Raw genomic sequence first — 42,344 nt, forward strand, 5'->3', positions numbered from 1 at the left:
CCTTCCGCGTCCCCCGAAGTGCGGGCGGTCTCGGGGCGACATGCCCCGCGGCCTGCGGAGTTAGCGAGCGTACACTTGCCGCGTGACCGAACTGCGCCTGCGACCCGCCCGCACCTCCGACGTCCCCGCGATCAAGGAGCTGGTGGCCCCGCTGGCCCGGGCCGGGGTGCTGATCAACAAGGACACGGTCGCCTACTACGAGGGCATCCAGGAGTTCCTCGTCGCCGAGGACGCCGGGACCCCGGGGCGTCTCGTCGGCTGCGGGGCCCTGCACGTGATGTGGGAGGACCTCGGCGAGGTCCGGACCCTGGCCACCTCCGACGCCTGGCGCGGGCGCGGAGTGGGGCGCGCCCTGCTGGCGGGTCTCATCGAGCGGGCCCGGGCCGTGGGGGTCTCCCGGGTGTTCTGCCTGACCTTCGAGGTGGACTTCTTCCGCCGGTACGGCTTCGAGGTGATGCCCAACCAGCAGCAGCTGGACCCGGACGTCTTCGCCGAGCTGATGCGCTCCCACGACGAGGGCGTGGCCGAGTACCTCGACCTGGCGCGGGTGAAGCCGAACACGCTCGGCAACACCCGGATGATCCTCGAGCTCAGCCCGGAAGGCTGATCCCCGCGGGGCCGCGCGCCGCCAGGCCGTCCTGGACCAGCCCGTCCAGGGCACGGCGGCGCTGCTCCTCCGGGGCGCCCAGACCGTGCAGGGCGTCCAGGGCGCGCAGCACCTCGGGCGCCGGCACGGTGCCCGAGGCGACGTCCACCGGTCCGGTCAGGTGCGGTTCCGGCACGGGGTCGCGCCCGGCCCGCAGCACGGCGAGCACGGCGCCGCGGACCTGGCGGTCCGTGCCGTGCCAGCTCTGCCCGCGGGGGGCCTCCGCCGGCTCGGGACGGCCCGCGGCGACCCACGCGCACGCGTGCCGGACGGGGCACTGCTCGCAGCGCGGTGAGCGGGCGGTGCAGATCACCGCGCCGAGCTCCATCACCGCCTGGTTCCAGCGCACGGCGAGGGCGTCCTCCTCCGGCATCAGCTGCTCGGCGAGCCGGGTCTCCGCGGCCGTCAGGGAGCGGGACGGCAGGCCCCGTCCCGAGACCACGCGGGCCTGCACGCGGCGGATGTTGGTGTCCACGACCACCTGCCGGTCCCCGAAGGCGAACACCGCGATCGCGGCGGCGGTGTAGGCGCCCACGCCGGGCAGGTCCAGCAGCTCGTCGTGCCCCGCCGGGACGCGCCCGCCGTGGCGCTCGGTGATCTCGACCGCGGCCGCGTGCAGGCGCAGGGCCCGCCGCGGATAGCCCAGCCGGCCCCAGGCCCGCACCGCCTCGCCGGTGCTCGCGGCCGCGAGGTCGGCCGGGTGCGGCCAGCGCTGCAGCCAGGCCCGCCACACGGGCAGCACGCGTGCCACGGGGGTCTGCTGGAGCATGAACTCGCTGACCATGACGCCCCACGGGGAGCAGTCCGGGTCCCGCCACGGGAGGTCCCGGGCGGCGACGTCGAACCAGCCGGTCACGGCGCGGTGCAGGTCCGGCAGGCCGGGGTGCACGGCGGGGGCGGGGGCGGGACGGGAGCTCATCGCACCCACTGTAGCCTTGGTGGCATGGCGCAGAAGGGTTCCGGGAGCACCCCCCACGGACGGTCGGGAAACGGTCACGACGACGACGGACGGGCTCCTCGCACCTCCGACCCGCGGCGGGTGAGCCCCGAGGTCTACCGGCGCCGGCGGATCGTCGCCGCGGTCGCGGCGGGCGTGCTGCTGCTGCTCGTGGCCGTGGGGATCGGTGCGGCGGTCGTGGCCATGCTCGGCTCCGACGAGCCGGAGGCCGCCCCCGCCCCGGCGGCGGCCAGCGCCGCTCCCACGGTCTCCCAGGAGCCCTTCGCCGACTTCACGCCGCGGCCCGACGAGAGCCCCTCCGCCTCCGCGTCGGCGGCCGCCACGGAGGCACCGGCCGAGGAGTGCGGGGCCGACCTGGCCGTGCGGGCGTCCACGGACCGGGAGAGCTACCGCGAGGGCGAGGAGCCCGTGCTGGTGCTCACCCTGGAGAACACGGGGGACGATCCCTGCACGGTCAACGCCGGGACCTCGCAGATGGTCTACGAGGTGAGCTCGGGCGCCGACACCGTCTTCGACAGCCGGCACTGCCAGGCCGGCTCGGAGGACGCCGAGCGCACCCTCGAACCGGGGCAGGAGGAGAGCGCCCGGCTGACGTGGAACCGCCAGCGCACCGCCGAGGGCTGCGCGGAGGCGGGCGGCGAGGCCCAGCCCGGGTACTACCGCCTGCTGGTCTCCCTCGGGGAGCGCACGAGCGAGCCGGCGGCGTTCGTCCTGGAGTGAGCGGGACGCGCCCGGCTCACATGAAGCGTTCGAGCAGGCTGGTCTCGGCCATCCTCGAGAGCGACTCGCGGACCGTGCGGGCCCGCTGCTCGCCGATGCCCTCCACCGCCTTGAGGTCCTCGAGGTTGGCGGCCATGAGGGACTGCAGCCCGTCGAACTGGCGCACCAGGCGGTTGGCCACCGCCCGCGGCATCGACTTGATGCCCTCCAGCAGCCGGTAGCCGTGCGGGTGCAGGTCCGTCTCCAGGCTGCCCTGCGGCTCGATCAGCCCCACCGACACCGCGATCCGCTGGAGGTCGATGAGCTCCGCCGGGGTGAGCTCCGCGAGGCTCTCCAGTCCCTGGTCGATGCCCTCCGCCGGAGTGTCGTCGGGCAGGTAGTCCCGCAGCACGACGTCGGGCCCCGGGCCCGTGCCCGCGGTCAGCTCCTCGAGCTGCAGGGCGATGAGCCGGCCGTCCACGCCCAGCTCGAGGACGTACCAGCCGATCTCGGAGGAGATCCGCCGCACCATCTCCATGCGCTGCAGGGTCAGCGCCACGTCCCGCACGGTCACGGACGCCTCGATCTCCAGCGAGGAGAGGTTGCCGAGGACCTGCTCCATGCGGTTGCTGTAGTGCTCCAGCGTCTGCAGCGCCTGGTTGGCGCGGGCCATGATCGACTGGGAGCCCTCGATCGCGTAGCGGGTCTCGCCCACGTAGATGGTGATGACGCTCATCGACTGGCTCACCGAGATCACCGGGACCCCGGTCTCCTTGGCGGTGCGCTCCGCCGAGCGGTGCCGGGTGCCGGACTCGCTGGTGTCGATCGAGGCGTCCGGCACGAGCTGCACCCCGGCCTTGAGGATGCGGGTGGCGTCCCGGTCGCAGATGATGGCGCCGTCCATCTTGGCCAGTTCCCGCAGCTTGGGCGCGGAGAAGTCGGTGTTGATGTCGAAGCCCCCGGAGCAGATCGCCTCCACGGACCGGTCGAAGCCCAGCACCAGCAGGCCACCGGTGCGGCCGCGCAGGATCCGTTCGAGACCGGTGCGCAGCTCGGTGCCCGGTGCGATGCGGGCCAGCGTCTTGCGCAGTGCGTTCTCAGGGGTCTTCGCCACGGTCACATCATACGGCCGCGGCGGTCTGCCGCTTCTGCCCGGAACCGGCGCCCGACCGGGGGAAGAGCAGCTCCATGGCCTCGGTGATCGTGGTCACCTCCCGCACGGTGAAGCCGGCCGGGACCGCACCCGGTCCGGTCGAGCTGGCCGGCACCACCGCGTGGGTGAAGCCGAGCCGGGCGACCTCCTGGATGCGGCGGCCGATGCCCGGGACGGGCCGCACCTCGCCGGCCAGGCCGACCTCCCCGAAGCACACGAGCCGCTGGGGGAGGGGCCGGTCCTGCGCGGCGGAGGCCAGGGCCATGGCCACGGCGAGATCGGTGGAGGGCTCCGTGAGCTTGACCCCGCCGACCGTGGAGACGTAGCAGTCCAGCCCGGCCAGGTTCACCCCGGCCCGGCGCTGCAGGACGGCGAGCAGCATCGCCACGCGCGAGGAGTCCAGTCCGGCCGTGGCACGCCGGGGCTGCGCGGTGGCGGAGCGGTCCAGCAGCGCCTGCACCTCGGCGAGGAGGGGGCGGCGGCCCTCGAGCGTGACGGTCAGGCACGTCCCGGAGACCGGCATGGCCGTGCGGGAGACGAACAGGCCAGAGGGGTCCTCGACGCTCGTGATGCCGGTCTCGGTGAGGTCGAAGCAGCCGACCTCGTCGGTGGGCCCGTAGCGGTTCTTCACCGCCCGCAGGAGCCGGATCCGGGAGTGCTTCTCGCCCTCGAACTGGCACACCACGTCCACGAGGTGCTCCAGCAGCCGGGGGCCGGCGATGGAGCCGTCCTTGGTCACGTGGCCGACGAGCAGGGTGGTCATGTTCCGCTTCTTGGCCGCGGCGATGAGGGAGGCCGCGACCTCGCGCACCTGCGTGACCCCGCCGGCGGAGCCCTCGACCTCGGCGCTGGCCAGTGTCTGCACGGAGTCGACCACGAGCAGGCGGGGCGAGATCGTCTCGATGTGGCCCAGGGCGGTGGCGAGATCCGTCTCCGCGGTCAGGAAGAGGGTGGGGGCGACGGCGCCGATCCGGTCCGCGCGCAGCTTCACCTGCGCGGCGGACTCCTCGCCGGTGACGTAGAGGACGTCGCGGGTCCCCGTGCCGGCGCCCTCGGCGAAGCGGGCGGCGACGTCGAGCAGCAGTGTCGACTTCCCGACCCCCGGCTCCCCGGCCATCAGGACGACCGCCCCGGGCACGAGGCCGCCGCCGAGGACCCGGTCCAGCTCCGGCACGCCGGTGGGCGCCGACGTCGCGACGGTGGCGTCGACCTGGGCGATGGGCCGGGCGGGCTCGGCGATGGAGCGTGCCGCAGTGGTGCGGGCCTTGTGCTCGCCGATCTCCTCGACCGTGCCCCACGCCTGGCACTCCCCGCACCGGCCCACCCACTTGGCCGTGCTCCAGCCGCACTCGGTGCAGCGGTAGGCGGGGGAGTTGCGGCGGGTGCGGGTGCTCATGGCGACCAGGCTATCGGCCGCGGCGGACGGCCTAAGCGGACGGCCTCAGCGGACGGCGCAGCGCCGGCCTCGGCGCCGGCTCAGCCCAGGTCGAGGAAGGAGCGGAGCTCGGCGAAGGCCTCGGGGACCACGGAGTAGTGGGCCCACTTGCCGCGCTGCTCGCGGGTGACCAGCCCGGCGTCGACGAGCCTCTTCATGTGGTGGCTCACCGTGGGCTGGCTGATGTCCACCACCGCGGTCAGGTCGCACACGCAGACCGCGCTGCAGCCCTGCGCCGCCACGTGCGAGAGCAGCCGCAGGCGGGTGGGGTCGGACAGGGCCTTGAGCCGGCCGGCGATCCGCTGGGCGTCGTCGGGGGTCATGGGCCCGCCCGAGAGCGAGCAGCACTCCGTGCCCGTCGTGCTGGGGACGCACTGATCGGCAGCGGCGGCCTGAAGATCCGGTGCGGCAGTCATCCCCCCACTCTACATTGACGTGTGTCAATATGTTCCTTAGGGTGACCGATAGATAGTTGTCGATATGAAGGACCGGACCCGCCCATGAGCAACACCGCCACCGTCCCCGCCGCCTCCCAGGGGGTGATGAAGGACCTGTCCTTCCTCGACCGCTGGTTGCCCGCCTGGATCATCGCCGCGATGCTCGCCGGCCTCCTGCTCGGCCGGTTCCTGCCGGGGCTGGACACCGCCCTGGAGGCGGTGAGGGTGGGCGAGGTGTCCGTGCCCATCGCGATCGGGCTGCTGGTGATGATGTACCCGGTGCTCGCCAAGGTCCGCTACGACGAGACCCACCGCGTGGCCGGCGACCGGCGGCTGATGGGCGCCTCCTTGGCGCTGAACTGGATCGTCGGGCCCGCGCTGATGTTCGCCCTGGCCTGGATCTTCCTGCCCGACCTGCCGGAGTACCGCACCGGGCTGATCATCGTGGGCCTGGCCCGGTGCATCGCCATGGTGCTGATCTGGAACGACCTGGCCTGCGGGGACCGGGAGGCGGCGGCCGTGCTGGTGGCGGTCAACTCCGTCTTCCAGATCATCGCCTTCGGCGCCCTGGGCTGGTTCTACCTCCAGGTCCTGCCGTCCTGGCTGGGCCTGCCAACGACGTCGGCGGAGTTCTCGGTCTGGTCCATCGTCGTCTCCGTGCTGGTCTTCCTGGGCATCCCGCTGGTGGCCGGGTTCCTCACCCGCACCCTCGGCGAGAAGGCCAAGGGCCGCGACTGGTACGAGGGCACGTTCCTGCCGAAGCTCGGTCCCTGGGCCCTGTACGGGCTGCTGTTCACCATCGTGCTGCTCTTCGCCCTGCAGGGCGACGCGATCACCTCGAACCCCTGGGACGTGGTGCGCATCGCGTGGCCGCTGCTGGTCTACTTCTTCCTCATGTTCGGCATCGGGCTGCTCGTCTCCCGCGCCTGGGCCTGAACTACGCGAAGTCCACCACCGTGGCCTTCACCGCCGCCGGCAACAACTTCGAGCTGGCCATCGCCGTGGCCATCGGCACCTTCGGGGTGACCTCCGGACAGGCCCTCGCCGGAGTGGTCGGCCCGCTGATCGAGGTGCCCGTGCTCGTGGCGCTGGTCTACGTGTCCCTGTGGGCCGGGCGGAAGCTCTTCCCCGGTGACCGTACCGTCCCCACCCGCTGACCCCGCGACCTTCCAGGAGCACCAGTTGAGCACCGAGACCACCAAGCCCTCCGTCCTGTTCGTCTGCGCCAAGAACGGCGGCAAGTCCCAGATGGCCGCCGCCCTCATGGACCACCACGCCGCGGGTGCTGTGGAGGTCCACTCCGCCGGCACCACGCCGGGCAGCACGATCAACGCACTGTCCGCCGAGGTCGTCGCCGAGATCGGGGCCGACATGTCCTCCGGCACCCCGAAGCCCATCGACCCCGAGCTGCTGCGCTCCGTGGACCGGGTCGTGGTCCTGGGCGACGAGGCGACGGTCGAGCCCGTCGCGGGCATGGCCGGCACCATCGAGACCTGGCACACCGACGAGCCCTCCACCCGAGGGATCGAGGGTGCCGAGCGGATGCGCCTGGTCCGCGACGACATCGACACCCGCGTGCAGCGGCTGCTCACCGAGCTCACCGAGCTCACCGACGGCACGCACGCCTGAACCGTCCCCCTCACCTCTTTCCCCGTCCGACAGAACGGATCACCCCATGAGCACCGACCCCACGTCCGCGGCCGAGACCACGGACAAGCCCTCCGTCCTGTTCGTGTGCGTGCACAACGCCGGGCGGTCCCAGATGGCCGCCGCCTACCTGACCCACCTCTCCGGAGGCCGCATCGAGGTCCGCTCGGCCGGCTCCGCCCCGGCCGACGCGGTGAACCCGGCCGCCGTGGAGGCCATGGCCGAGGAGGGCATCGACCTGAGCGCCCAGACCCCGAAGATCCTCACCGACCAGGCGGTGCAGGGCTCCGACGTGGTGATCACCATGGGCTGCGGGGACGCCTGCCCGTTCCATCCGGGCAAGCGGTACGAGGACTGGGCCCTGGAGGACCCGGCCGGCAAGGGTGTGGAGGCCGTGCGGCCCATCCGCGACGAGATCAGGACCCGCGTCCAGACCCTGGTCTCCGAGCTGCTGCCGGCCGGCACCGCCGAATGAGAGGTCCGCAGAACATGACCGGGAGCATCGATCTGCCCGTCGTCGTGATCGGCGCCGGGCCCGTCGGGCTGGCCGCCGCCGCGCACCTGCTCGAGCGCGGCCTGACCCCGCTGGTCCTCGAGGCCGGCCCCCGGGCGGGGGCGGCGATCCGCGACTGGGGCCACACCCGCCTGTTCTCCCCGTGGCGCTACGACGTCGACGCGGCCGCCGCCCGTCTGCTGGCCGGCACCGGCTGGACCGCCCCGGACCCCGAGGCGCTGCCGACCGGCGCCGAGCTGGTGGAGCAGTACCTGGAGCCCCTCGCGGACGTCCTGGCGGAACGGATCCGCACCGGCGCCCGGGCGGTGGCCGTGTCCCGGGCGGGGATGGACAAGACCCGCACCGCCAACCGGGAGTCCACCCCGTTCCTGGTGCGCCTCCAGCGCACCGATGGTGCGGTGGAGGACGTCGAGGCGTCGACGGTGATCGACGCCTCCGGCACCTGGGCGACGCCCAACCCGCTGGGCCAAGCCGGGCTACCCGCCCCCGGCGAGGCCGAGGCCGTGACCGCCGGGCGGATCACCGCCCCGCTGCCCGACGTCACCGGCCGGGACCGGCACCGTTTCTCCGGCCGCCACGTGCTCGTCGTGGGGGCCGGGCACTCCGCGGCCAACACCCTGCTCGAGCTCGGCGCCCTGGCCGAGACCGAGCCAGGCACCCGGATCTCCTGGGCCGTGCGCTCCGCCGACGTCACTCGGGTCTACGGCGGGGAGGACCGCGACGAACTGGCCGCCCGGGGCGCGCTGGGCACCCGGCTGCGCCACCTCGTGGAATCCGGGGTGATCGAAGTGCACACCTCCTTCACCATCACCCGCTTCACCTCGACCGCTGGCAGGTTGAGCGTCCGGGCCACCACCCCCACCGGGGACGCAGAACTCAGCGTGGATCTGCTGGTGCCGGCCACCGGCTTCCGCCCCGACCTCGCGATGCTCTCGGAGCTGCGCCTGGAGCTGGACCCGGCCGTCGACGCCCCGAAGCAGCTGGGACCGCTGATCGACCCGGAGTTCCACTCCTGCGGATCCGTGGCCCCGCACGGGGAGAAGCTGCTGGCCCACCCCGAGGCCGGCTTCTACATCGTGGGCATGAAGTCCTACGGACGTGCCCCCACCTTCCTCCTGGCCACCGGCTACGAGCAGGTCCGCTCCATCGCCGCCGCCCTGGCCGGGGACCGGGAAGCCGCCGACGACGTGCAACTGCTCCTGCCCGAGACCGGGGTGTGCTCCACCGATCTGGGTGGTTCCTGCGACCTGCCGGCCCTCGGGCCCGCGGGCGACAGCGGCGAGGAGCAGGGCTGCTGCGCCCCGCAGGCCGCCGAGGAGCCGGCCGAGGCCTGCGGCTCGGGCCCGCAGCCGGTGGCTCTCGAGCGTGCCCCGCTGCCGCTGCTGTCCTCGTCCTGCTGCTGAGCCGGCCCGCCTGCCACCGGCGCCGCCCGCGGCCGTCGCTCGCGGCCGTCGAGGTCCGGGTGCGTGCCCTCCGGGCCCGGGCCCGGCCGTGACGGGGCGGCCCGCGCCGGCCGGAGTGCTGCTCAGGCGCGGTCCCAGCCCTCCAGCCGGGGGAGCTGGTCGCGAGCCTCCTCGTGGGTCATGCCGGCCGCCTCGAGCAGGTCCACGACCATCGGCCGCATGTCCAGCACCAGGGTCTCGCCCTCCATCGTCCGCACCCCCATCTCGCGCGGGTGCAGCCGCCCGGCCACGTTCGCCAGCTCGTTGCGGGCCTGGCGCAGGTAGCTCTCCCGGGACCCGGGGGCGGCCACCGCCAGCGCGTTGCCCAGGGTGCTGACCGCGTCCGCGAGGTCGTCGAGGGCGTCGGTCAGGGCGGCCACGGCCTCGTCCGAGAGGGTCACGTGGTTGAGCACCGAGGCGAGCCGGCGGGTGAGCACCCGGGCGTTGCGCACGGCGAGGTCGAGATAGCGGATGGAGCGCCCGATGGTCTCGATCTCCGCGCGGCGGCCGCGGTACAGCGGGGAGGCCGTCGCGATCTCCACGGCGGACTTCAGCCCGGAGGTCACCGAGTCCACGAGCGGCTGGGTCTGGCGGGAGCGCACGAGGGCGTGCCAGGCGGCGGTGGCGTCGTAGTCCTCGACGGCGCGGCCGGCCTCCCGCAGCACCCCGGAGAACTCGTCGACCAGGGCCCGCAGGTCCTGGCGCGGCTGCCGCCGCGGGTCCGTGGGCACGAAGTAGGCCATGGCCAGGGCGCAGGCCCCGCCCACGACGGCGTCGGTGGAACGGGCGAACACGCCGTCCTGGGAGGGCGGGAGCAGGACCACGAGCACGGCCTGCAGGCCCATCTGCGTGGTGAACAGCGTGCCGTTGTCCAGGAAGCGGGCGAGCAGGATCGAGGTCATGAGCACCACCGCGGCCTGCCACACCCCGGTGCCCAGGACGTGGATCAGCGTGTCCCCCACGGCGATGCCGAGGGTGCAGCCGATCGAGACCTCGAGCACACGACGGTAGCGCAGTCCGTCCTTGGCGAAGCCCAGGGCCACCAGGGCCGCGGTGGCGGCGAAGATCGGTCCGGAGTGGCCCAGGAGCCGCTCGGCGATCACGTAGGCCCCGACGCTCGCGACCGTGATCTGGAAGCTCTGCAGCAGACCCGTGCGGACCCGCGTCAGGCCGACCCTGGTGCGGCTGCGCACCGCACGGGCCGCGGCTCGCGCACGGTCGCCTGGCTGCATGGGCCCATCCTAGGGGAGCGGCCGGGGACCTCCGGCGGGCCGGCTCCGCTCCCGCGCCCCTTCACGGCACCGGGCAGGTCCCCGGTGTGAGTTGCGCGACCCTGCCCTGCCCTCGGGGCCTGTGTTCACCCTCCGTTCACCTTCGCGGGCCAATCTGGCTACCTGCGCTCCCTAAGGTCTCCCGGTGAGAGGTCCGCGGGACGACCGCAGATCCGCCTCTCGCACCGGCTCCGACGACATCCGGAGCCACGCTGGACGACGGCCCCTCGACGGGGCGCAACTGTGATCTGAAGGGGCTATCAAGTGAAGGTTTCCCACCTCGGCCGTTCCGCGGCCGTCCTGGCCATCGGCTCGCTCGCACTCACCGCGTGCGGTTCCGACAACGCGACGGGCGAAGCGACCGGCTCGGGCGAGTCCTCGGCCGCGGGCGCCGGAGTGTCGGGCACGCTCACCGGCATCGGCGCGTCCTCCCAGCAGGCCGCGATGACCGCCTGGCAGAACGGCTTCCAGAGCGCCAACCCCGAGGCCCAGGTGCAGTACTCCCCGGACGGCTCCGGCGCCGGCCGGGAGGCCTTCGTCGCCGGCGGTGCCGACTTCGCCGGCACCGACGCCTACCTCGACGAGGAGGAGTACGAGGCGTCCAAGGAGGTCTGCGGGCCCGACGGCGGCTTCCACATCCCGGCCTACATCTCCCCGATCGCGGTGGCCTTCAACCTGCCCGGCGTGGAGACCGTGAACATGGACGGGCCCACCATCGCGCAGGTCTTCACCGGGGAGATCGACACCTGGAACGACCCGGCGATCGCCGAGCTCAACCCGGACGCCGACCTGCCGGACACCCCGATCACCGTGGTGCACCGCAACGACGAGTCCGGCACCACGGAGAACTTCCAGGAGTACCTGGCCGCGGCCGCCCCCGACGTGTGGACCGAGGAGGTCTCGGGCAACTGGCCCTCGCAGTGGGCCGCCGAGAACAACAAGGGCACCGCCGGGGTGGTGCAGTCCACCAGCTCCACCGAGGGCGCGATCACCTACGCCGACGCCTCTGCCGTGGGTGACCTCGGCACCGTGGCAGTGGGCGTGGGCGAGGAGTACGTCCCGTACTCCGCCGAGGCCGCCGCCACCGCGGTGGAGAACTCCACCCCCGTCGAGGGGCGCGCCGAGTACGACATGGCGATGGACCTCGAGCGCGACACCACCGAGTCCGGGGCCTACCCGATCGTGCTCGTGTCCTACCACCTGTACTGCTCGCAGTACGATTCTCAGGAGACCGCTGACCTCGCCAAGGCGTTCGGCTCGTACGTCATCAGCGAGGAGGGGCAGCAGGCCGCGGCCGACGCCGCCGGCTCGGCCCCGATGTCCGAGAACCTGCGCAGCTCCGCGCAGGAGGCGATCGACCAGATCACGGTCGCCGGCTGATCCAGTTCTGCTGGTCCCGTTCGGTGCGGGCCCGGGCCCGTGGCCCGTGCTCGCGCCGAACGGGACATTTGTGTGTGAGGCGCCTCCGCCGTGAGGAGCGTCACCGGACCCAGGCGCCGGGGCACAACCCCGTCCCGGTGCGACCCGTGTCAGGCAATCGAAGGGGCACCCGACATGTCCACCACCGTCACCGCCAGGAAGACCGCCTCCGGCGGCAGGGCCGGCGACTCGATCTTCTCCGGGCTCAGCCTCGGGGCCGGCGTGCTGATCCTCGCGGTCCTCGCCGCCGTGGCCCTGTTCCTGTTCCTGCAGGCGCTGCCCACCTTCCAGGCGCCCGCGGAGGACGTCTCCGGCGGCGCCGGCTTCTGGTCCTACATCTGGCCCATGGTCATCGGCACCGTGGTGGCCGCCGTCATCGCCCTGGTGATCGCGACCCCGATCGGGGTGCTTGTGGCGCTGTACATCTCCCACTACGCGCCGGCGCGGATCGCCAAGCCCGTGGGCTACGTCATCGACCTGCTGGCGGCGATCCCCTCGGTGATCTACGGGGCCTGGGGCACCACGGTGCTCGCCTCGTCGATGGTGCCCTTCTACGCCTGGCTCTCCGGCAACCTGGGGTTCATCCCCTTCTTCGCCGGCCCGCCTCCCAGACCGGCAAGACGATGCTCACGGCCGGTGTGGTGCTGGCGATCATGATCCTGCCGATCATCACGGCGATGTCGCGCGAGCTGTTCGTCCAGACGCCCAAGCTGCACGAGGAGGCCGCACTGGCCCTCGGCGCCACCCGCTGGGAGATGATCCGGATGACGGTGCTCCCGTTCGCCGTCCGGGCATCGTCTCGGCCGTGATGCTCGCGCTGGGCCGGGCCCTCGGGGAGACCATGGCGGTGGCCTGGTGCTCTCCAGCGGCCCGCTCACCACGTCCCTGGTCCAGTCCGGCAACCAGACCATTGCTGCGGAGATCGCCCTGAACTTCCCGGAGGCCTACGGCCTCCGCCTGTCCGAGCTCATCGCGGCCGGCCTGATCCTGTTCGTGATCACCCTGGTCGTGAACATGATCGCCCGCGCCATCGTCGCCCGCTACAAGGAATTCTCGGGAGCCAACTGATGTTCAACACCGCCCTCCGCAACCCCGCTCCCGTGCGTCCGTCCTCGCCGCGCCGGTCGACGCTCACCCGCAACCAGAAGCCCGGATGGCTGGTGCCCGCGATCGGTGCGGCCGCCGTGGTGGTGGGCGCGGCCCTCGCGGCGCTGTTCGGCTTCTCCGTGGCCCTGTGGGCTGTCCTGGCCGCCGTGGTGTTCCTGATCGCCGCACCGGTCGCCGTGACGGCGGTCGAGGGCCCGCGCAACGGCGCGGACTCCCTGATGACCTACCTGGTCTACACGGCGTTCGTGCTGGCCGTGATCCCGCTGATCTCCGTGGTCTGGACGGTGCTGGCCAACGGGCTGCCCGGTCTGACCTCGAACCTGCTGCTGACGTCCATGAACGGTGTCACCGGCGCCACGGACAACGCCGCCGCCGCGGGGGAGAGCCCGGTGCTGGGCGGGGCGTACCACGCCATCGTCGGGACGGTCTCGATCACGTTCTGGGCCACCCTCCTGTCGGTGCCGATCGGGCTCCTGACCGCCATCTACCTCGTCGAGTACTCGAAGGGCGGCTGGCTCGGCAAGAGCATCACGTTCTTCGTCGACGTCATGACCGGCATTCCCTCGATCGTGGCCGGCCTGTTCGCCGCGGCCCTGTTCGGCCTGCTGCTCGGCCCGTCCACCCGCTTCGGCTTCGTGGCGGCGGTGGCCCTGACCGTGCTCATGATCCCCACGGTGGTGAAGAACACCGAGGAGATGCTGAAGATCGTCCCCAACGAGCTGCGCGAGGCCGCCTACGCCCTGGGCGTGCGCAAGTGGCGGACCATTCTCAAGGTCGTCATCCCCACCGCGATCTCCGGGATCGCGTCCGGGGTGACGCTGGCGATCGCCCGCGTGATCGGCGAGACCGCCCCGCTGCTGGTCACCGCCGGATTCGCCACGGCCATCAACTGGAACTCCTTCTCGGGATGGATGACCACCCTGCCGACGTTCATCTACTACCAGATCATGACCCCCACGTCCCCCACGAGCCCCGACCCCTCACAGCAGCGGGCGTGGGCGGCGGCGCTGATCCTGATCCTGATCGTGATGCTGCTCAACCTCGTGGCCCGTCTCGTGGCCCGGGCGTTCGCCCCCAAGACCGCCGGCCGCTGAGCTCCGCACACACCTCTGCACACACCTCTGCGAAGAAAAGAGCAAGGAACACACCATGTCCAAGCGAATCGACGTCGACCACCTGAACGTCTACTACGGCGATTTCCTGGCCGTGGAGGACGTGAGCATGGGGATCGACGCCCGGTCGGTGACCGCCTTCATCGGTCCGTCCGGCTGCGGCAAGTCGACCTTCCTGCGTACCCTCAACCGCATGCACGAGGTGATCCCCGGTGCCCGCGCGGAGGGCCAGGTGCTCCTCGACGGCGACGACCTCTACGGCCAGGGCGTGGACCCGGTCGTGGTGCGCTCCATGATCGGCATGGTCTTCCAGCGCCCGAACCCCTTCCCCACCATGTCCATCCGGGACAACGTGCTCGCGGGCGTGAAGCTGAACAGCAAGCGGATCTCCCGGGGGGACGCCGACGCGCTGGTGGAGAGCTCCCTGCAGGGCGCCAACCTGTGGAACGAGGTCAAGGACCGCCTCGACAAGCCGGGTTCCAGCCTCTCCGGCGGCCAGCAGCAGCGCCTGTGCATCGCCCGGGCGATCGCGGTGAAGCCGGACGTGATCCTCATGGACGAGCCGGCATCCGCCCTGGACCCGATCTCCACCCTGGCGATCGAGGACCTGATCAACGAGCTCAAGCAGGACTACACCGTGGTGATCGTGACCCACAACATGCAGCAGGCCTCCCGCATCTCGGACCGGACGGCGTTCTTCAACATCCAGGGCACCGGCAAGCCCGGCAAGCTCATCGAGTACGGCCCCACCTCGGAGATCTTCTCCAACCCGAAGCAGCAGCAGACCGAGGACTACGTCTCCGGCCGCTTCGGCTGAGCCGACGCGCCGACGACGACGGGCGCCGCCCCCACCGGGGGAGGCGCCCGTCGTCGTCGGCGGAGGGTGTGGGGACGGCCCGGCCGCGGGCGCGCTACAGCAGGGGCGAGAGCGCCAGCAGCAGCGTGGCCGAGACGACCCCGCAGACCGGGACCGTCACGACCCACACGAGGACCACCCGCCGCACCACGCGGACGTTGACCGTGTGGAAGCGCTGCTGCCGCCCGGCCCCGAGGATCGCCGCGGCGGCCGTCTGGGAGGTCGACATCGCCACCGGGATGAGCGTCCCGCCGAGGAACAGCAGGGAGCCCGCCACGCCCTGGGCCACAGCCCCGCGGAACGGGTCGATGGTGACCATCCGGGAGGACAGCGTGTAGGCGATCCGCCAGGCCCCGAACAGGGTCCCCACGGCCAGCCCCACCGCGACGAGGACCAGGATCCACGGTTCGCGGCCCTGCGCCGAGACGGGCAGGCCGGCGCAGAGCAGCAGCGTGGTGAACACCCAGACGGCCCGCCGCCCGTGGGTGAGCCCGTGGCCGAAGGCGATGGCCGCGGCGCCGGTGGCCTGGGCCACCTGGGAGCGGAAGGTGGTGGTCGAGGGCTCGGAGTGGCGCAGCAGGTGCAGCAGCGGGACCACCAGCGCCCAGGCCAGCCCGTAGGCCAGCAGGGGGGCCACCAGGAGCGGGACGGCGAGCTGGGACAGCACCTCCCCGGTCAGGGGGTCCTGCTCGGTCAGGTCCACGGCCCGGGCCCCCAGCAGCGCCCCGAGCAGCCCGCCCAGCAGCGCGGTGGTCGAGGAGGACGGCATGCCCAGCCACCAGGTGAAGACGTTCCAGGCGATCGTGCTCGCCAGGGCGCACACCAGCGCCGCCGAGCCCACCGTGTTCAGCGGCACGGGGGTGGCCGGGATGATCCAGTCGGTCAGGAGCCAGCCGGCCGTGAAGACCCCGGCCGCGTTCACCAGGGCGCTCAGCACCAGCCCGATCTTGGGGGTCAGCGCCCGGGAGCGGACCGGCAGCGCGAGGGCGTTGGGGGCGTCGTGAAAACCGTTGACCACCACGTGGACGGCGGCGAGGACCAGGCCCAGGACCGTGAGCAGCACCAGCACCGCGGCTCAGGACTCCGCCACGACGATGCGGCCCACCTCGGTGGACACGCGCACCAGCGCCCGGGCCGCCTCCACGAAGCGCTGGACGGACTGCTGCCGGCGCAGGGCCGGGATCGCCTTGTGGTGCTCCAGCAGATGGGCCATGTGCAGCTGGTGGATCCGCTCCGCCTGCTTGCCCAGGCGCAGCATCTCGTACCAGTAGTCGTCGAGGCCCTGCAGGCCGGCGAGGTCGCGCATGGCACGGGTGGTCAGCTCGGACATGCGCACGATCACCCCGAGCTGGTCGGTGGCGTACGAGGGCGGCCGGGTGAGTCCGTGGGCGACGTGCGCCTCGGCCACGGCCAGGAGCTCCTCGGCGGCCTTGTTGAGCCAGTGCCCCAGCACGTAGACGTCCTGCCGGGGGACGGGGATCACGAACGTGGAGCGCACCGTGGTCATCACGGAGAAGTAGAGGTCGGTGGAGCGGGCCTCGCACTCCCGGATCGCGTCGAGGGTCGCGACGTCCACCTCGGGGGACCCGATCAGCTCCGACAGGAGGCGGACGGACTCCGTCACCTGTCCCGACATGTCGGCCAGCAGGTCCAGGACCAGTTCGTCCTCCGGGAAGATGCGAAGCGCCATCTGGTGACCATCCTGGGCGTCGGGGCCGGCGCCGCGGAGCACGGCGGGCTTCACTGTACACGGCACAGTCGAACGCCCCGCGGCCCGCGGGCGGCGGGGGAGGAGGGAAGGGGGCGGTGCCGGACCGGGAGCGCCTCTCGGCGGAAGGCCGCTCGTGGCGGCTATGAGATGGAGCCCGGGGCTGCCGCGGCCCGGCACCTGCAGTCCATGGTAGTCCACGTGCCCCGCAGGCCAAGCCCGGCGGCTGTGGCCTCCCGCACGGCCGGGGGTGGCCGGGATCTCAGTCCAGGTGCCCGCGGCGCCAGGCGTTGGCCGAGGCCTCCAGCTCCTCCGCGGTGCGCTCGAGGCGCTGGGTCAGGGCCACGGTGCTCGGTCCCCGGGGCGCGTGCTCGTGCAGGACCGGCAGCTGCCCCGTGTCGGCCAGCCGGATCCGGCCCAGGGCGATCACGCGGCAGAAGGCCGCGAACCGGTCCAGGGCGACGTCGAACTCGCCGTTGAACGCCCCGGAGAGGATGGCGTCCGCCATCGTGGTGATCTCCTCGGCCCCGGGAGGCTCCGCCACGCCGGCGACCACGTGGGAGACCTGGGCGGTGCCCCGCCCCGCGGCGAAGTACCGGCCCATCCGCACGGGGTCCTTCCGCACCCCGGCGCGCAGGGCGTAGAGCCGCCACAGCGCCCCGGGGAGCGAGACCGCCGGGGCCTCCGCCCACATCTCGGCGATGCCCTCCAGGCCCTGCTCGTCGGTCAGCTCGATGAGCCGGCGGCTGATCTCCGGGTCGTCGCTGGCCCGCCCCCGGGAGACCAGGGCGTGGGCGGCGAGGTGCGCCGCCTCCGAGACCCGGGCCGGGTCCGGGCCGCCCTCGTGGGCGTCGAACTGCTCGGGGGAGAACTTCACCGGCTTGTGGTGGCGGGGGACGTCGCTCATGCGTCCAGGGTACGGCCGCGGTTCCCGCCGGGCCACGGAGCGCTCACCAGTCGCTGGCCGAGGCGTGCACCGCCGCGTCCCGCCACTGCTGGTCCGCCCGCTCGAAGCCGTCCCGGGCCAGCGCCTTCCACAGCCGCAGCCCCAGCGCCGGGTCCTCCTGCTCGAGCTCCGCGAGCGTCTGCGGGGACAGGACCCGGGCGGTGACGTCGGTGACCGCGCTGAGGGTCGCGTGCTGCTTGTCGCCGGTGCCCAGGGCGAGCTCGCCGAAGCTCATGCCGGGGCCCAGCACCTGCAGCTCCACGCGCTCCCCGGACGGCGTGCGCAGGGACATCGACACGTCCCCGCTCACGATGAGGTGGATGCCGGCGAAGTTCTGGCCGGTGCGCAGGATGTTCTCCCCGGCCGCCCACGTGCGCTCCACGGTGCGGACGCGCAGCGCGCGGGCGTCCGCGGGCTCCAGCCGGGAGAACAGCTCCGACTCGACGGGCTTGACCCGGGACGGGGTGCACTCCGGCCCGCCGTGCTCCTCGAGCAGCGCGTCCTCGACCCACTTGATGGCCGCAGCACGGCTCGGGAAGACCTCCAGCGGCGGATCGCCCCGGAAGGAGCGGCCGAAGTCGGGATTTCCGGCGACCACCACCACGGTGCGCCCGGCCGCGTGCAGCTCCTGCCGGGTCCGGGCCAGCATCGGCATCGCGTAGTCGGCGATGACGTCCACCCGGCGCAGGTCCACCACCACGTAGGAGGCGTCGTAGGCGACGTCGCGGACGGTGCGGATCGCCGTCTCCGTGCCCGTGAACAGCAGGTCGCCCTGCAGCTCGACGACGACGGCGTCCGTCCCGTGCTCGGCCAGCACGGCCTCGGCGTCGGCGTTGCGCCGCACCAGGGACGGGGACTGGTCGATCGGGTAGCTGGCCCGCACCGTGGACCGGGCCACCCGGGCGGTGTGCGTGAAGTGCAGGTCGAGGTCCTGGGAGAGCCGCTCGCACGCGAGCACCCCGCGCACGCTGTTGCCGTGCCGGTCCAGGGCGGGGGAGAAGGTCGCCACCGCCAGCTCGCCCGGCAGGACGGCGATGATGCCCCCGCCCACCCCGGACTTGGCGGGCAGTCCCACCCGCACCATCCACTCGCCGGCGTCGTCGTACATCCCGCAGGAGCTCATGACGGACAGGACCCGGGACACGGTCTCGGCGTCGAAGACCTCCTCACCGGTGAGCGGGTTGGTGCCCGCGTTGGCGAGGGTGGCGCCCATCAGGGCGAGGTCGCGGCAGGTGACCAGCACGGAGCACTGGGCGAAGTAGTCCTCGAGCGCCTGCGCGGGGTCGCCCTCGATGATCCCGGCGGAGGCCAGCAGGTAGCCCAGGGCCCGGTTGCGGTCCCCGGCGTCGTGCTCCTGGGCGAGCACCTCGGGGCTGATGGCCAGGTCCCGGCCCGCGCAGCGGGAGTAGGCCTCGCGGATCCGGTCCCGGCGCAGGTCGCGGTCGCTGTCCGGGACCAGCCACGTCGAGGCGATCGCCCCGGCGTTGATCATGGGGTTGGCCGGGCGCCCGGTGCCGGGCTGGAGCGAGATCTCGTTGTAGGCGTCCCCGCTGGGCTCCACGTCCATCTTCGCGTGCACGGCCTCCGCCCCCAGATCGTGCAGGGCCAGGGCGTAGGTGAAGGCCTTGGAGATCGACTGGAGGCTGAACTCGTCCTGCGTGCTGCCGGCCTCGTACACGTGGCCGTCCGCGGTGGCGATGACGATGCCGAAGCGCTCCGGGTCCGCCTCCGCGAGGGCCGGGATGGAGGAGCTGGGGGCGCCGCCGCGCTCGTCGCGCAGCTGCTCCACCACCTGCTCGAGGTACGCGGTGACGGCCGAGGGGCCGAACAGTCCCGTCTCGGCGCGCTCTTCTTCCTCGGTGCTCGGCTGCGGCACGGGCGGTCTCCTCCGGTCGGGTCGGTGTGCACGGTGCTCACGACCACTCTAGGCGGGCGCGCCGGGGCGCCCGCCGGCACTTCCCGGGCGGGGTGGGGTTCCGGGCGCACGGGGACCTTGCGGTAGAGTGGTGCCCGCTCCGGACCGGCCGCACCCCGTGCCCGCCGACCGGGCGCGGGCCTCTAGCTCAGTTGGTAGAGCAGTGGACTTTTAATCCATGGGTCGTGGGTTCGAGCCCCACGGGGCCCACCTGAGGGGAACCCCCTGGATCGTTGATATACCGGCGATTCGGGGGGTTATCTCATGCCTTGGGGTCGTTGCCTGACCACATTTTGCCCACACCCGCCCGAGAAGCAGCGTGATCTAGGGCGGTCGCCACGGCGTCCAGGTCGTCTTCGAAGAGGTCCGCGTACACGTCCAGCGTCATCGCGGCCGAGGCGTGCCCGAGCATCCGCTGCACTGCCTTGACGTTCGCGCCGGCGGACACTGCCAGCGATGCTGCCGTGTGCCGGAGATCGTGCAGGGTCATGTGCCCGAGTTCCGCATCCCTGAGCGCAGCGGAGAACCAGCTGTGCCCGTCGCCGGAGCGCTTGCGCCCGTCCTCGCCGTCCTGCACTGCCTCGGAGAGCTTTGGGCGCCGCAGGAATCCGCCTGACGGACCAGGGAACACTAGGTCTTCCGGACCCTTACCCTCGACCTGTTCGGCAAGCAGGGATGCCAGGAAGTCCGGGAACGGCACCGTCCGCCGCTTGTGGGACTTCGGTGTGCCGACCTCGATTCGAGAACCGACCTCGACGGCGTTCCGCTCGATGTTCAACCGCCTCCGGGGCAGGTCCACGTCCCGAACTCGCAACCCGACTGCCTCACCCCACCGCAGGCCGGTGTACCCGAGGACGAGCAGCAGCGTCCGGTGCTTCGATGCGCCGGCCAAGGCGTGCAGCTGTTCGTGGGACAGGTAGAGGTGCGCCTTGCGTTGCTTCCGGGGGAGCGCCACCCCAGCCGCGGGATTCGACAGGACACGCCGGTCACGGACAGCGCCCTCGAGGATGGAGAGCAGTACCCCGTGGGCGCGCAGGACGGTGCTGGGGGACCTCTCCCGGGCCAGCCCTCCCACCCATGCCTCGACGTCCGAGAACCGCACTTCGGAGACGACGGAGTGGCCCCACCTTGGCTCTACATGGATCCGCCAGGCTGACTCTACGGACCGGAACGTGGACGGCTTCAGGTTGGTCCTGTTCTCGATCCATGCGGCGCCGAGCTCCCCGATCGTGGCCCGTGCGTCCGCAGGGTCGATCCACTCTCCGCGGTCCTTGGACACCTCGACCGATCGGGCGAACCGTTCCGCGTCTCGCTTGGTTTTGAAGCCGCGTTTGTCGGTCTGCCGGCGGTCCGGCGTCCGGTACCTGACCCGGTATCGCTTGCCAGCCTTGGTGTCGTAGCCCTCAATCGTCGCCACGGTTCACGGCCTGCCGTAGTTCGTCCAGCAGTACCCGGGTGATCCGCCCCTTTTTCTGTGGGGACGCACCCGGTTCGGCGCGCTTCTCGACTTCGGCCGACATGGTGTGTCCCCACAGGCGGACCGACCACGCCAAGAATTCCGCATTGGCCACTCCCAACTTTCGGGCAGCTCGCTCGTCCGCCAGGGACCATGCAGCCTGTGCTTCATTGACCCGTTCCGTATCGAATCCAGGGCCCATGACGTTCCGGTATGCGCCCATCCGGTCTTGAAGGCGTCCAACTGCTTCCTGGATGAGCTTTTCCCCGTCGACTAGATCACCGACGAACAACCCGGCGTTCCGCCCCTCTAGCACTTCGCGGACGACGCCTGGCCGCAGGGTCGCCTGGGGTGCGATCTCGATAGGTTCAGATGCGTCGAGCAAAACGGCCGGAGTGACAGATTCACCAGTGAGTTCCGACAGCACCAACGCCAGGACCAGCAGCGTCTCCATCGTTACAGCACCATCGCCGCGCTCAATGCGGGACACCCTGCCAGTGTTCCACCGGAGCCCATACTCCCGCGACTCTCGTGCTATGTCGTCCAGCGTCAACCCACGGCGCTCACGAATCTGTCGAACGTTCTGCCCTATCACGTCAGGCACAGTGCGTGTCATAGAGGTCAGCATAGACAAGTCCTCATATCCTCGCTTCTGAGGACTTGACACCCTTCGCCATCATCTCTACTGTAGTTCACAGGTCATCACATTTGATGATCAGAAGGGAGGAGATTGAAGTGGGAGAACAGCTCGCGAAGCCCGAAGACGTCGCCGAGTACCTAGGCATCACGGTCGGATCGCTCGCCCAGCATCGCTACCGCGGCACAGGGCCGGCGTTCATCAAGGCAGGGCGCAGGGTCCTCTACCGGTGGAGCAGCGTGGAGGAATGGCTCACCGCCAACACACGCACCATCACCGGCGCCGCCTAAGCACCCCCAGCACCACCCCTACGGCCTGGTTAGACGAGACGGGCCGAGCTCCCCGAAAGGGAAAACAGATGCTCACAGTCCCAACTGGAACACGCCCAAAAACGGACCTGGTGAAGGACCTTCTCACGGCAGCACAGGTCAAGGGGCAGCACCTCTCAGTGTCCCAAGCTCGACGGCTCGCCCACCGCGTCCGCCGAGGGGACTGCAGTGAAAACCCAGACCTCGCCCGGGTGATCAGCTACTCAGATCCAACGGGCGAACGAGCTGTAGGAAACGTCCTGCGGCAGCAAAAGGAAAACGGCCCCGGTGCTTCATCCGCCAAGACGCGCACCGGGACCGCCAGGACCATCCGCTAGATCAACGGAAGGACACCCCCGTGTCTATCAACGATTCTACCGCCAGCACCACCGCCCCCGCAGGCTTCACCCCGGCTACAGGCTTCTCTGACGACGAAGGCCCCGTGACCCTCTGGCAGCACCACGGCATCGACGTCGAGGCCACACTCTCGATCGGCGCCTATTGGGAGCCGGGCAAGGGTCACACCTACACCCTGGACGTCACTGACAGAAACCGCGAGTACACGCTCGAGGATCTGAAGACCGCCTACTCCGAGTTCGGTCAGTTCATCCGCCGCGCCGAGCAGCTCGAGGGCGGTGCCCTGTGAGAGTGATCGTCCAGCGCACCGCAGTCGCCGTCATCCTCACCACCGCGCACCTCGTCGCCATCGCGGCGGCCGGCCTCAGTGGACCCGCCCCGGAAGTACTCACTATGGCAGGACCGGGCATCTCCCTCTGAGCGCGCCCGCGCCTGAACCCCCACGCATCGCCTGTGGACGTTCAGAAGGAGAAGACCCCTTGAGTACCCAACCCAACTCCCGCCCGGCGGCGGACACACCCGCCGCCGGGCTCACCACCAGCCCACCACGGCTCATGTCCCCGGAAACCGCGCAGCAGACCGCCATCGACGCCCTGCTACGCGCTGACCCGGTGGCCGTCCATCTCTACCGGTGGGGGCACCGGGTCGGCCGGCAGGACGCCGTCGACCAGCTGCACGCCCGCTCCGAGCACGTCGCCGCTGACTTCCTGAGCTACCTCGCCGAAGACGAGAAAGCCACCCCGCGGCCCATCCCGCCGCTTGAGAATCGAAAGGAGGACGCATGAGTGACTTCATGGAGACCGCTACGGCACCGGATCCCCTTGACGGGGCATTCACCGGCTCGTGGTTGATGGCCCAGAATTTCCCCCCGACTCGCTATGTCGTGGACGGGCTTATTCCGGAAGGTTTCTCACTTCTGGTAGCAGCCCCGAAGATCGGGAAGAGCTGGATGGTCCTAGGCCTCGCCGTGGCCACCGCGACAGGCGGGGACGCGTTCGGAACCATCCCAGTGCGACAGGCCCCGGTGCTGTACCTGGCACTGGAGGACGGACCGAAGCGACTGCAGCGCCGCCTGCGCAACATGGGAGTCGCTGACCTTCCCGGGAACATCACGTTCCTCACCACGCTCGACGGGCCGGTGCTGAGCACCATCGGTTCCTTCCTGGACCGGCACGCCGAGGACGGGCCGCTGGTCATCCTCGACACGCTCGGCAAGGTGATGCCCCCAGCGCGGATGGGCCAGTCTGCCTACCACGCCGACTACTCCGTCAGCGGCGGCCTGCGGGACCTCGTGGGCGCCTATCCCGGAGCCGCGCTCATGGCCGTGCACCACACGCGAAAACAGGGTGCGGAGGACTTCACACAGGCCACCAGCGGCACGCAGGGCCTCACCGGCGGGGCGGACACAATCCTCGTCCTGACCCGCAACAGGCACGACGCCGGCGGGACGCTGCAAGTCACCTCCCGTGACGCGGCCGAGGGCGAGTACGCGGTGACGTTCCACTCGGATACCGGCACATGGTCCCTCGATGGGACGTCGCTGATGGAAGCCGCCGAGGAGGCCCGGCAGCGGGAAGCCACGAAGAACGTGGGAGATCCGATGGCTGAGCTCGTCGCCAAGGTGAGTCAGTACCCGGAGGGCACGAAGGCCGGGGACCTCGCCGTGATGCTCGGATGGGACGCCGACAAGTGCGGCCGCTACCTCCGCCGAGCAGCCGATGCCGGGCGCATCGCCAAGATCGGACGCGGCCTGTACACCCCTGTCCGAAGTGTCCGAAGTGTCCGAAGTGAAGAAGCGGACACCCTCGACGGGTCCGATTTCCGCGAAACGGACACAACGGACACAGCGGACAGCCTGTCCGGAGAGGGGGAGTGGTGATGGAACGCCGCCCCTTCTGGTCCCAAGCCCTTCCCCGCGGTGGGAAGCCCTTCACCGGCAGATACCAGCCGGGCGTGCTGATCCACACGAGCATGAGGCAGGCCATCTGGGTCCCCTTGGAAAACGCGTGGGAGCTCGCTGACCAGATCGTGGACGCCGCCGAGCAGATGGAAGCCCACGAGAAGCAGAAGTTCAACGCCTACGGAGACGGGAGACCCGAATGACCACCCTCGACGAAGCCCACGGGCGCCTGCTCGCCCACATCGAGGACCGCCAGCACTCCGGGGTGGAGATACCGTGCCGTGGCCCTGACAGCGCCGCATGGATCGCCGAGGACCGCCAGCAGCAGGACTTCGCCGTTGACCAGTGCCACCGATGCCCAGTCCTCGAGCAGTGCGCCGAGTACGCGCTCACCTACCAAGAGCCCGCCGGCACCTGGGGAGGCCTGACCACCGCCCGCCGCATGAGCCTCCGCAGAGCACAAGCTGCGGGGAGGGCGGCGGCATGAGTGATCAGTGGTTCGGGATGAGCGAAGAGAAGGTGAATGCCCTAGCGCAGCGGGTTCTGGAAACTCTCCGGAAGCAGAAAGAGGCCGAGATGCAACGGGATTACGCCCGTGCGCAACACGGCTACGACGAGGACCCGGGGCTCCGACACCCGGAAGACCCGATCGATTACTACCAGTCGATCCGTCAGGGACAAGTGTGGAACCTCCGGCAACCAGTGCCCGGCACAAAGCTGGTCACCGTCCACGCCAGCGGGGAAGTGCTCAACTTCCCCAGAGGAACGACGTCCATCAAATCCCAATGTGCAGGCCTGCAGCAGGGCTTTCTGAACCACGTGCGGAATCACGGGTTATCACCCCAGCACAACCCCGAATGCGCCTGTGGTTACCGGATGTGCGATTCGGTACGCACCGTCATCGACTACTTCGCCTACCCGATGGAACATGCCGGCCGGTGGGGGCTCCCACTCGGCTACTCCGAGGAGGCCCACGCCGATATTGCGGCAGTGGCGTTCATGACCCTCACCGGGCACGGGCACGCCGTCGCCCGAGAGACAGGAACCGGCGAGCCAGTCGGCACCATCCGGGTGCAGCAGCAAACCATGAAAGCCCTCGCTTTGCCGGACTCCTGGGTGCTGAACGGCCCACCGGAGCAACTGCGGCAAACCATCCGTGATCGATACGGCATCACCGTTACCGACACGATCCCCGAGGCATCCCCACGGGAAATCAAGTCGATTGCCCGACTCGCCGAATATGCCCACGACAACCTCTGGCGCCGCAATGAAGGAGAGCAGTCCGCATGAGCAAGAAACCGCACGCCCGCCCTTGGGTGTGGAACCGGCACACCGATAAAGCCTCCCGCGGGGTTCTGATCTACAACAGCCGAGCCGGTGTCTTCATCCCGCAGGACAGGATCACTGAGATCTCGGACGCGCTGATCGACATCCTCGAAACCTACGAAAGGGAGCAGAAATGACCGACCGCACGAAGGCCACCGGCATGGCCGCCGGCCGAGCCAAAGCCCAACGGCAGTTGGCAGGCAAGCCCGGCCCCCGCCCCGCGGACAACCCCGAGGGCCCGCCCCCAACAACCTCCGGTACGGCCGCCGGTCGCGCCAAGGCCGAGAAGTTCCTCGCCCAACCGGGCAACAACTTCAACCTCACTCGCACCACCACCCGATAGGAGAACACCATGACCGCCCGCAACAGCCTGTTCCGCGAGATCCACACCGCCGCCGTCCCCGAGTACGCCGCCACGCTCCGCGCCTGGGAGACCCTCAAGCGCGAAGCCCTGGCCGAGCCGACCGGAGACCTGCCCCGGCAGTTCGAACAGGAGCTCACCGCAGCCCTGGCCGCCGAAGCCCTCAAGCCCGAACCGGACTTCACCGCCCTGCTCACCGAACATCAGCGCCGGATGGACGAAGTGAAGGCCCGAGGCAACGCCGGGGAGTCCCTCCTGCGGGCCGCGTCCCTGGCCGAGCACCACCTCGAACAGATCGAACAGGCCGTAATGCTCGACGCCGTGCACGAAATCCGCACCCGCGTGGAAGCCATTGGAGACCGGGTGCGCGCCCTCGGCAGGATCCCCGCCACCGCCGAGGAAGCCCTCAACACCGGCCGGCACGAGGCATGGAACACCATGCGAGAGGCCACCACCGAGTTCCACGCCCTCACCCGGGTCTACTCCGATGTCACCCACACCGCCGCCAACCAGCAACAGCGCACCTGGCTACTGCCGGCCGCATTCATCGCGGACCCCATGGCTCACCCGTGGTTCACCGCCCGACGCGGTGATGCAACCAGGCTCTACCGCAGCACACAGGGCAGCCCCTGGGCGCAGGACATGCGGCAATGGGCGGCCGGAGCCCCCGCGTCCCGGTTCCCCGCGTCCTACTCCGGTGTCACCGTCCACCCCGACCGCACCACTGTCGACGCCTGGCTGACCTGGCTGATCCACGAGGACCTGCTCGCCGTCCACGATCCGCAGGACGCGCTGGCCTTGTGGGACAGTGCCACGGCCGCGACCGAGCCGCATGACGGTGGTAGTGCACAGAGCGCGGTGATGGCCCGATACACGCACGCCCAGCAGGTCGCAGACCACGACGAAACACAGCGGATCAAGGACCTGATTGAATCCATCGGCCCCCGCGGAAAGGCAGGTTCCTTCGCCCGCTGATCGACCACCAACAGCCGGCCCCGTCACCCACCAGTGGCGGGGCCGGAACCATATCCGGGTGGGGGTGTCTTGTCCGGACAGGGAGGGGCCCCTTACCCCGGGGGTACCCCTCGCCCGGCGTCCCTCCGGCATAGCGCCGTCCTCTCCGAGGGGTCCTGTGGAGCTTGGCCCTTCGCGGGGTCTTGGGGTGCCTGTGGGGGCTGTTCTGGTGGTGCTGTGGGGCACTGGCGCCGGTTCGGGGGTGCGGGTCGGCCCTTCGGGACGGTCGGGGCTGAGATCGCCGTCTGTAGTCGCATCGATCTGAGCACTCGTGCACGACATCTGGCCCAAAGCCCGGAGATATCGCGGAGAAAGTGTGACACGGGCGGTAGAATGAGGGCATGAACAGGACGTGTGAGCACTGCGGGGAGCCGATCAATCTCCGCCGCGCCCACGCCCGGACGTGCTCGCCACGGTGCCGCAAGGCCTTGTCTCGTCAGAAGTCGGCGCAGCAGCAGATACCGGCCTGTTTGCGGTCCGTAGACCGATGGGTGGGCTGGGAGTACCGCGGCCGGCGGGGCAAGCCGTCCAAGGTGCCGGTGGACGCTACCGGGCGGTCCCTGGATGTGACGGACACGGCCGGGTGGAACAGCTTCACGGCCGCCCGAGCCACCCACGGGGAGCAGGTGGGCTTCGTGCTCACCGGCGGTGACGACATCTCGTGCATCGACCTGGACGACGTGCTCGACGAGCACGGCACGCCGGCCGCCGAGGTGGGGGAACTGATCGCGGCGACCTCGGGCGTGTTCTACGTGGAGGTCTCGCCCAGCGGACGCGGCCTGCACGTGTGGCACCGCGGCCCAGCCGGGCCCGGGAGCAGGCGGGTGGAGAACGGGCTACACGTGGAGCGGTACAGCCGGGGACGGTACATCACCGTGACGGGCAACAGATTCGATGGGAGAAAGAATGGCTGAACAGCAAGAGCCACCGCGGGCACCGCGGGGCCTGGGGGAGAAGTCCCGGGAGCTGTGGCGCCGCACGGTGCGCGAGTACGAGCTTACGGACGCGGAGCTGGTGGTGCTGGGCGAGGCGTGCCGGGTGCTGCACATCGTGGAGCAGCTGGAGGAGATCGTAGAGGCTAAGGGCTTCATGGCCTCCTCCTCGCAAGGGCTGCGCACGCACCCGGCGGTCGTGGAGCAGCGCCAGCAGCGGCTTCTGCTCTCCCGGCTGCTGCGGGAGCTGCGCTTGCCGGCCGACGAGGGCCACAGTGCCGCCGGGGAAGGGGCGCGGCTGCGGGAGGTGTCCAATGGCTAGGCGCCGACGAGACTCCGAGGCGGTGGAAGTCCCCGAGTGGGTGGTGCGCTTCGATCCCAAGGTGTGGCCCGGGGTGGGGGAGTGGTCCGAGGCCGTCCACGCCTGGGCGAAGGAGCATCTGTTCGAGCGCAGGCACTTCGGCGCGTGGATTGAAGTCATCGGCAACACCTACACCGTGACCTCTCAGCAACGCAGGACGGTTGTGGTGGCAACGCGGGCATAACCTCGTTCTGATGCAGATACCCCCGAACCATAGCGGTCCGGGGGTATCTGCCGTGTCCGGTGAACCTATTGGTCCGCGGGGAGGCTGCCGAATGGCAGCTGGCCCCTCGCTGTGACAGCAAGGGGGTACTCCTGCTGGCCCATTGAGTCGCGGGCCAGCACGACGTTGAACCGCTTGAAGGTCGCCTTCATGAACTCTTCAAACGACGTGTCCCAGGGCAGGGCGTACTCGGTGACAGGGATGTGTCCGTGCTTTTCGACGTAAGAGGCCCAGTCGTTGAACTTGTCGACGCCGAGAGCTTTCGTGTCCGCGACGAGCACGCTGATGTGCCAGGAGCCAGCGCCCTCGGTTACACCGAAGTCAAAACCGACAATGCTGTGTCGTCCCTGCTCCAGGTCGAGCAGCTTGTAAAGGGAATCCCGTCCGATCAGGCCGTCCGCGTCGTCGGCTGCGACGGTGCCGGACCAATCGGTGTACTGGGTGGAGGCTGGTTCAACGGGCTCGGGGTGGCTCAGAGGTTGGGTCATGGGGTGTCCTTTCGTGGGGGACTCCCATCGTCTTATGAAATCAGGTTGTTAGGGAATCCCCGGGCCGAGGGACTCTCACCGTGTCACTCCTCGTTTGGTCGCTAGGATGCCTCAGGGTCATCCGCCACAGGACACCGAACGCTGTCACCCGCGCTCGGTCGGATATACCTGGTGCTCGGTGTCAAGCCAAAGAATCTGGAAGAGAGCTCGGTCGCGAATGCCCCAAATTCTGCCCGTGCCGTTGTATCGAAATCGGAAGAGGGTGTCCGGAGAGTCGTCACCGAGATGCTGGTACAAACGGTCTTGTGCCTCACGGCACAAAGAGGCCACATCCTGCTGGTGATGCTTCCTGTGCCGGTCTCGGCCGCCAGTCCGCTCCGATTCCAGCTCGCCCCACGTCTTCTGGGGCAGGGCCGAGAGGAACTGCAACGCTTCCTGCAGTTGGTGCGGTTCTACCGCCCACGTCCAGGCGCAAGAGTCGTCCGAAGATACGGCATGGTCCAACAGCGTGGCGTCCCATTGGATCCGCATGTCTGTGACGTTCGGCTCAGGGGTGCGCTCGATCGTCTTGGACTTGCCGGCCTTGCCCTGCCTCTGGTCTTGGACCTGCTTTTTCTTGCCGCCCATGCGGTAGATCTACTGGGCGGAGGCGAGGTCGCCGAAGTAGTCCTGCATGGTGTCCAGCGACAGTTGCGTCTGGCACCGTGCCCCGAGAGGGAGGTCCCCGCGGGCTTCCTTCCAGGGTCGCTCTTCGTGTGTCATGTCACTGAGCGTCTGTCCGGTGAGGTCGCCGTAGTGCTCGAGCACGGCATCTACGGTCTCCCTCTCCTCGGGGGTGAGGGCGCCGGCGTCACCGTAGGGCCAAGCGTCCACGGTGAACTTGCCGCGGTGGTTGTCGAACACGGAGTAGATCACAGGGCCGTTCGCCCACGCCTGGATGGGGTCTGCGAACAGGGGGCGCTCGTCCCAGGCGAGGTGCCAGCCCTGGCTGTAGTAGCAGAGCTTTTGCAGCTTCATGGTCGTCATCGACCCCTCAGCTTTCTGCATGATGTAGGCGGCAACATCGTTCGCGGTCGTCATGGACAGCACCTCCCGGGTCTCTGTCTGGTGTCCGTGTCTGTCTCAGTCTGTCATGTTGCGCCGACGTCTCGATCGCCGGCAGTGGGCATCAACGACTGGTAAGTCGCACGATGACGTCCACGGTGTGTACGTGGCACTCTTCCGGGCCAGGGGTGGACTCTGTAGCTTGGCGCCATGGAGCTCGAACGTTACTGGACGGTGCAGGAAGTCGCAGACTCCCTCGGTAAGGACCCGTCAACCATCAGACGCATGATCGCAGACGGCAAGATTCCGGCGGTGGACCTTGGGGAGGGTCGTACGTCCTACCGGGTCGCGGACAGTGACCTGAAGACGTATCTAGACGGGCGCCGGACGGCCGGCCCTGGCACATGACGAGCCGCCCACATTTTGCCCACACTCGCCCACGAACCGTTGTGATTGAGCGTTATCGACAGCGATCTAGAACCTTAATTTTTCAGGGTATCCGGCTCTGGCGTGCACCATTGGCAGAGTTCGAGCCCCACGGGGCCCACACGTTCGAAGGGCCTCCTTCCCCGCCCGGGAAGGAGGCCCTTCCGCGCTCCCGGGCCCGGCCGGGACGGTGCGCGGTGCGGCGACGGCCGCGCTCGGGGAGCGCGGTGCGGCCGCGGATCCGTGGTGCTGGGCCTACTCGAGCAGGCCCAGCGCCTCGTCGATGCGATCGCGCAGGACCCTGGCCTGGGCCACGGTCCAGGCCTCGTGGCCGATGTGCAGGACCACGCCGTCCGGGTGGGCGTAGGACCCGTCCGGGTGGTCGACGACCTCCCACGTGCTCGCCGGGCTGCGGCCGGCCGGGCCGCCGGCTGGGCCGGGACCTCGGGCACCGGCTGCGCGTCGACGCGCTCCTGCGGGGCAGGCTCCGGGGCCCCCGCACGGTACTGGCGCTGGACGGGCCCGTGGCCGACCGGCTCCGGTAACAGGGCCCGCTCGTGCGGGTACGGGGAGAGCTCGACGTCGTCGAAGCTCAGCGGCAGGCGCTCGAAATCGCCGATCATCAGCTCCCGGCCCTCGGTGCCGGCCGGGACGGATCCGGTGTACCGGCCGATGAGCTCGTGCGTGCGGGCGTCCAGCTCCGTGCCCTCCGCCGCGTCCAGCGGCGTGCCGTCCGCGCGCCAGTACCCGCCTTCGAGGGACCGGTCGGGATCCCACTCACCGAGCACCTCGGCGGCCGGCTGGAAGGGGAACTGACCGCCCTCGTGGCTGATCACCTTCAGGTCGTCGATCTCCACGGCGCGCGTGCCCTCGGTGTTGTCGATGTGCAGCTCGACGTAGGTGACGGGCTCGACGTGCAGGTCCTTGCGCAGCCGCTCGACCGCGTCGTCCGGGGCGGGCACGGTCGGCAGGTCGAAGGAGATCACAGCGCCCTCCGCCGTGGTGAGGGCATAGGGTCCCGGGGTCAGTCCGCTCGGGGCGGTCGTCACGGTCCCCGGCTGCGCGACGATCTCGGGCTCGTCCTCCGTCGGCGCGCCGCAGCCCGTGGCGGCCAGCGCGACGGCCGCGGCGAGGAGCGCGGCACGACGCGCGGGGATGAGCGGTCCCGCAGCGACCACGGCGCACCTCCGACGTTCTCCCGGTTTCGACGCCTCCACAGTGGCACGTCGCGGGAGACTGTCACGCCGGGTCCGGGCGCGTCGCGTCTTATTGGATCTGTTGCAGCACCTCGATCTCGGGCGCTCCGCCCTGTGCAAAAGTGATTGCAACGGCATCGACCCTGATCATCGCGGGGTCGCGGTGGTGGGCCCTCGCCCAGGCCGCCGCCAGACGGTGCAGGCGCACCGTCTTGGCCCGCGTAATGGACTCGAAAGGGTGTCCGTAACGGACGCTCGAGCGGGTCTTCACCTCCACGGCGACGACCCACTCCCCCTGCTCGGCGACGACGTCCACCTCGCCGCGGAGGCCGTCCCGGGCGGGCACCGCACGCCAGTTGCGGTCCAGGACGCGGTAGCCCAGCTCCGTCAGGTGCGCGGCCGCGAGCCGCTCCCCGTGCGCTCCCAGTCCCCCGGACACCTGACCCCCTCACCGGTCCGGGACGCCGCGGACCGGGGTCCAGCATGGCCGGCGTCGGCCGGGGCAGGAGTCGGGCCCTGGGCGGTGTGCAGGGCGGGTCAGGAGGTCGTGGGGTCCCCAGCGGCGGGTCCGGCGGCGCCGGGCACGGAGAAGGGATCCGCGTGGGCGAGCTCCTCCACGTTGACGTCCTTGAAGCTCATCACGCGCACGTGCTTGACGAACCGCGCCGAGCGGTAGACGTCCCACACCCAGGCGTCCTTGAGCTCGACGTCGAAGTAGAGCCCGTTGCGCGTCTCCACCGGGTCGATCCGCACCGAGTTGGCCAGATAGAAGCGGCGGTCGGTCTCCACCACGAACTGGAACAGCCCGGCCACGTCCCGGTACTCGCGGTAGAGCTGCAGCTCCAGGTCCGTCTCGAAGTTCTCGAGTTCTTCGGCGCTCATGTCGTCTCGTCTCCGCTCGTGCTCGGCCCGGCGGCGGTCGCCGGCCGGGTCAGCCGCCAGCTCAGCCGGTGGTGGGGCGTGGGACCGCCCTCCTCGAGAGCCGCACGGTGCCCGGCGGCACCGTAGCCCTTGTTGCTCTCCCAACCGTACTGCGGCCAGTCCCCGGAGAGCTCGCGCATGATCCGGTCCCGCTCCACCTTCGCCAGCACGCTGGCCGCGGCCACGCTCGCGCACGTCAGGTCCGCCTTGACCCGGGTCACGACCGTCCCGGTCCAGAGGGGCTCGTCCGCGGCGGCGGGGTCGAAGAGGGACGGGGCCGCGTCGGCGGTCAGCCAGTCGTGCCGTCCGTCCAGGAGCACGACGTCGGGGGCGGCGCCGCCGCGGGTCGCCGCGGCCAGGGCGCGCTGCCCGGCCAGGTGCAGCGCGGCCGTCAGACCCAGCCGGTCGATCTCCTGCGGGGAGGCGTGGCCCACACCGCTGGCGGCGCACCAGGAGCGGATCCGCGGGACGAGGGCCTCGCGGCGGGCGGGGCTCAGCAGCTTGCTGTCCCGCAGGCCAGGGATCCCGCGCGCCGTGCCGGGGCGCAGCACGACCACCCCGGCCGTGACCGGGCCGGCCAGGGCGCCGCGGCCGACCTCGTCCATGCCGCCCACCCGGTGGGCACCGGCCTCCTGGAGGGAACGCTCGACCGCGAGGCCGGGGGCCCGGCCCGGGTGCGCGGCCGGTGGTCGTGCCGTGCGGGGCTCAGGAGCCACCGGCGGACCCGGCCGGGATGTCGGCGAAGACGTCGTCCGGGTTCTGCAGCCACTGGAAGCGGTCGAGCGGCCAGGCGATGACGAAGGCGGTTCCGACGACGTCGTCGTGGCTGATGAACGCGCTGTCCGCCACGATCTCCGAGAAGTGGACCCGCGAGTCGGCGGACGCGTCGCGGTGGTCGCCCATCACGAAGTAGTGGTCCTCCGGGACGACGATGTCGAAGGGGATGTCCGAGGGCGCGGACCCGGGGTACAGATAGCCGTCCTCCTCGAGGGCCTGCCCGTTGACGGTGACCCGCCCCGCGCCGTCGCAGCACACCACCCGGTCGCCGCCGACGCCGATGACGCGCTTGATCAGGTGCTGGTCGGTGCGGTCGGGCAGCACGCCGACGAACGCCAGGGCGTCGTAGACGGCGTCCGCCGGCCCGCCGCCGCTGTCGGGCTGGGCGGGCAGCCATCCCTTCGCGTCCTCGAAGACCACGATGTCCCCCCGCTCGAGCGGGCCGAAGGTGGGTTCGACGACGTTGACGAAGATCCGGTCGTTGAGCTGGAGGGTGTTCTCCATGGAACCGGACGGGATGTAGAAGCCCCGCACCAGCAGGGTCTTGACCACGAAGGCGATGAGCACGGCCCAGACCAGCACGAGCACGATCTCCCGGACCGAGCCCCAGAACGTGTCCGGGCGCTGCTTGCGCGAGCGGCTCCCGCGCGAGCGGCGGCCGCGCCGCGCCGTGGACCCCTGGCCGGGGTCGGCGTCCTCGGCCGCCGCGGCGGAGTCCTCCGGCGGCACGGTCGAGGCCGTCGGAGGCGTGCCGGGGGCCTCCACGGCGGGAAGGGCGGCGTCGCCGGTGGCGCCCCGGCTCTCGCGGGGCGCGCCGTCACCGGCGGTCGGGGTCCTGTCGGCCAATGCTCTCGTCCTTCCTGGGCGGGCGCCCGCGGGCGCCCGGTTCCGGATCCGTGCGGATCGCGTCAGAGCTGCCCGGCCCGGTCCAGGGGCCAGAGGACAGCAACAGGTTCTCCGACGACCTTATCCGCTCGGACCAGCCCGCCACCGGGCGCGCCGAGCAGACTGCGCGAGTCGACCGACACCGAGCGGTGGTCGCCCATGAGCCAGAGTCGGCCCTCGGGCACCACGGCGGTGAACTCGACCTCGCTCGGGCGGTCCCCCTCCAGGACGTAGTCCTCGGTGAGCTCCTCGCCGTTGACCACCAGACGGCCGGAGGGTCCGCAGCAGGAGACCGTGTCCCCGGGCGTGCCCAGCACGCGCTTGAGGTAGACGCTGTCGGAGCCGGCCAGCCCGGTCCACCGGCCGACGGTCTGCAGGGCCTGGAGCGGCCAGGGGTCTTCGCTGCGCAGCGGCGCGAAGCTGCCGCGGCCGTCGAAGACCACCAGGTCGCCGCGCTCGGGCTCCGAGCCGTGGCTGAGCTTGCCCACCAGCACCCGGTCCCCCGGCTGCACGGTCGGCTGCATCGAGTCCGAGCCGATCCAGTAGACGTCCACGACGAAGGCGCGCAGCACGCCGGCGACGAGCGCGGCGACGAGCAGGGCGAGGACGACGGAACGCCAGCCCCGAGTGCGGGGCTGGCGTTCTCGCCGTACGGCGTGGGACCCGGTGGTGTGCGGGTCCCACGCCCGGGTTCCGGTGGGCACGGGAGCGTGCGCTGTCCTACTTGCCGGACTTGCCGGACTTGCCGGACTTGCCGGCCTTGTTCGGCTTGGTGGCGGTGTTGTCCCGCTTCTCGCGGATGCGGGCGGCCTTGCCGTGGCGGTCGCGCATGTAGTACAGCTTCGCGCGACGGACGTCACCGCGGGTGAGGACCTCGATCTTGTCGATGACCGGGGAGTGCACCGGGAAGGTGCGCTCCACGCCCACACCGAAGGAGACCTTGCGGACGGTGAAGGTCTCGTGCACGCCGGCGCCCTGGCGGCCGAGCACGAAGCCCTTGAAGACCTGCACGCGCGAGCGGTTGCCCTCGACGATGTTCACGTGCACGTTGAGGGTGTCGCCCGGGCGGAAGTCGGGGACGTCGCTGCGCAGCGACTTGGCGTCGAGCTGGTCGAGGATGTTCATGGTGTCTCTCCTGGTGAACGCCGCAGGTCGCTCACGTGGGTCGGCACGGATCCGTGCTGCGGACCGGGCGGAGCCCGATCCGGGTGCGGAATCCGCAAGACGTGGTGGCCGGGTCCCCGAAGGAGGGCTCCCGGGTGTCCTGCTGTTGGTCGCTCATCCCCCTGCGGCAGGGGCGTGCCCAGCAGACACAGCTGGTCATTATGCCACAGGATGCCCCTGGGCGTCTCCCCCGGCCGCGCCGTCGCGCACCACCCGGTCGCCGGAGACGATCCAGCCGGCCGCGGCGAGGACGTCGCGGTCGGCGCGGTCGAGGCCGGCCGGGTCGAGGCCGGCGACGAGGTCCGGGCGGCGGGCCGCGGTGCGCTGCAGCTGGCGGTCGCGCCGCCAGCGGGCGATCCGCCCGTGGTGGCCCGAGAGCAGGACCTCCGGCACCGGCCGGTCCCGCCACAGTGCGGGCTTGGTGTAGACGGGGTACTCGAGCAGCCCGTCCGCGTGGGACTCCTCCACGAGCGACTCCGGATTGCCGATCACGCCCGGGACCAGCCGCCCGATCGCCTCGACCATGGCCAGCACGGCGACCTCCCCGCCGTTGAGCACGTAGTCGCCCAGGCTCATGGGACGGACCTCGAAGTGCTCCCGGGACCACTCGACGACGCGCTCGTCGATGCCCTCGTAGCGCCCGCAGGCGAAGACGAGGTGCTCCCGGAGGGCGAGCTCCCGGGCGGTGGCCTGGGTGAAGACCTCACCGGCCGGGGAGGGCACCACGAGCACCGGCCGCTGCTCCGCGGCTCCTGCCGCCGCGGGGCCGCGCGTGCGGGCGGCGTCGAGGGCCAGCGCCCACGGCTCCGGCTTCATCACCATGCCGGCGCCGCCGCCGTAGGGCGTGTCGTCGACCGTCCGGTGCCGGTCGGCGGTGAACTCGCGCAGGTCCGTCACGGTCAGCTGCAGCAGCCCCTGCTCCCTGGCCTTGCCGATCAGCGAGAGGTCGAGGGCGGAGAGGTACTCGGGGAAGATGCTGACGACGTCGATGCGCATCAGCGCCCGCCCTCCGGGGTGCCGGGCTCGGGGGTGCCGGGTTGGGCGGCGCCGTCCTCCAGGCCGAGCTCGAGCAGTCCGGGTGGCGGGGTGACGACGACGAAGCCGCCGTCGGGGTCGACGACCGGCACGATCTCCTCGACGAAGGGCAGCGCGGCCTCGCGCCCGTCCTCGTCCAGCGTGATCTCGAGCAGGTCCTGGACGGGCATGGTCCGCAGCCCGGTCACGACGCCGATCCTCGGCCCGCTGCCGTCCTCGGCTCCGGTGCGGACCTCGAGGTCGACCAGTTCGTGCTCGTACCACTCCTCGGCCTCCGGGTCCTCGTCCTGGGCCTCGGCGAAGAGCAGGGTGCCGCGCAGCGACTCGGCGCCGTTGCGGTCGGGCACCTCCTCGAGGGCGACGACGAGCACGGCCTTGTTCCAGCGGGCCCCGCGCACGGTGACCGCCCCCTGCGGGGCGAGCGGGGACGACGGCTCGAGCCGCAGCCGGGCACCGGGGGCGAAGCGCTCCTCGGGGGCGTCCGTGAACAGCTGGACGGTGACCTCCCCGCGGATGCCGTGGGGCTTGCCGATGCGGGCGACCTGGACCAACATGTGCGCTCCTGGGGGTTGTGCGGCCGGGGGCCGGGGCGGGGTGCGGACGGCGCGGGGGCCGTCAACGCCGACGGTCCCCGCATCCGGTGCGGATGCGGGGACCGTGCGGGCGGCGGGGCCGGTCGCGGGTGCGCCCGGCCCGCCTCAGCGGGTGCGGCGGTCGGTGTCGACGACATCGATCCGGACCGGGCCGTCCTCGGCGAGCGCACCGATGACGGTGCGCAGCGCCTTGGCGGTGCGGCCCTGGCGTCCGATGACCCTCCCGAGGTCGTCCGGGTGGACCCGGACCTCGAGGGTCTCCGCCCGGCGCCCGCTCTTGAGTCGGACGTCGACGTCATCGGGGCTGTCCACGATCCCGCGGACCAGGTGCTCCAACGCGTCGGCGAGCACGACTACTCGGCCTTCTCGGCGTCAGCCGCGGGGGCGTCGTCGGACTCGGCGCCGGACTCGGTGGTCTCGGCCTTCTCGCCCTTGGGGGTGATCGCCTCGGGGATGATCACGGACCCCTTGTCGGGGGCGACGAACTCGCCCTTGCCCTGGGGCTGCTGCAGGGTGCCCTCGGCACCCTCCTCGCCCTTGAAACGCTGCCAGTCACCGGTCACCCGGAGGATGGCGGCGACGGCCTCGGACGGCTGGGCGCCGACGCCGAGCCAGTACTGGGCCCGGTCCGAGACGACCTCGATGTAGGAGGGGTGCTCGGTCGGGTGGTACTTGCCGATCTCCTCGATGACGCGGCCGTCGCGCTTCTTGCGGGAGTCGACGACGACGAGGCGGTAACGGGGATCGCGCATCTTGCCCATGCGCTTGAGACGGATCTTAACAGCCACTGGTGTGGACTCTCCTGGTTCTTGGATGAGGTGAACGCCCTGGTCTCGCTCCCGTGGGGCGGGCCGGTCGCAGGGGTTCCGTGGACACGAGAAACGTGCGGCGAGAGGGACCGCACGCATCGAGTACCCGTCCAGTATGCCAGACGCGGTCAAGTCCGCGGCCCACCGGCCCGCGGCCCGGGTCGCCGCCGCGGGTCCGAGCGTGTCTCAGGGCTCCAGACGCGCCGCCTCCCGCCAGCTCAGGGAGCGGCCGCCCTGGAACACCGCGCGCTCGTAGATCCGTGCGCCCGCCCGCAGCAGCAGCCAGGCCGCGGCGAGGGTCACGGCGAGGGAGAGCACCGGCTGCCACCAGGCCACGTCGCCGCCGAGCACCCGCACGGGCATGGCCACGGAGGAGACGACGGGCACGTAGGAGGCCGCCGTGAGCCAGGCGCCCTCGGCGTAGAGGCCCACGAACAGCGCCCCGACGAGCACGGCCAGGATCGGCCCGGTGCTGCTCTGCAAGTCCTCGGGGCGGGAGGCCAGGGAGCCGAGCACGGCCCAGACGGAGGCCTGCGCGGCGAAGCCGGCCACGAAGAAGGCCACGAACCAGCCGGAGGCGCGAGCGCCCAGCCGACGTCGGCCGCGGTCCCGGCGACGTTCACGCCGACGAGGCCCACCACGGCGTAGAGGGCGATCTGCCCGAAGGCGAGCAGGCAGTTGCCCAGCACCTTCCCGTGGAGCAGCTGCCGGACCGGGACGGCGGTGGCGAGGATCTCCACGACCCGGTTCTGCTTCTCCTCCAGCACGGAGTGGGCGACGGCCATCCCGAAGACGACCGCCGAGAGGTAGAACAGCAGCGCGAAGGCGAAGCCCATGGCCAGGCGCACGGGTCCCCGGTCCGTCCCGCCGGCGAGCAGCTCGGTGCGCACCTCGGCGCCGGCGGTGAGCTCCTCGGCCGTCGTGCCGGCCGCGCGGGCGTTGGCGGCGAGCGTCGCGTCGGCGACCGCCTGCTCCAGGGCCCGGCCGAGGCCGGGGTCCACGCCGTCGCGGCCGACCACCGTCCAGCCGTCGAGCTCGAGCAGCAGCGCGGCGTCCGCGGACTCGGCGGCCACGGCCGCCCGCGCGGCGTCGGCCGAGCCCGCGCTGTGCACCGTCAGGGTGGCCTCGCCGGCGTCGGCCAGGGCCTGGGCGGCCCGTGCCGTGACGGGTGCCGCCTCCGGCCCGGCCGTGGCCACGACGTGCTCGGCGGCCCGGTCCCCGAGCAGCGCGGAGGCCGCGATCGAGGCGGCCACCAGGACCAGCGTGGCGGCGGTCGAGAGCAGGAAGGACCGGTCACGCAGCTTCACCGCGATCTCGCGGGCCGTGACGGTCCACCACGGCCGCGCCGCGGGCGGGCGGGCGGTCACCGCGTGACCTCCCGGTAGACGTCGGTCAGGGAGGGAACGATCTCGGCGAACTCCACGAGCCCGTGCCGGACGGCCTGCTCGAGGAGCCGGGCGCGCGCGGCGCGGTCCCCGAGCTCCAGCACCGCGACCGGGCCGTCGACGTCGACGACGCGCACCCCCGGCACGTCGCGGACCCACCCGGTGTCCTGCTCGCAGTGCAGCCGGTGCCGGCGGGGACCGGCCCGGCGCAGCTCGTCGGCCGCGCCGGCGGCCAGGACCCGGCCGCCGGAGAGGACGACGAGCGTGTCGCAGAGGCGGTCCACGAGCTCGAGCTGGTGGCTGGAGAACAGCACGGGCACGCCCCGGGCCGTCCGCTCCCGCAGCAGCTCCACCATGGCGTCCACCGCCGCCGGGTCCAGCCCGGAGAACGGCTCGTCGAGGACGAGGGCGGTGGGCCCGTGCAGCAGCGCGGCGGCGACCTGGACCTTCTGCTGGTTGCCCAGGGACAGGGACTCGAGCCGGTCCTTGGCGCGCCCGGCCAGACCGAAGCGATCCAGCAGCCGGGCGGCCTCCGCGAGCGCGTCGCGGCGGCTCATCCCGTGCAGCCGGCCGAGGTAGCCGAGCTGGTCGAGGACCCCCTGCTTGGGATAGAGCCCGCGCTCCTCGGGCATGTAGCCGAAGCCGGCGCGGTCGGCGGCGGTGACCGGGCGGCCGTCCCAGAGGACCTGCCCGGAGGAGGCGCGCAGCACGCCCATGAGCATCCGCATGGTGGTGGTCTTGCCGGCGCCGTTGGCCCCGACGAAGCCGGTCATCCGGCCGGGCGCCACGGTGAAGGAGACGTCGTCGACCACGGTGCGGCCCCCGAAGGTGCGGCTCAGGTCCCGGGCCTCGAGGACGTGCCCCTCGGGGCGGGGCCGGCCGCGGGCGGTGCCCGCCTCGGGCGTGGCGGTGGTGCTCATGGGACGGGGGTCCTCTCGGCCGGGTGCCCGCCCGCGGGGTGCCGGGCGGCTCGGCTCCAGCCTAGGAAGTGGCGCGCACCCGCAGATCCCCACGGGGACGGAACCCGCACGGGCCCGGGCCCGCCCGGCTCTCCGTCTGGCGGCGGAGCCGGCTCAGCCGGCCAGGCCGGCCCGGTGGGCGAAGACGACGGCCTGCACCCGGTCGCGGGAGCCCGTCTTGGCGAGGATGTTGGAGACGTGGGTCTTGACCGTGGCCGGGCCCAGGAACAGGCGCTGCGCGATCTCCGCGTTGGACAGACCCTCGGAGACCAGCCGCAGGACCTCGTGCTCGCGCTCGGTGAGGGAGGCCACGATCCGCTGCCGCGCGGGGTCGGGCGGGGCGGGGGCGGGTTCCGGGGCGGCCGGGGAGACGTCGGCGGCCAGGGCACGGATCACGCGCAGCGTGGCCTCGGGGGCGAGCAGGGCGTGCCCGCCCGCGACGGCCCGCACGGCCTCGACGAGGTCGTCGGGGTCCGCGTTCTTCAGCAGGAAGCCGCTGGCACCGGCCGCGAGCGCGTCGAAGAGGTAGTCCTCCCGGTCGAAGGTCGTGACGATGACGACCTTGGCACAGCCCGTGCCCACGATCCGCCGGGTCGCCTCGATCCCGTCCATCACCGGCATCTGCACGTCCAGCAGCGCCACGTCCACGGCTCCGTCCCGGGCCGCGGCGACGGCGGCGGCGCCGTCGGCCGCCTGGGCCACGACCTCGATGTCGTCCTCCACGGACAGGACCATGGCGAAGCCGGAGCGGACGAGCGCGTGGTCGTCGGCGAGCAGGACGCGGATCATGCTCCCGATCCTCCCACGGGCGCCGGTGCTGCGGCGCCGTCCGGCGGGCCGTCCGCGGGCAGGGGGCAGCGGACGCGCACCCGCCACCCGGGACGGCCCGACCGCGGCCCGATCTCCGCCTCGCCGCCGTGCAGCCGGACGCGCTCGCGCAGTCCCTGCAGCCCGAAGCCGGTGCCCTCGGTGCCGGACCGGGGCGAGCCGCCGTCGAGCACCTCCAGCTCGATCCAGGGTCCGTCCGGGCCGTGCCCGGTGCGCAGGACGAGCGAGGCCGTGGTGGCCGTGGAGTGGCGGATCACGTTGGAGAGGGACTCCTGGGCGCACCGGAACACGGAGAGCCCGAGACCGGCGGGGACCCGCCCGAGGTCCCCGGGGGCGGCCTCGACCGTGCGCACGTCCACCGCGAGCCCGTTCTCGGCGTGCCGGTGCGCGAGGGCGGCGATGTCCGCGAGCCCCGGATCGGGTCCGCGCCCGGTCGGCGCGTCCCCGTGCTCGTCCTCCGCGCGCAGGACGCCGAGCAGCTGGCGCATCTCCCCCACCGCCGTCCGGCTGGCCTCCTCGACGGTGCGCAGGGCCGCCGCCGCGGCCGCGGGGTCCCGGTCCAGGACCTTGCGGGCGGCGCCGGCCTGGATGCCGATCACCGAGACGTGGTGGGCCACGACGTCGTGCAGCTCCCGGGCGATGCGCATCCGTTCGTCGACGACGGCGCGGCGGGCGATCTCCGCGGACTGCTCGCGGATCCGCTCGGCCTGGCCCGCCAGGCGGTGCCGCTGCAGGGCCGAGCGCCAGGACGCCCGGCCGGCGAGCACCGCGCCGCCGAAGTACACGACGTTGACGAGTCCGGCGTGCAGCTGGACGGCCAGGACCTGCGGCAGCGGCCCGTCCACCGGCTCCTGCGCCTGGACGATCTCGGCGTAGGCCTGGGTGATCGTCAGCTCCACGACCAGCCACAGGGCCATGCAGCCGATCACCGCGGACAGGGCGGTGAGCATCGCGCTGCGGTCCCGGGCCCAGGCCACTGCGGCGTACAGGGCCGCGAAGTAGGCGACCTGGTAGGCCAGCAGGAACGCCGCCGCGATGCTGATGTAGTAGAAGGCGAAGAACAGCACCGACGAGGCGAGGAGCACGCCGACCGGGTACCGCCGCCGCACCGCGAGCGGGAGGATCAGCGCGCTCACGCCGACGTACATCAGCCACGGCTCCTCCGTCTCCGGCACGCCCGCGTAGCTGTGCATCAGCACGGCGCTGAACAGGGCCACCGCCAGGAAGGCGGCGGTGCCGAGGACGTCGTTGCGCCGCTGGGCGGGCGTGGGCGCGGGCCGCTCCCAGAACGGGTCCTCGGGGTCGTTCAGCCAGGCCGTGGACCGTTCGGGCAACGGACGGCGCGGCACCCCGGCCGGACCGGTGCCGGGCGCCTCCGCGGCCCCGGCGGTCCGCTCGAGGGGACCGGCCGGGGACGTGCGGCCGGGGACGGCCCCGGTGGCGGTGCTGGTGGCGGTGCTGGATGGAGTGTGCACGTCATCACGCTAGCCCGGCCGGGCCCGGTGCGGGGTCCGCCGCCCGGGGAACCGGCGCCCGGTCCGGGGCCGGTGGGGCGCCGGGCAGTGCGTTGGTCGCCGGTCGGTCGCGGCCCGGCCGTGGGTCAGCCGCGGTCCAGGCCGAAGAAGCGGCGCCAGCGCGCCCGCGAGCCGGGCGCCGGGCCCGGCCCGGCGAGCAGCTCGGCCGCCGGGGAGTCG

52 protein-coding genes, 1 tRNA gene and 4 pseudogenes are annotated in these 42,344 nt (G+C 71.5%); 26 read left to right on the top strand and 31 right to left on the bottom strand.

The genetic code is table 11. The features are described 5' to 3' along the window. Nucleotides 1-82: 82 nt before the first annotated feature. A complete protein-coding gene (locus tag BJF77_RS09380; RefSeq protein ID WP_047805240.1) occupies nt 83-607 on the top strand; it encodes an amino-acid N-acetyltransferase in 525 nt (174 codons plus the stop codon). Here the strand turns inward: BJF77_RS09380 and BJF77_RS09385 are convergent. After that, nucleotides 591-1,565, bottom strand: a complete 975-nt coding sequence (locus BJF77_RS09385; RefSeq protein WP_075871990.1) for an A/G-specific adenine glycosylase — start codon at nt 1,563-1,565, stop codon at nt 591-593. The genes BJF77_RS09380 and BJF77_RS09385 overlap by 17 nt on opposite strands. Before the next feature lie 24 nt (nt 1,566-1,589). On the opposite strand from BJF77_RS09385, the gene BJF77_RS09390 reads away from it, so the two are divergent. Continuing rightward, complete coding sequence (locus BJF77_RS09390) at nt 1,590-2,324, top strand: hypothetical protein (protein WP_255396200.1); 735 nt, start codon at nt 1,590-1,592, stop codon at nt 2,322-2,324. 16 nt (nt 2,325-2,340) lie between these two features. Here BJF77_RS09390 and disA read toward each other — a convergent pair whose 3' ends face one another. The 3 genes from disA to BJF77_RS09405 form a co-directional block, all read right to left on the bottom strand. Further along, nucleotides 2,341-3,417: a DNA integrity scanning diadenylate cyclase DisA gene (gene disA, locus BJF77_RS09395; protein WP_047805261.1), complete on the bottom strand. Its 1,077-nt coding sequence runs from the start codon at nt 3,415-3,417 to the stop codon at nt 2,341-2,343. Between the two features lie 7 nt (nt 3,418-3,424). Further along, the gene (gene radA, locus BJF77_RS09400; RefSeq protein ID WP_075871992.1) at nt 3,425-4,852 is read right to left on the bottom strand and encodes a DNA repair protein RadA; all 1,428 of its coding nucleotides are present in this window, start codon (nt 4,850-4,852) and stop codon (nt 3,425-3,427) included. An 80-nt stretch (nt 4,853-4,932) separates the two neighbouring features. Beyond that, a complete protein-coding gene (locus tag BJF77_RS09405; protein ID WP_075871993.1) occupies nt 4,933-5,307 on the bottom strand; it encodes a helix-turn-helix transcriptional regulator in 375 nt (124 codons plus the stop codon). 84 nt (nt 5,308-5,391) lie between these two features. Here BJF77_RS09405 and arsB point away from each other — a divergent pair. From arsB to BJF77_RS09425, 4 genes and pseudogenes are all read left to right on the top strand, one after another. Next, a pseudogene (gene arsB / locus BJF77_RS09410) lies at nt 5,392-6,485 on the top strand (ACR3 family arsenite efflux transporter). Nucleotides 6,486-6,576: 91 nt separating this feature from the next. Then, a complete protein-coding gene (locus BJF77_RS09415) occupies nt 6,577-6,957 on the top strand; it encodes a low molecular weight phosphatase family protein (RefSeq protein WP_255396207.1) in 381 nt (126 codons plus the stop codon). A gap of 46 nt (nt 6,958-7,003) precedes the next feature. Next, on the top strand, nt 7,004-7,450 hold the full coding sequence (locus tag BJF77_RS09420; protein WP_047805246.1) for an arsenate reductase ArsC: 447 nt from the start codon (nt 7,004-7,006) through the stop codon (nt 7,448-7,450). Nucleotides 7,451-7,464: 14 nt separating this feature from the next. Beyond that, nucleotides 7,465-8,892, top strand: coding sequence for an FAD-dependent oxidoreductase (locus BJF77_RS09425; protein WP_075871995.1), 1,428 nt, complete (start codon nt 7,465-7,467; stop codon nt 8,890-8,892). A gap of 122 nt (nt 8,893-9,014) precedes the next feature. Here the strand turns inward: BJF77_RS09425 and BJF77_RS09430 are convergent, their stop codons facing one another. Continuing rightward, nucleotides 9,015-10,163: an aromatic acid exporter family protein gene (locus BJF77_RS09430; RefSeq protein ID WP_047805248.1), complete on the bottom strand. Its 1,149-nt coding sequence runs from the start codon at nt 10,161-10,163 to the stop codon at nt 9,015-9,017. A gap of 303 nt (nt 10,164-10,466) precedes the next feature. On the opposite strand from BJF77_RS09430, the gene pstS reads away from it, so the two are divergent. The 4 genes and pseudogenes from pstS to pstB all read left to right on the top strand — a co-directional run bounded on the left by pstS (nt 10,467) and on the right by pstB (nt 14,657). Then, nucleotides 10,467-11,582 (top strand): phosphate ABC transporter substrate-binding protein PstS, encoded by a 1,116-nt coding sequence (gene pstS, locus BJF77_RS09435; protein ID WP_075871996.1) that lies wholly within the window; start codon nt 10,467-10,469, stop codon nt 11,580-11,582. Nucleotides 11,583-11,756: 174 nt separating this feature from the next. Beyond that, a pseudogene (pstC, locus tag BJF77_RS09440) lies at nt 11,757-12,689 on the top strand (phosphate ABC transporter permease subunit PstC). Beyond that, nucleotides 12,689-13,822: a phosphate ABC transporter permease PstA gene (pstA, locus tag BJF77_RS09445; protein WP_075871997.1), complete on the top strand. Its 1,134-nt coding sequence runs from the start codon at nt 12,689-12,691 to the stop codon at nt 13,820-13,822. The pseudogene pstC and the gene pstA overlap by 1 nt, the downstream one beginning before the upstream one ends. Before the next feature lie 55 nt (nt 13,823-13,877). Beyond that, the gene (gene pstB / locus BJF77_RS09450; protein ID WP_047805252.1) at nt 13,878-14,657 is read left to right on the top strand and encodes a phosphate ABC transporter ATP-binding protein PstB; all 780 of its coding nucleotides are present in this window, start codon (nt 13,878-13,880) and stop codon (nt 14,655-14,657) included. A 94-nt stretch (nt 14,658-14,751) separates the two neighbouring features. Here pstB and BJF77_RS09455 read toward each other — a convergent pair whose 3' ends face one another. The 4 genes from BJF77_RS09455 to glsA all read right to left on the bottom strand — a co-directional run bounded on the left by BJF77_RS09455 (nt 14,752) and on the right by glsA (nt 19,226). Next, nucleotides 14,752-15,765 carry an inorganic phosphate transporter gene (locus BJF77_RS09455; RefSeq protein ID WP_075871998.1) on the bottom strand — a complete coding sequence of 338 codons (1,014 nt, stop codon included), beginning with the start codon at nt 15,763-15,765 and terminating at the stop codon, nt 14,752-14,754. A 6-nt stretch (nt 15,766-15,771) separates the two neighbouring features. Then, the gene (locus BJF77_RS09460; protein WP_047805254.1) at nt 15,772-16,386 is read right to left on the bottom strand and encodes a DUF47 domain-containing protein; all 615 of its coding nucleotides are present in this window, start codon (nt 16,384-16,386) and stop codon (nt 15,772-15,774) included. A 280-nt stretch (nt 16,387-16,666) separates the two neighbouring features. Beyond that, nucleotides 16,667-17,311: a hypothetical protein gene (locus BJF77_RS09465; protein WP_047805255.1), complete on the bottom strand. Its 645-nt coding sequence runs from the start codon at nt 17,309-17,311 to the stop codon at nt 16,667-16,669. Nucleotides 17,312-17,354: 43 nt separating this feature from the next. Continuing rightward, nucleotides 17,355-19,226, bottom strand: coding sequence for a glutaminase A (gene glsA, locus BJF77_RS09470; RefSeq protein WP_083665069.1), 1,872 nt, complete (start codon nt 19,224-19,226; stop codon nt 17,355-17,357). Nucleotides 19,227-19,402: 176 nt separating this feature from the next. Between glsA and BJF77_RS09475 the strand changes: the two genes are divergently transcribed. Next, nucleotides 19,403-19,475, top strand: a tRNA-Lys gene (locus BJF77_RS09475). 52 nt (nt 19,476-19,527) lie between these two features. Here BJF77_RS09475 and BJF77_RS09480 read toward each other — a convergent pair. Beyond that, on the bottom strand, nt 19,528-20,682 hold the full coding sequence (locus BJF77_RS09480; protein ID WP_075871999.1) for a site-specific integrase: 1,155 nt from the start codon (nt 20,680-20,682) through the stop codon (nt 19,528-19,530). After that, nucleotides 20,669-21,211 carry a hypothetical protein gene (locus BJF77_RS09485; RefSeq protein ID WP_369821385.1) on the bottom strand — a complete coding sequence of 181 codons (543 nt, stop codon included), beginning with the start codon at nt 21,209-21,211 and terminating at the stop codon, nt 20,669-20,671. The genes BJF77_RS09480 and BJF77_RS09485 overlap by 14 nt, the downstream gene beginning before the upstream one ends. 245 nt (nt 21,212-21,456) lie before the next feature. Here BJF77_RS09485 and BJF77_RS09490 point away from each other — a divergent pair, with 245 nt between their 5' ends. The 14 genes from BJF77_RS09490 (at nt 21,457) to BJF77_RS09540 (ending at nt 28,101) form a co-directional block, all read left to right on the top strand. Then, complete coding sequence (locus tag BJF77_RS09490; protein WP_255396202.1) at nt 21,457-21,648, top strand: AlpA family transcriptional regulator; 192 nt, start codon at nt 21,457-21,459, stop codon at nt 21,646-21,648. Nucleotides 21,649-22,024: 376 nt separating this feature from the next. Continuing rightward, nucleotides 22,025-22,312, top strand: a complete 288-nt coding sequence (locus BJF77_RS09495) for a hypothetical protein (RefSeq protein ID WP_139318508.1) — start codon at nt 22,025-22,027, stop codon at nt 22,310-22,312. Beyond that, complete coding sequence (locus tag BJF77_RS21625; protein ID WP_255396203.1) at nt 22,309-22,443, top strand: hypothetical protein; 135 nt, start codon at nt 22,309-22,311, stop codon at nt 22,441-22,443. The genes BJF77_RS09495 and BJF77_RS21625 overlap by 4 nt, the downstream gene beginning before the upstream one ends. 59 nt (nt 22,444-22,502) lie before the next feature. After that, nucleotides 22,503-22,808 (top strand): hypothetical protein, encoded by a 306-nt coding sequence (locus BJF77_RS09500; protein ID WP_075872003.1) that lies wholly within the window; start codon nt 22,503-22,505, stop codon nt 22,806-22,808. Then, nucleotides 22,805-23,902, top strand: coding sequence for an AAA family ATPase (locus BJF77_RS09505; RefSeq protein ID WP_075872004.1), 1,098 nt, complete (start codon nt 22,805-22,807; stop codon nt 23,900-23,902). The genes BJF77_RS09500 and BJF77_RS09505 overlap by 4 nt, the downstream gene beginning before the upstream one ends. A 92-nt stretch (nt 23,903-23,994) precedes the next feature. Next, a complete protein-coding gene (locus BJF77_RS21630; protein WP_255396204.1) occupies nt 23,995-24,126 on the top strand; it encodes a hypothetical protein in 132 nt (43 codons plus the stop codon). Then, on the top strand, nt 24,123-24,410 hold the full coding sequence (locus tag BJF77_RS09515) for a WhiB family transcriptional regulator (RefSeq protein ID WP_083665070.1): 288 nt from the start codon (nt 24,123-24,125) through the stop codon (nt 24,408-24,410). The genes BJF77_RS21630 and BJF77_RS09515 overlap by 4 nt, the downstream gene beginning before the upstream one ends. After that, on the top strand, nt 24,407-25,213 hold the full coding sequence (locus BJF77_RS09520; RefSeq protein WP_075872006.1) for a hypothetical protein: 807 nt from the start codon (nt 24,407-24,409) through the stop codon (nt 25,211-25,213). Before BJF77_RS09515 ends, BJF77_RS09520 begins: the two co-directional genes overlap by 4 nt. Further along, nucleotides 25,210-25,386, top strand: coding sequence for a hypothetical protein (locus tag BJF77_RS20540; RefSeq protein ID WP_158041222.1), 177 nt, complete (start codon nt 25,210-25,212; stop codon nt 25,384-25,386). The genes BJF77_RS09520 and BJF77_RS20540 overlap by 4 nt, the downstream gene beginning before the upstream one ends. Continuing rightward, nucleotides 25,383-25,592 carry a hypothetical protein gene (locus BJF77_RS20030; RefSeq protein WP_139318509.1) on the top strand — a complete coding sequence of 70 codons (210 nt, stop codon included), beginning with the start codon at nt 25,383-25,385 and terminating at the stop codon, nt 25,590-25,592. Before BJF77_RS20540 ends, BJF77_RS20030 begins: the two co-directional genes overlap by 4 nt. 9 nt (nt 25,593-25,601) lie before the next feature. Continuing rightward, complete coding sequence (locus BJF77_RS09525) at nt 25,602-26,585, top strand: hypothetical protein (protein ID WP_075872007.1); 984 nt, start codon at nt 25,602-25,604, stop codon at nt 26,583-26,585. A gap of 380 nt (nt 26,586-26,965) precedes the next feature. Next, complete coding sequence (locus BJF77_RS09530) at nt 26,966-27,538, top strand: hypothetical protein (protein WP_075872008.1); 573 nt, start codon at nt 26,966-26,968, stop codon at nt 27,536-27,538. Further along, nucleotides 27,531-27,878, top strand: a complete 348-nt coding sequence (locus BJF77_RS09535; protein WP_075872009.1) for a hypothetical protein — start codon at nt 27,531-27,533, stop codon at nt 27,876-27,878. Before BJF77_RS09530 ends, BJF77_RS09535 begins: the two co-directional genes overlap by 8 nt. 22 nt (nt 27,879-27,900) lie before the next feature. Next, a complete protein-coding gene (locus BJF77_RS09540; protein WP_075872010.1) occupies nt 27,901-28,101 on the top strand; it encodes a hypothetical protein in 201 nt (66 codons plus the stop codon). Nucleotides 28,102-28,166: 65 nt separating this feature from the next. Here BJF77_RS09540 and BJF77_RS09545 read toward each other — a convergent pair whose 3' ends face one another. The 3 genes from BJF77_RS09545 to BJF77_RS09555 form a co-directional block, all read right to left on the bottom strand. Next, a complete protein-coding gene (locus tag BJF77_RS09545) occupies nt 28,167-28,628 on the bottom strand; it encodes a hypothetical protein (protein ID WP_075872011.1) in 462 nt (153 codons plus the stop codon). A gap of 144 nt (nt 28,629-28,772) precedes the next feature. Further along, nucleotides 28,773-29,255 carry a hypothetical protein gene (locus BJF77_RS09550; RefSeq protein WP_075872012.1) on the bottom strand — a complete coding sequence of 161 codons (483 nt, stop codon included), beginning with the start codon at nt 29,253-29,255 and terminating at the stop codon, nt 28,773-28,775. A 9-nt stretch (nt 29,256-29,264) separates the two neighbouring features. After that, a complete protein-coding gene (locus tag BJF77_RS09555; protein ID WP_255396205.1) occupies nt 29,265-29,654 on the bottom strand; it encodes a Panacea domain-containing protein in 390 nt (129 codons plus the stop codon). 228 nt (nt 29,655-29,882) lie between these two features. On the opposite strand from BJF77_RS09555, the gene BJF77_RS22610 reads away from it, so the two are divergent. After that, entirely contained in the window at nt 29,883-30,080 is a 198-nt protein-coding gene (locus BJF77_RS22610) for a helix-turn-helix domain-containing protein (RefSeq protein WP_075872014.1), read from the top strand. Nucleotides 30,081-30,154: 74 nt separating this feature from the next. Here the strand turns inward: BJF77_RS22610 and BJF77_RS09565 are convergent, their stop codons facing one another. From BJF77_RS09565 to BJF77_RS09635, 17 genes and pseudogenes are all read right to left on the bottom strand, one after another. Next, complete coding sequence (locus tag BJF77_RS09565) at nt 30,155-31,276, bottom strand: hypothetical protein (protein WP_075872015.1); 1,122 nt, start codon at nt 31,274-31,276, stop codon at nt 30,155-30,157. 88 nt (nt 31,277-31,364) lie between these two features. After that, on the bottom strand, nt 31,365-31,733 hold the full coding sequence (locus BJF77_RS09570; protein ID WP_075872016.1) for a YraN family protein: 369 nt from the start codon (nt 31,731-31,733) through the stop codon (nt 31,365-31,367). Between the two features lie 98 nt (nt 31,734-31,831). Further along, complete coding sequence (locus BJF77_RS09575; RefSeq protein ID WP_047805206.1) at nt 31,832-32,176, bottom strand: DUF2469 domain-containing protein; 345 nt, start codon at nt 32,174-32,176, stop codon at nt 31,832-31,834. Continuing rightward, nucleotides 32,173-32,931: a ribonuclease HII gene (locus tag BJF77_RS09580; protein ID WP_075872017.1), complete on the bottom strand. Its 759-nt coding sequence runs from the start codon at nt 32,929-32,931 to the stop codon at nt 32,173-32,175. The genes BJF77_RS09575 and BJF77_RS09580 overlap by 4 nt, the downstream gene beginning before the upstream one ends. Next, complete coding sequence (gene lepB / locus BJF77_RS09585; protein ID WP_238986144.1) at nt 32,921-33,838, bottom strand: signal peptidase I; 918 nt, start codon at nt 33,836-33,838, stop codon at nt 32,921-32,923. Before lepB (BJF77_RS09585) ends, BJF77_RS09580 begins: the two co-directional genes overlap by 11 nt. A gap of 62 nt (nt 33,839-33,900) precedes the next feature. After that, nucleotides 33,901-34,581: a signal peptidase I gene (gene lepB / locus BJF77_RS09590; RefSeq protein WP_075872018.1), complete on the bottom strand. Its 681-nt coding sequence runs from the start codon at nt 34,579-34,581 to the stop codon at nt 33,901-33,903. 16 nt (nt 34,582-34,597) lie between these two features. Beyond that, nucleotides 34,598-35,002, bottom strand: a complete 405-nt coding sequence (gene rplS, locus BJF77_RS09595; protein ID WP_075872019.1) for a 50S ribosomal protein L19 — start codon at nt 35,000-35,002, stop codon at nt 34,598-34,600. A gap of 198 nt (nt 35,003-35,200) precedes the next feature. Continuing rightward, a complete protein-coding gene (gene trmD / locus BJF77_RS09600) occupies nt 35,201-36,037 on the bottom strand; it encodes a tRNA (guanosine(37)-N1)-methyltransferase TrmD (RefSeq protein WP_075872020.1) in 837 nt (278 codons plus the stop codon). Beyond that, nucleotides 36,037-36,630, bottom strand: coding sequence for a ribosome maturation factor RimM (gene rimM / locus BJF77_RS09605; protein WP_075872021.1), 594 nt, complete (start codon nt 36,628-36,630; stop codon nt 36,037-36,039). Before rimM ends, trmD begins: the two co-directional genes overlap by 1 nt. A 144-nt stretch (nt 36,631-36,774) precedes the next feature. Further along, a complete protein-coding gene (locus BJF77_RS09610; protein ID WP_047805200.1) occupies nt 36,775-37,020 on the bottom strand; it encodes an RNA-binding protein in 246 nt (81 codons plus the stop codon). Between the two features lie 2 nt (nt 37,021-37,022). Next, a complete protein-coding gene (gene rpsP / locus BJF77_RS09615; RefSeq protein WP_047805199.1) occupies nt 37,023-37,457 on the bottom strand; it encodes a 30S ribosomal protein S16 in 435 nt (144 codons plus the stop codon). A 207-nt stretch (nt 37,458-37,664) separates the two neighbouring features. Beyond that, nucleotides 37,665-37,796 (bottom strand): hypothetical protein, encoded by a 132-nt coding sequence (locus BJF77_RS21635; protein ID WP_255396206.1) that lies wholly within the window; start codon nt 37,794-37,796, stop codon nt 37,665-37,667. A 15-nt stretch (nt 37,797-37,811) separates the two neighbouring features. Continuing rightward, nucleotides 37,812-38,042, bottom strand: a pseudogene (locus BJF77_RS22615) (ABC transporter permease); the annotation flags it as partial. Nucleotides 38,043-38,155: 113 nt separating this feature from the next. Next, nucleotides 38,156-38,845 (bottom strand): annotated as a pseudogene (locus tag BJF77_RS22620) (ABC transporter permease); the annotation flags it as partial. Then, the gene (locus BJF77_RS09625; RefSeq protein ID WP_083665073.1) at nt 38,842-39,783 is read right to left on the bottom strand and encodes an ABC transporter ATP-binding protein; all 942 of its coding nucleotides are present in this window, start codon (nt 39,781-39,783) and stop codon (nt 38,842-38,844) included. The pseudogene BJF77_RS22620 and the gene BJF77_RS09625, both read right to left, overlap by 4 nt. Before the next feature lie 153 nt (nt 39,784-39,936). Beyond that, nucleotides 39,937-40,611, bottom strand: coding sequence for a response regulator transcription factor (locus tag BJF77_RS09630; RefSeq protein WP_047805197.1), 675 nt, complete (start codon nt 40,609-40,611; stop codon nt 39,937-39,939). Continuing rightward, entirely contained in the window at nt 40,608-42,125 is a 1,518-nt protein-coding gene (locus BJF77_RS09635) for a sensor histidine kinase (RefSeq protein WP_083665074.1), read from the bottom strand. Before BJF77_RS09635 ends, BJF77_RS09630 begins: the two co-directional genes overlap by 4 nt. Between the last annotated feature and the right edge of the window lie 219 nt (nt 42,126-42,344).

This window comes from Kocuria sp. CNJ-770 (genome assembly GCF_001942375.1).
Taxonomy (GTDB): domain Bacteria; phylum Actinomycetota; class Actinomycetes; order Actinomycetales; family Micrococcaceae; genus Kocuria; species Kocuria oceani.

Coding starts and splice junctions, on each gene's coding strand:
- BJF77_RS20540 (WP_158041222.1), top strand. CDS start 25,210: ATGAGCAAGAAACCGCACGCCCGCCCTTGGGTGTGGAACCGGCACACC.
- BJF77_RS09465 (WP_047805255.1), bottom strand. CDS start 17,311: ATGAGCGACGTCCCCCGCCACCACAAGCCGGTGAAGTTCTCCCCCGAG.
- BJF77_RS09550 (WP_075872012.1), bottom strand. CDS start 29,255: ATGGGCGGCAAGAAAAAGCAGGTCCAAGACCAGAGGCAGGGCAAGGCC.
- pstB (WP_047805252.1), top strand. CDS start 13,878: ATGTCCAAGCGAATCGACGTCGACCACCTGAACGTCTACTACGGCGAT.
- BJF77_RS09535 (WP_075872009.1), top strand. CDS start 27,531: ATGGCTGAACAGCAAGAGCCACCGCGGGCACCGCGGGGCCTGGGGGAG.
- BJF77_RS09460 (WP_047805254.1), bottom strand. CDS start 16,386: ATGGCGCTTCGCATCTTCCCGGAGGACGAACTGGTCCTGGACCTGCTG.
- rimM (WP_075872021.1), bottom strand. CDS start 36,630: ATGTTGGTCCAGGTCGCCCGCATCGGCAAGCCCCACGGCATCCGCGGG.
- BJF77_RS09385 (WP_075871990.1), bottom strand. CDS start 1,565: ATGAGCTCCCGTCCCGCCCCCGCCCCCGCCGTGCACCCCGGCCTGCCG.
- BJF77_RS09505 (WP_075872004.1), top strand. CDS start 22,805: ATGAGTGACTTCATGGAGACCGCTACGGCACCGGATCCCCTTGACGGG.
- BJF77_RS09630 (WP_047805197.1), bottom strand. CDS start 40,611: ATGATCCGCGTCCTGCTCGCCGACGACCACGCGCTCGTCCGCTCCGGC.
- BJF77_RS09415 (WP_255396207.1), top strand. CDS start 6,577: ATGGCCGCCGCCCTCATGGACCACCACGCCGCGGGTGCTGTGGAGGTC.
- BJF77_RS09515 (WP_083665070.1), top strand. CDS start 24,123: ATGACCACCCTCGACGAAGCCCACGGGCGCCTGCTCGCCCACATCGAG.
- BJF77_RS09555 (WP_255396205.1), bottom strand. CDS start 29,654: ATGACGACCATGAAGCTGCAAAAGCTCTGCTACTACAGCCAGGGCTGG.
- BJF77_RS20030 (WP_139318509.1), top strand. CDS start 25,383: ATGACCGACCGCACGAAGGCCACCGGCATGGCCGCCGGCCGAGCCAAA.
- BJF77_RS09405 (WP_075871993.1), bottom strand. CDS start 5,307: ATGACTGCCGCACCGGATCTTCAGGCCGCCGCTGCCGATCAGTGCGTC.
- BJF77_RS22610 (WP_075872014.1), top strand. CDS start 29,883: ATGGAGCTCGAACGTTACTGGACGGTGCAGGAAGTCGCAGACTCCCTC.
- BJF77_RS09520 (WP_075872006.1), top strand. CDS start 24,407: ATGAGTGATCAGTGGTTCGGGATGAGCGAAGAGAAGGTGAATGCCCTA.
- radA (WP_075871992.1), bottom strand. CDS start 4,852: ATGAGCACCCGCACCCGCCGCAACTCCCCCGCCTACCGCTGCACCGAG.
- BJF77_RS09425 (WP_075871995.1), top strand. CDS start 7,465: ATGACCGGGAGCATCGATCTGCCCGTCGTCGTGATCGGCGCCGGGCCC.
- BJF77_RS09430 (WP_047805248.1), bottom strand. CDS start 10,163: ATGCAGCCAGGCGACCGTGCGCGAGCCGCGGCCCGTGCGGTGCGCAGC.
- pstA (WP_075871997.1), top strand. CDS start 12,689: ATGTTCAACACCGCCCTCCGCAACCCCGCTCCCGTGCGTCCGTCCTCG.
- BJF77_RS21630 (WP_255396204.1), top strand. CDS start 23,995: ATGAGGCAGGCCATCTGGGTCCCCTTGGAAAACGCGTGGGAGCTCGCT.
- trmD (WP_075872020.1), bottom strand. CDS start 36,037: ATGCGCATCGACGTCGTCAGCATCTTCCCCGAGTACCTCTCCGCCCTC.
- BJF77_RS09390 (WP_255396200.1), top strand. CDS start 1,590: ATGGCGCAGAAGGGTTCCGGGAGCACCCCCCACGGACGGTCGGGAAAC.
- BJF77_RS09545 (WP_075872011.1), bottom strand. CDS start 28,628: ATGACCCAACCTCTGAGCCACCCCGAGCCCGTTGAACCAGCCTCCACC.
- BJF77_RS09525 (WP_075872007.1), top strand. CDS start 25,602: ATGACCGCCCGCAACAGCCTGTTCCGCGAGATCCACACCGCCGCCGTC.
- BJF77_RS09625 (WP_083665073.1), bottom strand. CDS start 39,783: ATGAGCACCACCGCCACGCCCGAGGCGGGCACCGCCCGCGGCCGGCCC.
- rplS (WP_075872019.1), bottom strand. CDS start 35,002: ATGAACATCCTCGACCAGCTCGACGCCAAGTCGCTGCGCAGCGACGTC.
- BJF77_RS09530 (WP_075872008.1), top strand. CDS start 26,966: ATGAACAGGACGTGTGAGCACTGCGGGGAGCCGATCAATCTCCGCCGC.
- BJF77_RS09575 (WP_047805206.1), bottom strand. CDS start 32,176: ATGAGCGCCGAAGAACTCGAGAACTTCGAGACGGACCTGGAGCTGCAG.
- BJF77_RS09420 (WP_047805246.1), top strand. CDS start 7,004: ATGAGCACCGACCCCACGTCCGCGGCCGAGACCACGGACAAGCCCTCC.